This is a genomic window from Streptomyces sp. NPDC006339, from assembly GCF_040612775.1.
GTDB lineage: Bacteria > Actinomycetota > Actinomycetes > Streptomycetales > Streptomycetaceae > Streptomyces.
This window is the reverse complement of record NZ_JBEXQW010000020.1, coordinates 57,672-115,342: the sequence shown is the minus strand read 5'-3', so window position 1 is coordinate 115,342 and position 57,671 is coordinate 57,672. Positions and strand designations below refer to the sequence as shown.

The 57,671-nt window shown below is 71.6% G+C and carries 40 protein-coding genes (2 of these 40 cut by a window edge); 17 read left to right on the top strand and 23 right to left on the bottom strand.

Going from position 1 to position 57,671, the window contains the following annotated elements:
* The 6 genes from ABZ135_RS18190 to ABZ135_RS18165 all read right to left on the bottom strand — a co-directional run.
* Window positions 1-231, bottom strand: the beginning of a protein-coding gene (locus ABZ135_RS18190) for a multifunctional oxoglutarate decarboxylase/oxoglutarate dehydrogenase thiamine pyrophosphate-binding subunit/dihydrolipoyllysine-residue succinyltransferase subunit (protein ID WP_356696821.1). The gene continues 3,585 nt to the left of window position 1, outside the view; only the first 231 of its 3,816 coding nucleotides appear in the window; it begins with the start codon at window positions 229-231; its stop codon lies beyond the left edge, outside the window.
* 303 nt (window positions 232-534) lie between these two features.
* Window positions 535-1,587, bottom strand: a complete 1,053-nt coding sequence (locus ABZ135_RS18185; RefSeq protein ID WP_356696867.1) for a HAMP domain-containing sensor histidine kinase — start codon at window positions 1,585-1,587, stop codon at window positions 535-537.
* A 74-nt stretch (window positions 1,588-1,661) separates the two neighbouring features.
* The gene (locus tag ABZ135_RS18180; RefSeq protein ID WP_132913532.1) at window positions 1,662-2,399 is read right to left on the bottom strand and encodes a response regulator transcription factor; all 738 of its coding nucleotides are present in this window, start codon (window positions 2,397-2,399) and stop codon (window positions 1,662-1,664) included.
* Window positions 2,400-2,471: 72 nt separating this feature from the next.
* Window positions 2,472-3,143, bottom strand: a complete 672-nt coding sequence (locus ABZ135_RS18175; RefSeq protein ID WP_356696819.1) for a spermidine synthase — start codon at window positions 3,141-3,143, stop codon at window positions 2,472-2,474.
* A 119-nt stretch (window positions 3,144-3,262) separates the two neighbouring features.
* Window positions 3,263-3,814: a hypothetical protein gene (locus ABZ135_RS18170; RefSeq protein WP_356696817.1), complete on the bottom strand. Its 552-nt coding sequence runs from the start codon at window positions 3,812-3,814 to the stop codon at window positions 3,263-3,265.
* 83 nt (window positions 3,815-3,897) lie between these two features.
* Complete coding sequence (locus tag ABZ135_RS18165; protein ID WP_356696815.1) at window positions 3,898-4,533, bottom strand: GNAT family N-acetyltransferase; 636 nt, start codon at window positions 4,531-4,533, stop codon at window positions 3,898-3,900.
* A gap of 130 nt (window positions 4,534-4,663) precedes the next feature.
* Here ABZ135_RS18165 and lon point away from each other — a divergent pair, with 130 nt between their 5' ends.
* Window positions 4,664-7,075 carry an endopeptidase La gene (gene lon / locus ABZ135_RS18160; protein WP_356696813.1) on the top strand — a complete coding sequence of 804 codons (2,412 nt, stop codon included), beginning with the start codon at window positions 4,664-4,666 and terminating at the stop codon, window positions 7,073-7,075.
* 73 nt (window positions 7,076-7,148) lie between these two features.
* Here the strand turns inward: lon and ABZ135_RS18155 are convergent, their stop codons facing one another.
* The 3 genes from ABZ135_RS18155 to ABZ135_RS18145 all read right to left on the bottom strand — a co-directional run bounded on the left by ABZ135_RS18155 (window position 7,149) and on the right by ABZ135_RS18145 (window position 10,486).
* Window positions 7,149-8,300 carry a glutamate--cysteine ligase gene (locus tag ABZ135_RS18155; RefSeq protein WP_356696811.1) on the bottom strand — a complete coding sequence of 384 codons (1,152 nt, stop codon included), beginning with the start codon at window positions 8,298-8,300 and terminating at the stop codon, window positions 7,149-7,151.
* Between the two features lie 217 nt (window positions 8,301-8,517).
* A complete protein-coding gene (locus tag ABZ135_RS18150; protein WP_356696809.1) occupies window positions 8,518-9,423 on the bottom strand; it encodes a lytic polysaccharide monooxygenase in 906 nt (301 codons plus the stop codon).
* 223 nt (window positions 9,424-9,646) lie between these two features.
* Window positions 9,647-10,486, bottom strand: coding sequence for a lysozyme (locus ABZ135_RS18145; protein WP_356696807.1), 840 nt, complete (start codon window positions 10,484-10,486; stop codon window positions 9,647-9,649).
* 166 nt (window positions 10,487-10,652) lie between these two features.
* On the opposite strand from ABZ135_RS18145, the gene ABZ135_RS18140 reads away from it, so the two are divergent.
* Window positions 10,653-11,195 (top strand): MarR family transcriptional regulator, encoded by a 543-nt coding sequence (locus ABZ135_RS18140; protein WP_356696805.1) that lies wholly within the window; start codon window positions 10,653-10,655, stop codon window positions 11,193-11,195.
* A 162-nt stretch (window positions 11,196-11,357) separates the two neighbouring features.
* Here ABZ135_RS18140 and ABZ135_RS18135 read toward each other — a convergent pair whose 3' ends face one another.
* A complete protein-coding gene (locus ABZ135_RS18135) occupies window positions 11,358-12,146 on the bottom strand; it encodes a hypothetical protein (protein WP_356696803.1) in 789 nt (262 codons plus the stop codon).
* A 395-nt stretch (window positions 12,147-12,541) separates the two neighbouring features.
* Here ABZ135_RS18135 and ABZ135_RS18130 point away from each other — a divergent pair, with 395 nt between their 5' ends.
* Genes ABZ135_RS18130 through ABZ135_RS18110 form a run of 5 tightly spaced genes read left to right on the top strand, consistent with a single transcriptional unit; the run spans window position 12,542 to window position 18,402 of the window.
* Window positions 12,542-15,532: a nitrate- and nitrite sensing domain-containing protein gene (locus ABZ135_RS18130; RefSeq protein ID WP_356696801.1), complete on the top strand. Its 2,991-nt coding sequence runs from the start codon at window positions 12,542-12,544 to the stop codon at window positions 15,530-15,532.
* A complete protein-coding gene (locus tag ABZ135_RS18125; RefSeq protein ID WP_356696799.1) occupies window positions 15,529-16,068 on the top strand; it encodes a roadblock/LC7 domain-containing protein in 540 nt (179 codons plus the stop codon). Before ABZ135_RS18130 ends, ABZ135_RS18125 begins: the two co-directional genes overlap by 4 nt.
* Window positions 16,069-16,097: 29 nt before the next feature.
* The gene (locus tag ABZ135_RS18120) at window positions 16,098-16,478 is read left to right on the top strand and encodes a DUF742 domain-containing protein (RefSeq protein ID WP_356696865.1); all 381 of its coding nucleotides are present in this window, start codon (window positions 16,098-16,100) and stop codon (window positions 16,476-16,478) included.
* Window positions 16,459-17,124: an ATP/GTP-binding protein gene (locus ABZ135_RS18115; protein ID WP_356696797.1), complete on the top strand. Its 666-nt coding sequence runs from the start codon at window positions 16,459-16,461 to the stop codon at window positions 17,122-17,124. Before ABZ135_RS18120 ends, ABZ135_RS18115 begins: the two co-directional genes overlap by 20 nt.
* Window positions 17,125-17,157: 33 nt before the next feature.
* Window positions 17,158-18,402 carry a styrene monooxygenase/indole monooxygenase family protein gene (locus ABZ135_RS18110; protein WP_356696795.1) on the top strand — a complete coding sequence of 415 codons (1,245 nt, stop codon included), beginning with the start codon at window positions 17,158-17,160 and terminating at the stop codon, window positions 18,400-18,402.
* On the opposite strand, the gene ABZ135_RS18105 is transcribed toward ABZ135_RS18110, so the two are convergent.
* From ABZ135_RS18105 to ABZ135_RS18090, 4 genes are all read right to left on the bottom strand, one after another.
* Window positions 18,366-19,517 (bottom strand): C40 family peptidase, encoded by a 1,152-nt coding sequence (locus ABZ135_RS18105; RefSeq protein WP_356696793.1) that lies wholly within the window; start codon window positions 19,515-19,517, stop codon window positions 18,366-18,368. The genes ABZ135_RS18110 and ABZ135_RS18105 overlap by 37 nt on opposite strands.
* A gap of 214 nt (window positions 19,518-19,731) precedes the next feature.
* On the bottom strand, window positions 19,732-20,073 hold the full coding sequence (locus ABZ135_RS18100; RefSeq protein ID WP_356696791.1) for a hypothetical protein: 342 nt from the start codon (window positions 20,071-20,073) through the stop codon (window positions 19,732-19,734).
* 10 nt (window positions 20,074-20,083) lie between these two features.
* A complete protein-coding gene (locus tag ABZ135_RS18095) occupies window positions 20,084-20,806 on the bottom strand; it encodes a TetR/AcrR family transcriptional regulator (RefSeq protein ID WP_356696789.1) in 723 nt (240 codons plus the stop codon).
* Between the two features lie 30 nt (window positions 20,807-20,836).
* On the bottom strand, window positions 20,837-21,772 hold the full coding sequence (locus tag ABZ135_RS18090) for a diiron oxygenase (protein WP_356696787.1): 936 nt from the start codon (window positions 21,770-21,772) through the stop codon (window positions 20,837-20,839).
* Window positions 21,773-21,957: 185 nt separating this feature from the next.
* Here ABZ135_RS18090 and ABZ135_RS18085 point away from each other — a divergent pair, with 185 nt between their 5' ends.
* The gene (locus ABZ135_RS18085; RefSeq protein WP_356696785.1) at window positions 21,958-23,067 is read left to right on the top strand and encodes a ferritin-like domain-containing protein; all 1,110 of its coding nucleotides are present in this window, start codon (window positions 21,958-21,960) and stop codon (window positions 23,065-23,067) included.
* Between the two features lie 87 nt (window positions 23,068-23,154).
* On the opposite strand, the gene ABZ135_RS18080 is transcribed toward ABZ135_RS18085, so the two are convergent.
* Entirely contained in the window at window positions 23,155-26,085 is a 2,931-nt protein-coding gene (locus ABZ135_RS18080; protein ID WP_356696863.1) for a hypothetical protein, read from the bottom strand.
* A gap of 838 nt (window positions 26,086-26,923) precedes the next feature.
* On the opposite strand from ABZ135_RS18080, the gene ABZ135_RS18075 reads away from it, so the two are divergent.
* Both ABZ135_RS18075 and ABZ135_RS18070 read left to right on the top strand, forming a co-directional pair.
* Window positions 26,924-34,963: a ricin-type beta-trefoil lectin domain protein gene (locus ABZ135_RS18075; RefSeq protein ID WP_356696783.1), complete on the top strand. Its 8,040-nt coding sequence runs from the start codon at window positions 26,924-26,926 to the stop codon at window positions 34,961-34,963.
* 28 nt (window positions 34,964-34,991) lie between these two features.
* Window positions 34,992-35,678, top strand: coding sequence for a hypothetical protein (locus ABZ135_RS18070; protein WP_356696781.1), 687 nt, complete (start codon window positions 34,992-34,994; stop codon window positions 35,676-35,678).
* A gap of 60 nt (window positions 35,679-35,738) precedes the next feature.
* Here the strand turns inward: ABZ135_RS18070 and ABZ135_RS18065 are convergent, their stop codons facing one another.
* The 7 genes from ABZ135_RS18065 to ligD all read right to left on the bottom strand — a co-directional run bounded on the left by ABZ135_RS18065 (window position 35,739) and on the right by ligD (window position 45,705).
* A complete protein-coding gene (locus ABZ135_RS18065) occupies window positions 35,739-37,214 on the bottom strand; it encodes a penicillin-binding transpeptidase domain-containing protein (protein WP_356696779.1) in 1,476 nt (491 codons plus the stop codon).
* Window positions 37,211-38,665 (bottom strand): FtsW/RodA/SpoVE family cell cycle protein, encoded by a 1,455-nt coding sequence (locus ABZ135_RS18060; protein WP_356696777.1) that lies wholly within the window; start codon window positions 38,663-38,665, stop codon window positions 37,211-37,213. The genes ABZ135_RS18065 and ABZ135_RS18060 overlap by 4 nt, the downstream gene beginning before the upstream one ends.
* A gap of 113 nt (window positions 38,666-38,778) precedes the next feature.
* On the bottom strand, window positions 38,779-40,068 hold the full coding sequence (locus ABZ135_RS18055; RefSeq protein ID WP_356696775.1) for a HAMP domain-containing sensor histidine kinase: 1,290 nt from the start codon (window positions 40,066-40,068) through the stop codon (window positions 38,779-38,781).
* The gene (locus tag ABZ135_RS18050; RefSeq protein WP_356696861.1) at window positions 40,065-40,829 is read right to left on the bottom strand and encodes a hypothetical protein; all 765 of its coding nucleotides are present in this window, start codon (window positions 40,827-40,829) and stop codon (window positions 40,065-40,067) included. Before ABZ135_RS18050 ends, ABZ135_RS18055 begins: the two co-directional genes overlap by 4 nt.
* 324 nt (window positions 40,830-41,153) lie before the next feature.
* Window positions 41,154-43,250: a PBS lyase gene (locus ABZ135_RS18045; protein WP_356696773.1), complete on the bottom strand. Its 2,097-nt coding sequence runs from the start codon at window positions 43,248-43,250 to the stop codon at window positions 41,154-41,156.
* A 431-nt stretch (window positions 43,251-43,681) separates the two neighbouring features.
* Complete coding sequence (locus ABZ135_RS18040; protein ID WP_356696771.1) at window positions 43,682-44,665, bottom strand: DNA ligase; 984 nt, start codon at window positions 44,663-44,665, stop codon at window positions 43,682-43,684.
* 155 nt (window positions 44,666-44,820) lie between these two features.
* Window positions 44,821-45,705, bottom strand: a complete 885-nt coding sequence (ligD, locus tag ABZ135_RS18035; RefSeq protein WP_356696769.1) for a non-homologous end-joining DNA ligase — start codon at window positions 45,703-45,705, stop codon at window positions 44,821-44,823.
* Between the two features lie 149 nt (window positions 45,706-45,854).
* On the opposite strand from ligD, the gene ABZ135_RS18030 reads away from it, so the two are divergent.
* From ABZ135_RS18030 to ABZ135_RS18020, 3 genes are all read left to right on the top strand, one after another.
* Window positions 45,855-46,934, top strand: coding sequence for a Ku protein (locus ABZ135_RS18030; protein WP_356696767.1), 1,080 nt, complete (start codon window positions 45,855-45,857; stop codon window positions 46,932-46,934).
* Between the two features lie 75 nt (window positions 46,935-47,009).
* Window positions 47,010-47,951 carry a 4'-phosphopantetheinyl transferase superfamily protein gene (locus tag ABZ135_RS18025; protein WP_356696765.1) on the top strand — a complete coding sequence of 314 codons (942 nt, stop codon included), beginning with the start codon at window positions 47,010-47,012 and terminating at the stop codon, window positions 47,949-47,951.
* 424 nt (window positions 47,952-48,375) lie between these two features.
* The gene (locus ABZ135_RS18020; protein ID WP_356696859.1) at window positions 48,376-49,908 is read left to right on the top strand and encodes a M4 family metallopeptidase; all 1,533 of its coding nucleotides are present in this window, start codon (window positions 48,376-48,378) and stop codon (window positions 49,906-49,908) included.
* Window positions 49,909-49,963: 55 nt separating this feature from the next.
* Here the strand turns inward: ABZ135_RS18020 and ABZ135_RS18015 are convergent, their stop codons facing one another.
* A complete protein-coding gene (locus ABZ135_RS18015) occupies window positions 49,964-52,180 on the bottom strand; it encodes a UvrD-helicase domain-containing protein (protein WP_356696763.1) in 2,217 nt (738 codons plus the stop codon).
* 100 nt (window positions 52,181-52,280) lie between these two features.
* On the opposite strand from ABZ135_RS18015, the gene ABZ135_RS18010 reads away from it, so the two are divergent.
* The 4 genes from ABZ135_RS18010 to drmD all read left to right on the top strand — a co-directional run.
* The gene (locus ABZ135_RS18010; protein ID WP_356696761.1) at window positions 52,281-54,878 is read left to right on the top strand and encodes a DUF262 domain-containing protein; all 2,598 of its coding nucleotides are present in this window, start codon (window positions 52,281-52,283) and stop codon (window positions 54,876-54,878) included.
* A gap of 132 nt (window positions 54,879-55,010) precedes the next feature.
* A complete protein-coding gene (locus ABZ135_RS18005) occupies window positions 55,011-55,514 on the top strand; it encodes a DUF4365 domain-containing protein (protein ID WP_356696759.1) in 504 nt (167 codons plus the stop codon).
* A complete protein-coding gene (locus ABZ135_RS18000; RefSeq protein ID WP_356696757.1) occupies window positions 55,511-56,698 on the top strand; it encodes a hypothetical protein in 1,188 nt (395 codons plus the stop codon). Before ABZ135_RS18005 ends, ABZ135_RS18000 begins: the two co-directional genes overlap by 4 nt.
* 125 nt (window positions 56,699-56,823) lie before the next feature.
* Window positions 56,824-57,671, top strand: the beginning of a protein-coding gene (gene drmD, locus ABZ135_RS17995) for a DISARM system SNF2-like helicase DrmD (RefSeq protein ID WP_356696755.1). Its footprint extends 2,401 nt past the window's final position; only the first 848 of its 3,249 coding nucleotides appear in the window; it begins with the start codon at window positions 56,824-56,826; the stop codon falls past the right edge of the window.

Genomic DNA, 57,671 nt, shown 5'->3' with positions numbered 1-57,671 from the left:
CGGGGTGGTCTGGGTGGCTACTGCCGGGGCGGCCGGGGTCTCCGACGCTCCGGGCTTGTAGTCGGCGAAGAAGTCCCACCAGGCACGATCGACCGAATTCGGGTCCTGGAGGTACTGCTGGTAGATCTCGTCGACGAGCCACTCATTGGCACCGAAGGCGGTCGCAGGGGACTTACCCTGCCCGTCTTGGTCGGTCGGGGAGCTCGGGGTACTGGGGGACTGAGACGACACGGCGGCAACCGCCCTCTTCCGCTTCACAAGGTGATGGACAGCGGAAATAAAGGCTACGCCTCCCTGGCCTGGAGGTGCAGGCCGGGCACTCCAACGTCGCGCAAGTCACACTTGACGACGTGTTTCGCCGCCGTGAATGGCGGGAAACAACCGTGGTTCCGCAGGTGTGAGGGTACGGAGAACCGTGGCTACGGCCGCCCTCGACCGCACCCCTGACCCCGTCCCGCCCGTCCGTTGTCCGTCTCCTGTACGGGGAGTCGTACACGTACACGCAGAACGAGAGCTTCCGGTTCGAACCCTACGTCAATCCCTCGCAGGGAGGCTGCCCGGAAGAGTGAGTCTGATGCGGCAGCCGCGTGACGATTCGGCCACTCCGATGTGGCCACCGTGCAGATCCACCGCCCAGCGGGCGATGGCGAGGCCCAGACCGGTGCCGCCGTCGCTGCCCGGGCCCTGCTGGGCCGGGACCGTGCCCCGGTTGAACCGCTCGAAGACCTTGTGCCGCTCCGACTCGGGAATGCCGGGGCCCTCGTCCTCGACCTCCAGTTGCAGCGAGTCCGGACACGGCCCGCGCCGGGCCCGCACCGTCACGCGCCCGTGCGGCGGGGAGTGCTTCACCGCGTTGTCGATCAGGTTGGCCATCACCTGGTGCAGCCGCTCCGCGTCCGCGTGCGCCGTGAGCTCCGGCGGGGAGACGTCCAGGTGGAGATGGACGTCGGTGCGGTTGTGCAGGCCCGAGGTGGAGGACAGGCCGCGCTGCGAGGCGGCGAGGTTCGCCTCCCGCAGCACCCCGGACAGATAGGGCCAGACCTCGAAGCGGCGTCGCTTGAGCGTGACGACACCGTTGTCGAGCCGTGACAGGTCGAGCAGCGTCTCCACCAGCCGGCCGAGCCGCTCGGTCTGCTTCAGGGCCGTCCGCATGGTCTCCGGATCGGCCTCCGAGACCCCGTCCACGACGTTCTCCAGGACGGCGCGCAGGGCGGCGATCGGCGTGCGCAGCTCGTGCGAGACGTTCGCGACCAGCTCCTTGCGGTGCCGGTCCACCGCCTCCAGGTCGTCCGCCATGCGATTGATCGTCGAGGCCAGGTCGCCCAGCTCGTCACGGCGGTCCGCGCCGCGCACCCGGCGGCTGAAGTCACCGCGCGAGATCGAGCCGGCGACGTGGTTCATCTCGTCCAGCGGGGCGGTCAGGGACTGCGCCACGAACTGGGTGATCAGCAGCGTCGCGATCATCGCGAAGATCGTGATGTACCGGAACTCGGTGGAGGTCCGGATCGCGACCAGGGCGAGACCCGAGGTCAGCAGGACCGCCCCGACGACGAGCGCGCCGAGCTTGGTCTTGATCGAGATCACTATCCGGCGCCGCCGGTCCCGGCGGCCGGTGCCCCGGCCCGCCCGGCTCGGACGGCCCGCGGCCCGCCCCCGCCGGATCACGGCGCCGGGGTCTCCAGCGCGTACCCCACGCCATGGACCGTACGGATGCGCTCGGCTCCGATCTTCCGGCGCAGCGCCTTGATGTGGCTGTCCACCGTGCGGGTGCCGGAGGCGTCCGCCCAGTCCCACACCTCGGCGAGCAACTGCTCACGGGAGAGCACCGCGCGCGGGGTGTTCGCCAGGCAGACCAGCAGGTCGAACTCGGTCGGGGTCAGGTGGACGTCCTCCGCCCGCACCCGCACCCGGCGCTGCGCGTGGTCGATCTCCAGCTCGCCGAGCCGCAGGATCCCGCTGCGCGGGGTCACCGCCGCGAGCGCGGCCCGCTCCACCCGGCGCAGCAGGACGTGCACCCGGGCGGCGAGCTCGCGCATCGAGAACGGCTTCGTCATGTAGTCGTCGGCGCCGACCCCCAGGCCGACCAGCATGTCCGTCTCGTCGTCCCGTGCCGTGAGCATCAGGACCGGGACCGGACGCTGGGCCTGCACCCGGCGGCACACCTCCAGGCCGTCGAAGCCCGGCAGCATCACGTCGAGCACCATCAGGTCCGGCTGCCACGCCTCGGCGGCGTCCACGGCGGCCGGCCCGTCGGTCGCGGTCTGCACCAGGAAGCCCTCGGCACGCAGCCGCGCCGAGATGGCCTCGACGATCGTCGCGTCGTCCTCGACGACAAGGACGCGCCGCTGGGCCCCCGGAGTGGTCGCCGCACCGTGGTGAGTGGTGTGTGTCTGCTCCATTGCCCCGCCTCGCGTCGCCGATGTCGGTGCAGCAGCCTAGAGGCACCGGCGGCGTCAAGGCTACGCAGGTGATCAGGCGGGCCGGACGGCGAGGTGGACCACGTCGGGGACGCCCCGGGCAACCGGGACCTCTTCCGTCCGTACCCCGTTGAATCCGGCATTCCGCAACGACTCTTCGAAATCGGCGGAGGGCCGGGCCGACCACACCGCGAGGATTCCGCCCGGGTTGAGGCGGGCCGCGCAGGCGGCCAAACCCTCGGCGGAATAAAGGGATTCGTTGTCCTCGGTGACCGTCCAGTCGGGCCCGTTGTCGATGTCGAGGCACAGGGCGTCGTACGTGTCGGAGGAGGTGCGCAGGTGCGTGACGAGGTCCGTGTGCAGGATCACGGTTCTCGGATCGGCGAGCGCGGAACCCGAGATCGCGGCGAGCGGACCCTCGCGGTGCCAGTCGATGATCGCCTCCTCACGCTCGGCGACGACGATCCGGCCCCAGCGCGGGTCGGCGGCGGCGTGCGCGAGGGAGAAGCCGACGCCGAGACCGCCGACGAGGACGGCGGCGCGGCCGTGCAGGCGCTCGGGCAGGGCGTCGAGCGCCGCGTCCATGAGCAGCCGCTCGGAGCGGCCGTCGGAGGTGTCCATCAGGAAGGTGCCGTTGGCGATGATCTCGTAGTGCGCGTCGCGTCGGCGCAGGACGACTTCTCCGTACGGGCCCTCGCGGCGGTCGAGGGTGACGGGGCTGGTCATGCTCACTCCGTGGCTCGATGTGTCCGTGGTGTACGTGTGCGTCCCGGCCATCCTGGGCAGGCGGGGGCGGCCGGGACAAACGCTTAATGAGCAGCGGGGGGGGGGCTTACGCCGTGGGATCAGGGCGCGGTGGGCGGTCCGCCCTCCGGGAGGGCGTCGAAGACGCGCTGGAGGGCCGGTGGCCGGTCCTCGCCGTCCCGGGTGACCACGAGCCGGTGGGCGTGGGTGACGTAGTACGTGAAGCCGTCGGCCACCGTCGCCCCACCGGTGGGGCGGGCCGGGACCTTCGCGTAGGCCGGGTCCTCCAGGGCCGCGCGGAGCTCGGCCGCGCCTGCGGCGCTCATCCGGCCCTCCCGGGCCGGTCTGGTGCCGGTGTGGACCCGGTAGCTCCCGTCGTGGTGCACGACCAGCTTGTTGCGGACGCCCGCGAAGCCGCCGTTGACGACGACCTCGACGAGCACCTCCTGAGGGGCCGGCTCGTCGCCGTCGCCGCGCGGGGTGGCGGGGGCCGTGGCGGTGGCGGTGGTGTCGGCGGGTCCGCTCGGCGGCGGAGGGGGGCTCACGGTCGTGTCCGGCCGGTCGTCCGGTGTCGCCGGCGCCTGGGCGCACCCGGCCGCCACGACGAGCGCGGCCAGCAGCGCCGCCGCCCCGTACCGCTTCCCGTACTCCATGAGCCGAGCATGCCCGCTCACCCCCTCCCGGCGCAGCCGGAACGGCGCGATCGGTGCGGACGGCTCGGTCGGTGCGGACCGCCTCAGCCCGTACGGACGACTCCGGTCAGCGGGCCCCGGTAGTACCAGTCGAGCGAGTCGTAGAGCGCCATCCCGTCCGTGGTCGCCGACAGGATGCCGGTGCGCGCGCCGGCCTGCGCGGCCGCCGCCTCCAGGGTGCGCATCACGTTGGCGCCGAGGCCCCGGCGGCGGTGGGCCGGGTCCGTCTCGATCTGGTCGGCGACGGCGGTCGCCCCGGTCGGCGCGATCTGCCCCCGGGTGGCGAGGGTGCCGTCGGGCGCCAGGATCCGGACCCGGATCACCCCGTCACGGGTCTCCGTCGTCCGGGCGTACCCCTCGGGAGGTGCCGGGCGGGCGGACGGGTCGAGCGTCTTGGTCATCATGAAGCCGGGGTCGTCCGGGATCGTCCATCCCGCGGTGATCCACGGCGCCACCTCCTCGGGCCGCGCCATCACCTTGAGCCACGCCCACGGCTCGGTGACGTCCGCGCACAGCTTTCCGACGGACACCGCGTCCGGGTGGGGCAGCACGTGCCGGAAGGGATGCCGGGGCTGCCCCACGTCGATCCGGTACCCCCAGGGCTCGACGACGGCGGCCGGCGTACCCCGGGAGACGGTCCAGCCGGTCACCCAGGCTGATGTAATGGCTGCGATATCCATGAGGGCATTACATCGACTGTTCGCGCTGCGTGGGAGCCTGATCGCTCAGAGCGAACAGCCGGTGGGGAACATTCCGCGGCGCAGGTGCATTGAGTCCACATAGCTCAACTTGACTGCCGAAGGGGAGATCATGGCTTCTGAGTCCATGGCGTCCGTGCCGCTCACTCTGCCTGTGCTGCCGCTCGACGACGAGGTCGTGCTGCCCGGAATGGTGGTGCCGCTGGACCTGTCCGACAACGACGTGCGGGCCGCGGTCGAGGCCGCCCAGGCCGCCGCGCGCGGAGGGAACGGAAAGCCCCGGGTGCTCCTGGTGCCCCGGGTCGACGGCACCTACGCCGGGACCGGCGTCCTCGGCACCGTCGAGCAGGTCGGCCGGCTGTCCGACGGCGACCCGGGCGCGCTCATCCGCGGCCTCGGCCGCGTCCGCATCGGCGCCGGCACCACCGGACCCGGCGCCGCCCTGTGGGTCGAGGGCACCGTCGTCGAGGAGACCGTGCCCGACCCGCTGCCCGGCGCCGTCACCGAACTCGTCAAGGAGTACAAGGCGCTGGCCACGACCTGGCTGAAGAAGCGCGGCGCCTGGCAGGTCGTCGACCGCGTCCAGCAGATCGAGGGCGTCGGCGCCCTCGCCGACAACTCCGGGTACTCGCCCTTCCTCACCGTCGAGCAGAAGGTCGCGCTCCTGGAGACCGCCGACCCCGTCGCCCGCCTCAAGCTCGCCACCACGCAACTGCGCGACCACCTCGCCGAGCAGGACGTCGCCGAGACCATCGCCAAGGACGTCCAGGAGGGCGTCGACAAGCAGCAGCGCGAGTTCCTGCTGCGCCGCCAGCTCGAAGCCGTCCGCAAGGAGCTGCGCGAGCTCAACGGCGAGAGCGAGGGCGACGAGTCCGACGACTACCGCGCCCGCGTCGAGGCCGCCGACCTGCCCGAGAAGGTCCGCGAGGCGGCCCTCAAGGAGGTCGAGAAGCTGGAGCGGGCCAGCGACCAGTCGCCCGAGGGCTCCTGGATCCGCACCTGGCTCGACACCGTCCTCGAACTGCCGTGGAACGAGCGGACCGAGGACCGGTACGACATCCAGGGCGCCAAGGCAGTCCTCGACGCCGAGCACGCGGGCCTGGAGGACGTGAAGGAGCGCATCACCGAGTACCTGGCGGTGCGCAAGCGGCGCGCCGAGCGGGGCCTCGGCGTCGTCGGCGGCCGGCGCGGCGGCGCCGTGCTCGCCCTGGTCGGCCCGCCCGGCGTCGGCAAGACCTCGCTCGGCGAGTCCGTCGCCCACGCGATGGGGCGGAAGTTCGTCCGGGTCGCGCTCGGCGGCGTGCGGGACGAGGCGGAGATCCGCGGCCACCGGCGCACGTACGTGGGCGCCCTGCCCGGCCGGATCGTCCGCGCCGTCAAGGAGGCCGGGTCCATGAACCCGGTGGTCCTCCTCGACGAGATCGACAAGGTCGGCTCCGACTTCCGGGGCGACCCGGCGGCGGCGCTCCTTGAGGTCCTCGACCCCGCGCAGAACCACACCTTCCGCGACCACTACCTGGAGGTCGAGCTCGACCTGAGCGACGTCGTCTTCCTGGCGACGGCGAACGTCCTGGAGGCCATCCCGGAGGCCCTGCGCGACCGCATGGAGCTGGTCCGGCTCGACGGCTACACCGAGGACGAGAAGGTCGTCATCGCCCGTGACCACCTGGTGCCCCGGCAGTTGGAGCGGGCGGGCCTGGAGACCGGCGAGGTCGTCCTGGAGGAGAGCGCGCTGCGCCGGCTGGCCGGCGAGTACACCCGGGAGGCGGGCGTCCGCACCCTGGAGCGCTCCATCGCCCGGCTGCTGCGCAAGGTGGCCGCCCAGCACGAGCTGGGCGAGCGGGAGCTCCCGCTCACCATCGGCGCCGACGACCTGCGCGAGCTGATCGGCCGGCCGCACCATGTGCCCGAGTCCGCCCAGGACCCGGCCGAGCGGCGCACCTCGGTGCCCGGCGTGGCGACCGGCCTCGCGGTGACCGGCGCCGGCGGTGACGTGCTCTTCGTCGAGGCGTCGCTCGCCGACCCGGAGACGGGCGCGGCGGGGCTGACCCTCACCGGCCAACTGGGCGACGTGATGAAGGAGTCCGCGCAGATCGCGCTGTCCTTCCTCCGCTCGCACGGCGCGGAGCTGGAGCTGCCCGTCACCGGTCTGAAGGACCGCGGCGTGCACATCCACTTCCCGGCGGGCGCGGTCCCCAAGGACGGCCCGAGCGCGGGCATCACGATGACGACGGCCCTGGCCTCGCTGCTGTCGGGCCGGCTGGTCCGCACGGACGTCGCCATGACCGGCGAGGTCTCCCTGACCGGCCGGGTCCTGCCGATCGGCGGCGTGAAGCAGAAGCTGCTCGCCGCCCACCGCGCGGGCATCACGACCGTCGTGATCCCCAAGCGGAACGAGGCCGACCTGGACGACGTCCCGGCCGAGATCCTGGACAAGCTGGAGGTCCACCCGGTGACGGACGTCCGCCAGGTCCTGGAGATCGCCCTCACCCCGGCGAAGGTCGCCGTGGGCGCGGCGGCCTGAGCCGCCGCCAGGGGCGCCCCCTCCCCGGAGGGGGCGCCCCGCCGTCGCCGCCGGGTGCCCCCCGGCCCCGGTCTCAGTCGGGGACGGTGCGGCGCACGGCGTCGGCGACGACCGGGCCGAGGCCCGGCTCCTTGTCGTGGGCGGCGCGCTGGAGGTCCGCCCCGGTGCCCTGGGTCAGCAGCAGCTCCACGCCCCGCACCGCGCGGTCCAGGTCGCCCGTGGCCTCCAGGGCCGGGGTGACGTGGTCGAGCAGGGCCGCCAGGACGGTCGCCGCGGGGGCCGGCCGCCAGGTCAGCGGATGCAGCAGCTCGCCCCCGAGGCCGTGCCGGCTGGCCCGCCAGGAGGCCAGCCGCAGCACCGCGGTCGGCACCGGGTCGGCGTCCCGGCCGGCCCGCCAGGCCGCGGCCTCGGTCTCCACCAGGGCGCGGACGAGGACGGCGAGCAGCACGCCGTCCTCCACCCGCTGGCACACGTCCCCGACCCGGACCTCGACGGTCGGATAGCTGCGCGACAGCCGGGCGTCGAAGTAGACCATGTGGTCGTCGACGAGCACCTCGCTCGCCAGCATCGCCCGCGTGGTCTCCTCGTACGTCTCGACGTCGCCGTACAGCTCGCTCGGCCCGCTCATCGGCCAGCGCGACCAGAGCTGGTGGCGCCAGCTCGCGTAGCCCGTGTCCCGGCCCTGCCAGAACGGTGAATTGGCGCTGAGGGCCAGCAGCGGCGCCAGCCAGGGCCGGATCCGGTCGAGCACGCCGACGCCCTCCTCGGCGGAGGTGAGGTGCACATGGACGTGACAGGCGCAGGTGAGCTTGTCGTCCACGAGCCGGGCGAAGCGTTCCTCGATCCGCCGGTACCGGTCGGCGGGGTTGAGCAGCGGTTCGAAGCGCATCGGCGCGGTCGCGAGGGCCGCCACGGCGACCCCCGCCTCCTTGGCGGCGGCCGCGGCCGCGTGCCGGGCCTGCCGCAATTGCTCGTCGAGCTCGGCGGAGGTGAGGCAGGGGCGGGTGGCGATCTCCAGCATCTCGCAGAACAGCTCGGTCTTGGCCGGCTCGACCCGGTCGGCCCGCCGCAGGACGTCGGCGTGCCAGGCGGCGATGTCGGCGACGGTCCCGGCGAGCGGCCGGGGGACCCCGGTGCCTGGATCGACGACGAGCAGTTCCTCCTCCACGCCGAACGTGCGCGGCCCTTCTCCCCGGTGGTAGGTCCACGGCGGCTCCTGGCGCATGGAGTGCACTCCTTCACGGTCGGACGACGGTGCGCTGACGGCCGTTCGAACAGAGCTTTCCTGAACCTTGTCCACGGAAGCACCCACTCCCACCCGTGCTGGTGCGGATGGCGCGAATTCGACACCCGAAGGGGCGCCCGACGCGGGCGCCCCTCTTGAGTCCCTCCGTGAGCCCCTCCGTGAGTCGCTCAGTGAGCCGTGCGGGGAGTGCGGGGTGTCAGTTCTCGCCGCGGCGGCGGGTCAGGAGCAGGCTGCCCGCGCCGAAGGCGGCCAGGGCCCCGGCGCCGGCGAGGGCGAGCGGGAGCGGGGAGGCCGGGGATCCGGCCGCGTCGGCGGAGAGCGCGGGCGCCGCCTCGTCGCCGCCGTGACCGGCGTGGCTGACCGTCGAGAGCGCGGCGCCGTCCGCGAGCTGGGCCTCGGTCGGCGCCTCGGCCGCGGGAGCCCCCGCCGCCGGAGCCCCGGCCCGGGTGCCGGGCGCGGTACCGCCGCCGAAGACGACGTCCGAGCAACTGTAGAAAGCCTCGGGGCTGTCGTTGCGCTGCCACACCATGTAGACGACATGGCGGCCGGTACGGGCCGGGAGGGTGCCGGTGAAGGCGTAGTGGCCGTCGGTCGCGGTGCGGGCGGTGGCGTGCACGGCGACGGGGGTGGTGTCCAGGTCGGACCACTTCAGCGGCCGGGTCGGGTCGAAGCCCTCCTTGGTGACGTACATCGTCATGGTGCCGGAGTGCGGGGCGGTGACCCGGACCTTGAAGCCGAAGGTGCCGGCGGCGACCGCCGTGGCGGGCCAGTCGGTGCGGGCCCAGTCGAGGGCGCGGTACTTCTCGCGGTTGGCCGAGCAGAGCCTGCCGTCCGGGATGAGGGCCCGGTGGTTGCCGTCGGCGTTGGCGATGTTGACCTCGTTCCAGTCGTAGAGGGGCTGGGTGCCGGAGTCGGCGACGAGGTCCTTGCAGACCGGGGAGTCCGGGGACTCCGGCCCCTCCGCGTAACAGGCCGCGATCCGGCTGACCGGGTCGAAGACGGCGCCGTGGGCCTGGGCGGCGGTGGGGGTGAGGGCAGTGAGCGCCGCGGCCGCGGACAGTGCGGCGACGAGGGCGGCTGGGGTGCGGCGGTACGACGGCATGCGGGGGGCTATCTCTCGTGCGTGGGGGAGTACGGGCGAGCAACACACGTGCGGCGCACGGGAGTTGTCCAGCTCCCGGCGCACACCGAGGGTCGCATTGGTCCATACCAATGGGCAAGGGGTGGGGTGGGCCGGGATGCGGCGTCACTGCCCGGGCCCGCGCGCGAAGCGGCCCTCCCGGGGTGCCGCACACCCGGGAGGGCCGCCGTGCCGCGCGCCCCCGTCAGCCGTTGGCGAGCGCCTGGACGCGCGAGAGGTCGCCGTTGAAGTGGTTGTGGTCGCCCACGATCGGGCCGGACGACGTGTACTGCCACATCGTGTAGTAGCTCCAGCCGGCCGGGAGCTCGCCGACCGTCGTCGCGTACCGCGCGATCCACAGCGGGTTGGCGGTGGCGAAGCCGCCGTAGTTGCCGGTGCACTGCTTCCACCAACTGGTCGCCGTGTAGATCACCGGGTCGCGACCGGTCCGGTACTTGTAGCGGTTCACGAAGTCCCGGATCCAGGCGACCATCCCGGACTGGGTCTTGCCGTAGCAGGCCGCGCCGTACGGGTTCCACTCGATGTCCAGCGCCCCCGGCAGCGTCTTGCCGTCCTTGGACCAGCCGCCGCCGTTGTTCACGAAGTAGTCGGCCTGCGCGGCCCCGGTCGACGTGTCGGGCGTCGCGAAGTGGTACGTGCCGCGGATCATGCCCACGTTGTACGAGCCGTTGTACTGCTGCGTGAAGTACGTGTTCTTGTAGTACGTGCCCTCCGTCGCCTTCACGTAGGCCCACCGCACCCCGCTGTTCCACAGCCTCGGCCAGTCCACGTTCCCCTGGTGGCTGGAGACGTCGACGCCCTCGGTCTGGGTGGCCTGGATCGAGATGCCGCCGGGCTTGCCGCCCTGGCCGTCGTGCGGGATCACACCCATGCCCATGTAGGCGGAGCCGCGGGCCGGGACCTGCCGGGCGCCCGGGTCGTCCTGGGCGGCGCTGGCGGTGCCGGAGAGCGTGAGGGGGAGGAGGAGCGCCAGGGCCGCGAGGGCGGCGCCGGCGAGGGACGTTCCGGATCTGTGCACACGCATTGCGTGCCTCCGAAAGGCTCGTGGGGGAGCGGGGGTGACATGTCATGGTGTGGACATGTCAGGCGAGGTCGCCGGGCACGACGCTACGCACGTAGAACCCCCGGCGGAAGGGGGCCTGACGGCTGCCGTTGGTCTACGCCTGCGAAATACTGAAGGAGCTGCGGCGATGGGCCGCGAAGGGAAGAAACTTTCAGCGAGCGGAAAGCGCGCGAGGGGTGCTGACGTGCACGGAAGCGGTACGGGGAGTGAAGCCGAACCCAAGAGCGGGAGTGGTGTGGACCAGGAATTCCTCGCTCTGGAACGCGAACTGGCGGTCTTTCTGCGCCGCGCCCGCGCACAGTCCGGCGAGATGGCCCGCGAGGTCCACCCCGAGCTGGAGCCGGCGGCCTACGGGCTCTTCGTCCGCCTCGACGAGGCGGGACCCCAGCGCGCCACCGACCTGGCCGGCTACTTCGGCGTCGGCAAGGCCACGATGAGCCGCCAGTTGCGCGCCCTGGAGGAGCTCGGCCTGGTCGCCCGCGACCCCGACCCGGCGGACGGCCGCGCCTCCCTGGTCCGCCTCACCGACGAGGGCCAGGGCCGCTTCCGCCACGTCCGCGACGCCCGCCGCGAGCGCTACGTCCGCAAGCTCGCCGACTGGGACCGCGCCGAGGTGGCGGAACTGGCGCGGCTGCTCCACCACTTCAACGTACGGTCGGCGGAGGGCTGAGGGAGCCTCGCCGGGCCCCCAGCACGACCACCTCGGCGAGTGAGCCGAAGGGGCGCGCCGGGGGAACAGTCCCGAGCGCGCACAGCCCCGCGAGGAACGAGCGGGGCGAGCACGTACGGGGCTGTGAGCCCGGCTCGAGCGCCCCGGAGGCGAACCGAGCCCTCAAGAAAGAAGAACGGCGTAGGCGGCGGTGGCGTCGTCGTGGCGTTTCCAGCGGCGGATGCCGCCCGCCTCCGCGTCGGCCGTCTCCAGGGCCCGGACGCGCCGGAGCAGGCCGGGGGCGCCCTCTTGGTCGAGGACGCCGAAGAGGTCCGCCCAGTCGCCCTGGCGGAAGAGGTCCACCCAGCGGGTGGCCCCGTCGCTGAGGGCGGCCAGGGCGCGGACCGCGGTGCGGGGTGTCGTGCCGGTCACGGCGCGGGCGGCCACGGCCGGGTCGGCGGCGGCCGTGAAGAAGCCGCCCTCCTGGTTCCGGAGCCGGTCGGTCGCCTCCAGCGAGCGCAGGATCTCGGCCGGGACGCGGTCGAGCCGGTCGTCCAGGACCGCCCGTACCGTTCCGTCCGGCGCCTGGAGGAGCAGGGCCGCGTCGGACAGCACGAGGTGTTCCACCGCCGTCGCGTTCCAGCGGGCCAGGGCCACCGTCGCCTGCGGCGTACGGACGTGAGAAAGGTCACAGGTGTCGCGGTGCGCGTCCGCGGTGCGCCGGATTGCCCGCGACAGGATCTCGGACAGCGTCAGATCCGCGCGGGAAACGGACAGTTCCGTCAAAGCGCCGCCCAGTCGGGCCGTGAACCACGGCACGCCGTGCACACAACCGTCCTCGCCCGCCGGCGGCGTCACGCCGTCGAGCACCACGACCGCGCCGCCCGCCCCCGAGGCGGGCAGGGCCACGGCCACCCAGTCCTCGTTGGGCCGTTCGGGACTGCCGGGCAGGGTCGCCGCTTCCGTACGCATGATCCAGAGTCTGCCCCTCGCCCGCCCGCCGTGCATCGCTCCTTCACAACGCCTCCAAACGGCCGAATCCTGGCCTGTACCAACGGGGCGCGGACGCGGGAAGGGGCCGGGGCGGGCCGGAACCACGGGCTCCGGCGAGCTGCGGGCGGGCATCCTGCCAAAGGCCGCGCGGAAGATCCAACCGGGGGTAAGTCCGGGGCCCCGGCGGCCACCGGCACGAGTTGTTCGCCAACTACCGAGTGTTGTTCACTCGTTCGTGTGGCGGAGCGGCCGATGTGAGTCCCCTGACCAGAACCGCTGAAATGGTCGGAAGACACACCAGGGGTGGGGGCTCTTACATGTGACCGGTCGTCACCTCTGCTTCATGGCGGGACGAGTCAAGGATGCGAGCACCGGTGCAGAAGAAGCGGCCTCGGAGCAACAACGGCGCGCGGAGCCAGACCCCCGGTGACCCGCAGACCACCGGCGTGCCCACGGAGCCCACGGAGCCCGCGCAGGCCGCCGCCACCGGCCGGACCAAGCGGGTCCGCAGCCGGCTCGTCGCCGGAGTCGCCCTGGTCGGCGTGACCGTCCTCGCCGCCGGCGCCCCCGCGATCCTCACCGCCTCCGCCGACGTCGACGAGACCGTGCGCCTCGTCGCCCTCGCCGAGCTCGACCGCCAGGCCGTCACCCTCGCCCACTCCCTGTCCGACGAGCGCGACGAGGTCGTCGCGTACATCGCCGCGGGCCGGGAGGACCAGTCCGGCGAGCGGACCGGAAGCGAGTCCGGCAGCGGCGGGAACGCGTCGGCAGACCGGAAGAAGCGCCAGATCACCGGCGCCCGGTCCGCCCGCGTCGACCGCCAGATCGACGAGATCCGCGACGCCGCCCCCGCCGAGCTGCGCCGCGAGCTCGCCACCGTGCCCTCCCTGCGCCGCACCGCCCTCACCGGCAAGGGCAGCGCCCTGGAGGCCCACCGGGCCTACACGGAGATCATCGCCAAGCTCCAGGACCTCGCCGACCGGCTCGCCGAGCAGACCCCGGCCCGCGCCGCCGAGGCCGTCCGGGCCCCCGCCGCCCTCGGCCGCGCCACCGAGCAGGCGTCCGCCGAGCGCGGCCTGCTCCTCGCCGCCCTCGCCGTCCCGCGGCCCGAGTCCACCGGCTCCACCCGCTACGACCCCGCCACCGGCACCTACGTCACCGTCGAGCCCGACGGGGCCGAGGAGGCCGAGCGGGCCCGGAACGCGCTCACCGCCGCCGCCCAGCAGGCCCGGGTCCGCGAGCTCGCCGCCCTCGCCGACTTCGACCAGGCCGCCGACGACTCCGCCCGCGACTCGCTGGCCGCCACCGTCACCGGCCCCGACGTCAAGAGCGCCGAGCGCTATCTGACCCGGCTCACCGACCGGCCCGAGCTCTCCGAGTCGGAGCTCGACACGGACCCCGCCAAGCTCGACGCCGCGCTGTCCGCCCGCATCGAGCAGATGCGGGGCGTCGAGTCCGCCCTCGCCGCCCAGCGCGCCGAGCGGTTCGCCGAGCTCCGCCAGGACGACATCACCGCGCTCGAACTGCGCATCGCCCTGCTCGGCGGCTGCCTGCTCGTCGCCGTCGGCATCTCCACGTACGTGGCCCGCAGCCTCACCAGGCCGCTCGCCGTGCTCCGCATCGGCGCCGCCCGGCTCGCCGCCGTGTCCGAGCCGCAGTCCGTTCCGGAGGCCGACGCCGGGCCGGTCCGCTTCACCGGCCGCAACGACGAGTTCGCCCAGGTCGTACGGTCCCTCAACACCCTGCACGGCCGGCTCGCCGACCTCTCCGCGCGGGCCGAGCGGCTCGACGGCGAGCGCGCCGACCTGGCCGAGGCCCGCGACGCGCTGGCCGCCGAGCTCGCCGCCCAGCGCGCCGAACTCCAGGGGCAGACCGCCCGGCTCACCGCCGAGCTGGAACGGCTCCGCGGCACCGTCCGGCACACCTTCGTCAACCTCTCGCTGCGCAGCCTCGGGCTCGTCGAGCGCCAGCTCGGCGTCATCGAGAAGATGGAGGAGCGCGAGCAGGACCCCGACCGGCTCGCCACCCTCTTCAAGCTCGACCACATGGCGACCGTCATGCGCCGCCACAGCGAGAACCTCCTCGTCCTCGCCGGCCACGAGCACCACCACGGCCACCCGGGCCCGGTCCCGCTCGTCGACGTGCTGCGCGCCGCCGTCAGCGAGATCGAGCGGTACGAGCGGGTCAGCATCCAGTCGCTGCCGCCGCACGCCCAGGTCGCCGGGTTCGCCGCGGACGACCTGAGCCACCTGGTCGCGGAACTCCTGGAGAACGCCACCTCCTTCTCGCCGCCCGACTCCCACGTCCAGCTCTCGGGCTGGCTCCTGGAGTCCGGCGAGGTCATGCTCTCCGTCCAGGACGGCGGCATCGGCATCGCCCCGGCCCGGCTCGCCGAGCTCAACGCCCGGCTCGCCGACCCCGAGATCACCGACGCCGAGGGCGAGGGCCTGGGCATCCGCGTCACGGCGCTGCTCGCCGCCCGGCACGGTGTGCGGGTGGAGCTGCGCGAGCAGAAGCAGGGCGGCGTGGCGGCCGTCGTGGTCCTGCCGCTGCCGCTGCTGCCCACCACCCCGCCGGCCGCCGCGGTCCCCTCGACCGTCCCGGTCACGGGCGCGACCCCGGCCCCCGCCCTCCACCTCCCCGGCTGCGCCGCCGAGGCCAACTCCAACACGCTGCCCTCGCGCCACCGCGACCCGCTGGTGGAGGCCGCCGAACGCGCCATCGCGCAGGCGGAGGCGGAGGCGGGGGCGGGGCCGGCGGCGGCCGAGCCGGACACGGCCCAGGACCCGGCCCAGGACGCGACCCCCGCCCAGGACCCGGCCCCCGCCCACGCGGCGGACGAGGACCCGGCCCCGGCCGAGGACCACGAGTCGGAGTCGGAGCCGGAGTCGGAGCCGCAGGCCCAGCCGCAGCCGGAGCCGCAGTCGGACCCGACGCCCGGGCCCGGCCCGCGCGCGTCGCTCGCCGAGACCACCCTGCAGGTGCGCCTCCCCGACCCGCCGGACGAGCCGGAGGCCCACGACCGGGCCGCCGAGGAGCCGCCGGCCGCGCCCGGGACCGCAGCCGGAACCGGAGCCGACAACGGGACCGAGGCCGAAACCGCCGGGCCCCGGCCCGGCCAGTGGGAGCGGGTCACCGACAAGGGACTGCCCAAGCGGACGCCGCGGATAGTGCGACAGGCCACCACCCCCGCCGCGCCCATACGCAGCGGTGGCGTGGACGCCGAGGCGCTGCGCAGGCGGCTCGGCGGCTTCCAGCGAGGAGCAGAGGACGGCCGCCGCGACGTGGCCGCCGAGATCCGCGCCGCACGGACCGCACGTACCGAGGAGAAGACGGGGGACACAGTCGAGGAGGCACGCAGTTGACTGCGACCGGAACATTCGGACTGAGCAGCGAGGCCCGCAACCTGCAATGGCTGCTGGGCAACCTGGTCGAGGAGGTGCCGGGGGTCCGCTCCGTCGCCGTCGTCTCCTCCGACGGGCTGCTCCTGCTGTCGTCGGACCCGGACGTCCAGACCGGGGCGCCCACCGCCGACCGGACCGGCGGCCCCCGTGGCTCCAGCGCCGACCTCGCCACCATCGTCTCGGGCATCGGCAGCCTCACCGTCGGCGCCGCCCGGCTCATGGACGGCGGCGGGGTCAAGCAGACCATGGTCGCGATGGAGGAGGGCAGCGTCTTCGTCATGTCGATCAGCGACGGCTCGCTGCTCGGCGTGCACGCCGCGCCCGACTGCGACATGAGCGTCATCGCGTACCACATGGCGCTCTTCGTCGGCCGCGCCGGACACGTCCTGACGCCCGAACTCCGCAGCGAGCTGGCCAAGTCGGCCTCGCCCACGGCCTCGCCCACGGCCCCGCCCACGGCCCCGTCCACGGCCTCGTCCACGGAGGGCGCCCAGTGACCGCCGCCGCCCACGCCCACCGGCTGCCGATGCGAGGGGAGGGGCGCCGCCCCGCGCGGGTCCGCCCGTACTCCCTCACCGGCGGCCGCACCCGCTTCGGCCACGTCCTCCTCGTCGAGACCTTCGTGGCCGCGCTGGAGGCCGCGCCCAGCCGCAAGGTCCTGACCGACGGCGGCCCCGCCGCGCGCGGACTGATGCCGGAGATGCGGGCCATCGTCGAGGTCTGCCGCCGCATGCGGACGGTCGCGGAGATCTCGGCGCTCCTGAAGATGCCGTTGGGTGTCGTCCGGGTGCTGCTCAGCGACCTGGCCGACCAGGGAAAGATCCGTGTGTACGGGACCGGTCACGGCACCGGCCAGCCCGACCGCGCGCTGCTCGAAAGGGTGCTCAGTGGACTCCGCCGTCTCTGAAACGCCGGTGATCGCCGGAATCCCCGCCCAGCCCGAGGCGGCGGAGCCGGTCCCCGAACCCGAAGAGGGTGCCCAGGACTGGCAGCTCGACCACACCCGCGCCCCGATCGCGACCAAGGTCGTCGTCGCGGGCGGCTTCGGCGTCGGCAAGACCACCTTCGTCCGCGCGGTCTCGGAGATCACCCCGCTGCAGACCGAGGCGCTGATGACCCGGGCCAGCGAGGAGACCGACGACCTCACCGCCACGCCCGACAAGCTGACCACGACCGTCGCGATGGACTTCGGCCGGATCACGCTCGACGAGGACCTGGTGCTGTACGTCTTCGGGACGCCGGGGCAGCAGCGGTTCTGGTTCATGTGGGACGACCTGGTGCGCGGCGCGATCGGCGCGGTCGTCATGGCCGACACGCGCCGGCTGACCGACTGCTTCCCCGCGCTGGACTACTTCGAGAGCTGCGGCCTGCCGTACATCGTGGCCGTCAACCACTTCGAGGGCACCGAGCGCTTCGAGGTGCCGGACGTCCGGGAGGCCCTGACCGTCCCGCCGCACGTCCCGGTCCTGATCATGGACGCGCGCAAGCGGTACAGCGTGGTCGAGACGCTGCTGGCCATGGTCGAGCACGCCCTCGAAGCCACGCCCGAATAATCCCCTCCCCGAGCACACCCCCAAGGTCGCCCCATGCGGAAGATACTCATAGTCGGCGCCGGTCAGTCCGGCCTCCAGCTCGCCCTCGGACTGCAGTCGAAGGGCTACGAAGTCACCCTGATGTCCAACCGCACGGCGGACGAGATCCGTGCCGGGCGGGTCATGTCCACGCAGTGCATGTTCGACACCGCCCTCCAGCACGAGCGCGACCTCGGCATCAACTTCTGGGAGTCCCAGGCCCCGCGGATCGAGGGCCTCGGCGTGTCCGTCGCCGGCCCCGAGTCGGCCCGCGTGATCGACTGGGTGGGGAAGCTCGACGGCTACGCGCAGTCCGTCGACCAGCGGGTGAAGATGGCCGGCTGGATGGAGACCTTCGCCCAGCGCGGCGGCCAGCTCGTCATCCACGGCGCGGCCGTCGGCGACCTGGACTACTTCTCGCGCGGCTACGACCTGGTGCTCGTCGCGGCCGGCAAGGGCGAGCTGGTCTCCATGTTCGGCCGGGACGCCGCCCGCTCCCCGTACGACGCGCCGCAGCGCGCGCTGGCCGTCGCGTACGTGCACGGGCTCGGCCCGCGCCCGGAGCACCCCGACTTCGACGCGGTGCGGTGCAACCTGGTGCCGGGCGTCGGCGAGCTGTTCGTGATGCCGACCCTCACCACCTCGGGCCGCGCCGACATCCTCTTCTGGGAGGGCGTCCCCGGCGGCCCGCTGGACGTCTTCCAGGGCGTCAAGGACCCGGCCGACCACCTGGCGCTCACCCTGGAGCTGATGGAGCGGTACACGCCCTGGGAGTACGCCCGCGCCACCAAGGTCGAACTGACCGACGCCGGCGGCACGCTGGCCGGCCGTTACGCCCCCACCGTCCGCAACCCGATCGGCCGGCTGCCCTCCGGCGGCCTGGTCCTCGGCGTCGCCGACGTCGTCGTCGCGAACGACCCGATCACCGGCCAGGGCTCCAACTCGGCCTCCAAGTGCGCCGCCGCGTACCTCGCCGCGATCGTGGAGCACGGCGACCGCCCCTTCGACGAGGCGTGGATGCAGGCCACCTTCGACCGGTACTGGGACACCGCCCGGCACGTCACCAAGTGGACCAACGCGATGCTCGGCGTCCCGCCGGAGCACGTCCTGAACCTCATCGGCGCGGCCGGGCAGCTCCAGCCGGTCGCCGACCGCTTCGCGAACGGCTTCAACGACCCGGCCGACTTCGAGAACTTCTTCTACGAGCCGGAGAAGACCTCCGCCTACCTGGCCTCCGTCGCCCCCGCCGCCGACGCCTGAGACCCGTCGAACCCCTCGTCCGTGCCGTCCGTGGCCCCCTCCGGGAGCTCGGGCGGCACGAACGTCTTCAGGGGCTCCCCGGCCGGGTCGGGCCGGACCGCGCCCAGGAGGGGATTGGCGGCGAGCGGCGAGACCTTGATCCGGGCGCCGGGGCGGGGGGCGTGGACGACGAGGCCGTCGCCCAGGTAGAGCGCGACATGCGTGGCGTCGGGGAAGTAGACGACCAGGTCGCCGGGGCGCAGCCGGGTCAGGGGGACGCGGGGGAGGGTCTGCCACTGCTCCTGGCTGGTGCGGGGGAGCGTGCGGCCGGCCGCGGCCCACGCCTGCTGGGTGAGGCCCGAGCAGTCGTACGTGTCGGGGCCCTCGGCTCCCCACTCGTACGGTTTGCCGATCTGCCGCACCGCGAAGCGGAGGGCCTCGGCGCCGGCGGCGGACGGGGTGCGGGCGCCGTCGAGGGCGCCGCTGCCGAGGAGCTGGCTCTGGGCGCCGGCGGTCTGGGCGTCCTCCAGGGAGGTCAGCCGGGCGAGCTGGTCGGAGGAGAGGGAGGCGAGCAGCCGCTCGACCTCGCGGAGCTTCGCCTGGGCCGTCTCCTTGTGCTTCTTGCGGCCGGCGAGGAGGGTCTGCCGGCGGTCCAGGGCCTTGCGGGAGGCCGTGGCCAGGGCGTCGGCCCGCTTCTCCGCCGCCTGGAGGCGGGCGACGACCCCGGCCCGCTCGCGGGCGGCGCGGGCCAGCAGACGTTTCTGGTCCAGGGCGCGCTGGGGGTCGGGGGCGAGCAGCAGGCCGAGGTAGGGGGAGAGCGCGGAGCTGCCCTGGTACTGCCGGCGGGCGAGGCGGCCGGCCTCGTCGCGCCCGCGGGCCAGGGCGCGCCGGGCGGCGGTCAGTTCGGCGGTGGTCCTGCGGGTCTCGGCCGTCTGCTGCGCCAGGGCCTCGTCGGCGGCGCTGTACGCCTGGCCGGCCCGTTCGGACTCCTGGTAGAGCGTGCGCAGCCGGGTGAGCAGTCCGCCGACGGAGGTGTCGCCCTCGTCGACGGGGGCGGCGGTGGCCGCCGTGCCGGCGAGGGTCGTCGTCACGGCCAGCACCGTCGTACAGACCGTGCGCAGCAGTCGTCCGGGCACGTGCACGTCACCACCTCCAGGAGGGATAGAGGGATGATGACGCGATCGATCGTGTGATGAAGCGATGATCGGGCGGGTGTTCCGCCTGCTCACTCCTTCGGAGCAGCGGGCCTCGGGTTCTGTCCGGGGTCCCGGCCGGGGCCTCGGTCCGGAGCCTGGCCAGGGCGCTGGCCCGGGTTCAGGCCCGGGTGCTCGTCCGAGTCTTGGCCCGGGTTCAGGCCCCGGGGCTCTGGTCCTGGTCCTGGTCCAGGGGCCGGTCCGGGCGGCTGTCCTGGCCGGGGGCCGGGCGGGGGCTCGGCTTGGACCACGGCCACTTCAGCTCGCGCCGCTCCCGCCCCTCCGGCGCGTACACGTACACCCAGCCCCGCTGGAGCCGGAGCCGCTTCGTGTGGCCGGCGGGCTCGCGGCGGTAGGCGTGGACGGTCGCGGGGTGCCCGTCGTGGGCCGGCACCGGCACCTCGTACCACTGGGGCGGGTGACCGGTCGGGCCGACCAGGACCGGCAGCACCCGGCCGTCGAGGGGGCCGCCGCGGAAGGGGGTGTTCTCGCTCTTCACCCCACCAGTGTCACAGGAGGTGCGCGGCCGCGCCGACCACCGGGATCACCTTCCTGGCCAGGGTGCCGACCGGCCCCGCCGCAGTCTCCTGGGCGAGCAGCCGGGCCACCACCTCACCGGTCTCCGGGTCGCTCGCGGCCGTCGCGGCGAGCAGCGCGACCAGGTGGTCGACCAGCCAGTCCCGCAGCTCGGCGGCCGGCGGCCGCTTCCCCTCGTCCACCCAGATCAGCGAGGCCGCCTCCACGGCCGCGATCCACGTCCGCACCATCATCGACAGCCGCGGCCCGGGCCGCTCCACGCCCAGGTGGAACAGGATCTGCTCGGCCGCGGCCCGCCGGACCTCGTCGACGATCGCCGTGGTCCGCGAGGTCTCGGCGACGCTGCCGCCGCGCAGCAGCGCCGCGAACCCGGCGTCGTGCTCGTCCACGAAGGCCAGATAGCGGTCCAGGACCCGGGCCAGACGTTCCGTCGGCGGCCCCTCGGGCGGCTCGGCGAAGCAGTGTTCAAGGGCGTCGGCGGAGGAGCGCAGCGCCGCCTCGTAGAGCTGCTGCTTCCCGCCGGGGAAGTAGCGGTAGACGAGCGGGCGGGAGACGCCGGCCGCCTCGGCGACGTCGTCGAGCGAGACGTCCTCCGGCGGCCGGTGCGCGAAGAGCGACTGGGCCGCGTCGAGCAACTGGAGCCGCCGCTCCTCGACGCTGAGCCGGCGGTACGCGGGCGAGGCGGCACTGGTCATGCCCCGCAGCGTATCCCCGGCCCCGGCTCCTCAGGCCAGCAAACCCGACGACTTCCACAGTCGCCGCCCCGCGCCGCGCAGCACGCCGATGTCGTCCAGGAAGTCCGTGAGCCGCCGGGCGCCGGACTGCATGACCTCGCGGCGGTGGCCGCTCGCCCGGACCTGGGCGACGGCCTCGCGGCGGTCCAGGCCGACGTTGTCGTAGACCGCGGGGTTGACGAAGCAGGTGGAGAAGACCCGGGCGGCCTCGCCGCAACTGAGGCGGGTGAACTCCTGCTCCCAGCGCGGGGCGGTGATCATCTGGCGGCGCAGTTCCTCCCGTGCGTAGCGCACATGGCGGGCCTCCTCCACCACGTGGATGCGGGTGACGCCGCGCACCAGGGTCTGGACCCGCTCGTCCGGGAAGGTCAGGCGCTGCATCCAGTCGAGTATCTCCTCGCCGAGGAGGGTCGCCGCGAAGGAGCCGGGGGTGGTGGAGACGGTCTTCAGGAGCCGGGCGAGGTTGTGGTAGATCCGCGGCACCGGGTACTCGGGCGCTCCGCCGCGCCGGATGAGCCGGGCGAACATCATCGAGTGCCGGCACTCGTCGGCGATCTCGGTGAGGGCGTAGCGCACATGGTTGCTGGTGAGCGACTTGTCGTAGATGTGCCGGACGAGCAACTGCATCAGAATGATCTCGAACCAGATGCCGAGGGAGGCGAGGGAGGCCGCCTCGTGACGGGAGAGGTCGATCCGCTGCTCCTCGGACATCCGCCGCCACAGCGGGGTGTCGTAGAGGGAGACCAGCTCCGGCGGCCAGAACCACTTGCCGTCCTCGAAGGGGCTGTCCCAGTCGAGCTCGGTGTCGGGGTCGAAGGAGTGCTTGAGGGAGGACTCCAGGAGCCGCTCGGCGACCTGCTCGCGGTCGCGCAGCGGACCCAGGGCGTCCCGGAGAAGGGTGAAGTCGGGCTCGGTGAGACTGGCCATGGCGGGAGGCACCTCGCTGGGGGATGGCGGGCGGACGGCTGCTCGTGCGTGCTCCTGGGGCTGGCCGGCGGGCCGCTACTTATAAGACTCCTCGTCAGTAACGTCGTCAATCCCTCAGTTTCGACTTGTTGACCCTGCGTCTACCACCGTGTGAGCCTGCTGGAAAAGAACGGAAGGAGCCGTCAGTGTCGACGCACGACCTCTATGCGCAGGCCCCGAAGGAGCCCGTCTGGCAGGTGCCGGCCACCGGCGCCGCCCGCTTCAACTGGGACTACGACAACGGGCGTGACCGACTCCTCGCCCTCTACCAGAAGGGCAAGGACAAGCAGTGGGACGGGGCCACCCGCATCGACTGGGACCTGGAGGTCGACCCGTACGACCCGCTCGGCACCCCGGACGAGGCCATGTCCCTCTACGGCACCCGGCACTGGGCCAAGCTCACCGACAAGGACAAGGGTGAGCTGCGCCGGCACTACGCCTCCTGGCAGTTCAGCCAGTTCCTGCACGGCGAGCAGGGCGCGATGATCTGCGCCGCCCGGATCGTCGAGTCCGTGCCCGACATGGACGCGAAGTTCTACTCGGCGACCCAGGTCATGGACGAGGCCCGGCACGCCGAGATCTACGCCCGCTTCCTGCACGAGAAGATAGGCACCCTCTACCCGATCAACGACAACCTGCAGAGCCTGCTCGGCGACACCCTGCGCGACTCCCGCTGGGACATGCCCTACCTCGGCATGCAGGTGCTCATCGAGGGCCTCGCGCTCGCCGCCTTCGGCATGATCCGGGACACCACGAACAAGCCGCTGCCCAAGCAGATCCTGGCGTACGTGATGCAGGACGAGGCCCGGCACGTGGCCTTCGGCCGCATGGCGCTGCGCGACTACTACAAGCAGCTCACCGACGCCGAACTGCGCGAGCGCGAGGAGTTCGTCATCGAGGGCTGCTACCTGATGCGCGACCGGTTGCGCGGGGTCGAGGTCCTGGAGAACTTCGGCGTCCCGAAGAAGGAGGCGGAGGCACTCAGCGAGCAGAGCGAGTTCCTGCACCTCTTCCGCAAGCTGCTCTTCAGTCGCATCGTGCCCTGCGTCAAGGACATCGGCCTGTGGGGCGAGCGCCTCCAGAAGGCATACCTCGACATGGGCGTCTTCGACCTCGGCGACTCCAACCTCGACCTGCTGATGACCCAGGACGAGGAGATCGCGGAGGCCCTGGACCGCGAGCGGTTCGCGGCCGAGGAGCGGGAGCGGGTGGCGGAGGTGGCGGAGGCGATCGCGGAGGGTTCGTCGGACGGGTAGCCGTACGGACGGGAAACGGGGTGAGCCCCGGCCGCCTGCTGCGAGGCAGGCGACCGGGGCTCGGTGTTCGTCAGCGGGCGGCCGGGATCAGCCGAACGCCTTCACCGTCTTCCAGTCGACGGACAGGACCGTCTTGACGGGAGCGTTGGTGTTGGTGGTGGACGGGTTGTACAGCCTGATGTTGCCGGTGGCGCCGTCACGGGCCCAGATGTCGGGCACGCCGTCCTTGTTGACGTCCGGGATGCCGATCGCGGCCGTGACGTTGGTCCCGGTCCAGTTGGTGCCGAACTGGACGTCACCGTTGGCCGAGTTGGCCGCCAGCTTGATCGACTCCAGGTCGACGCTGCCGGCGACCGCGCCGGGCTTGCCGTGGCGGACGTACATGTTGCCGTTCTCCACGTTGCGCCACAGCAGGTCGGGCGTGTTGTCCTTGTTCATGTCCGCGATGTTGACGATGTCGCGGGCGGTGCTGGCCCAGGCCGAGCCCTCCATGAGGGTGGCGGTCTGGAAGCTGGCGCCGGTGTAGCCGGACAGGATCCAGAACGCGGTGCCCGCGCGGATGGCGAGGTCGGCGTGCTTGTCGCCCGTGATGTCGCCGATCGCCTTCATCTGCGTCCACGTCGACGGCGCGGGCGCGTTGGAGGGCAGGCGGATCTTGAGGCGGTGGTCGACGTTGAACGTGCCGTAGCCGTCACCGGGGTAGAGCCAGAACTGCTTGTCCGGGGTGACCGCGAACATGTCGGTCGACCCGTCGCCCGGGTAGACGTCGTTGTAGTGCGCGATCAGCGAGCCGGTGCCGGCGGTGTTGACCCAGTGGTTCGGCGGGTTGACCTTCTTGCCGGCGGTGACGTAGGACGCGTCCAGGCAGCTGTAGAGCTCACCGCCGGTGCCGGGGACGGCCGGGTCGGCGGGTGCGCCGACGCAGTTCTTCAGCTTGCCGTCCGCGTAGAGGACGAGCAGGTCGGAGATGTTGTCGCCGCCGGTGTCCATCGGGCCGTCGGCGGTGTCGCGCGGCGGCAGGTAGAAGCTGTAGTCGCCGCGGATGCTCTGGTTGCCGTTGGCGTCGTAGGCGTAGACGTTGATCTGGGTCGGACCGGCGTGCGGCGGGGTGACGTTGGTGATCGTCACCTTGCCGTTGACCGGGGGCGGCGCGTCGACGTAGCCCTGGCCCTCGAAGCCGTAGCGGAACTTGGTGGCGCCGGCGGCGACGAAGGTGAAGTCACCGGGCTTGCCGAAGTTCACCTTCGCCCAGGTCGCGCCGTCGTTGGTGGCCTCGGTGAACACCGTGCTGGTGATGTCCGGCTGCGGCGGGGCGGTGGGGTCGACGGTGAGGTGGCAGGGATAGTCGCCGTTGGGGAAGAAGGACGAGGTGGACTTCGCGTCCGGGTACGTGGCGTCCTCGGAGCGCACGTCCCACTTGAAGAGCGTGTTCGCCGTGAGGTCCTTCAGCAGCGGGTCAGTGGCCTCGATGATCATCTGGCCGTACCCGGTGGAGGAGCTGATGGTGGCGACGTACTCCTTCTTGGTGGTGCTGCCGTCCTTCCAGAAGCGGAACCGCAGCTTCGGAATCTCGCCGTCCGGGTCGGTGGCCTTGGCCTTCAGCGTGATGGTCGTACGGCCGATCAGCATGCTGTTCGTCGGGCCGGCCACACAGTTGCCGCCCGGCGACGAGGCGCCGGCGGTCGGCTGGTTCGGCGCACGGTTGAACTCGCCCTCGATCCGGGCACCGGTCGCGGCGAACTTGCGCCACGTGAGGGTGTCGGTCTCCGTCGTGGCCCGCATGCCGAGGGTGATGGCGCTCCAGCCCTTGTCCGCGGCCTCCTGAGCCGCGGAGGTCACGGTGAAGTACTCCCACGCGTCCGGGCAGCCCGTCGAGGACCAGCCGTGTGCGAAGGACTTCTTGTGCAGGGCTCGCGACCAGGCCGGCTGGGCGTTCCACGTCGTACCGGTGGAGATGCCGCCCGTCAGCCAGAACTCCATCTGGCGCTCGGTGCAGGAGTAGGAGTGGTTGTTCAGGATCTTGAAGGTGGCCCAGTCGAACTTCGCACCCGCGTAGGCGGTGTCGAACTTCATCCGCCAGAAGGAGCGGGCGAGACCACCGGTGTCCTTCTCATAGCCGACGCGGGCGTCGGAGGTGCCGGAGGAGAAGTTCGTACCGTTCCAGAAGCTGGAGTTCGGGTACTTCTTGTACGCCACCGTCCACCCCGCCCACGAGCTGTTGAGCGGCGGGTCGATGAACACCGGGTACGTGGTGTCCTTGGCCGTGAGCAGCCCCGTGGCCGCCACGTCGAGACCGAGCACCGCGGCGCCGGTGCCCTCACCGTCGAGGGTGACGGGGAGCTGCGCCGACTTGGCGCCCGGCTCGATGCCGGTCAGGCCGGAGAGCTTGAGCACGTCGGCCGTCGAGGCGGTGGACGTGCGCTGCGGGGTGCCCTGGGGCAGCTCGGGGTCGCGGCCGGCCGAGTCCCAGGCGAACGGGGTCGGGATGCTGCCGACCTCCTGGCCGCGCTTGTCGACGACCTGGATGCGGTTCGCCTTCGGGTCCTGGCGGAAGACGGCCGTCTTCGAGCGCAGGCCGTACGAGACGGTCTTGAGGTCCTTGTTCTCGGCGGCCTGCTTGTCCTTGACGATGAGGAGCTGGCCGAAGCCGCCGTCCGCACGCACGATCAGCAGCAGGTCGACGCCCGGGAAGACCTCCGGGTAGAGGGCACGCGGGCCGTCGAGCACCGGCTCGGGCAGGGTGCCCGGCCAGGTGTAGGCGATGGTGTGGCCGTCCAGGTCGATCTCGGCGAGAACGGTCTCGCCGGTCAGCGGCGCGCGGACGTACGAACGGTCGGCGCGGCCGGCGGACCGGCTCCCACCCGCGAAGCGCACCGGTACGGCGGCGTTGACGGGACGGATGGCAAGCTCACCCGCCGTCCGGCGCAGCGTGGTGTCGATCGGCGCCCACTCGCCCTGCGCGTTCTTCGCGCGCTGCGGCATGACGTCGATCTGGGTGCGGAGCTTGCCGTTGGGCATCGCCCACAGCAACCGGGTCTGGGTGGTCGCCGTGTCGACGAGCACCTTCTTCCCGGTCCGCTTGGCCTCGGCCGCGGCGGCGGCCTCGTCGCGCGGACCGGTCGACGCCTGGGTGGCGTCGGTGGATCGGGGCCCTTGGGCCGTGGTGGAGTCGCTCGGCTGCCACCAGGGCAGCAGAGCAGCGGTGAGTGCGGCCAGAACGAGGCCGAGAGTGAGGGTCAGCCGTGTGCGCGTGCGCACGAATGGGCTGAGAAGACGAGGCGGCGGCGCGGACACGGCGGTCTACTCCCGTGAAGACGGATGGTGGACAGCACAGATGGCCCCGACGGACAGACCGCGGGGCATAAGGCGCGCACACGATCACACGGCGGGCATGCTGCGTCCATATCTGAAGACTTTATGAAGACGTTATGGGGCCCTGTGGCAGAATCTGTGACCCCGTCAGGACGTGGCTATTCGGCTGTTTTGGCGGAGCGTTAGATTCCAGATGACCGATCTGTCCGATGTAAGGCAAAGGTCGGCAGCGTCGCGCTCTGCGGGCAAACAGGGTGTGACCGATCTCATCTTCACTCCCTGGCCGTCCCGGGAACCGATCTTGTAAATGCGCCGGACATGACAGAGAGTGCGCACGCACGCGCCTGATCCAGGCGCGTGCTTTTGGTGTTTCCGCACCTCATCCCCGTTGTCTTGTTCGTCTGGGTGGGAGTCGACGCGTATGCGTGCTTCAGGTCCACTGTCATGGATCGGGCGGGATCGCCTAGCCATGACAGAGTCACAACGACGGCGCCGTCGGCGAAGCCGCGCGGCGATCGTCCTATTGCTGTCATCGACATTGACGGTGACAAGCCTGGGCTCGCAGGCCCTGGCCGTTCCCGGCGACGGGATGAGCCGTGAGGAGACGACCTCCCAGGTCGACCTCCCGGACATTCCGAAGAGCACCACCCTGCCGGAGGACACGGAGGCTCCGAAGGAGCTGACCACGGCGGATCCGAAGGCGAACGAGGCGTACAAGCCGGTCGCCACCGACCCGTGGGCGGCGGACGCCGGCAAGGCGGACCCGGCGACGGCCCCGGCGGGAACCACGGTCCAGGTCGTGAACCCCACGACCTCGACGCTCCTGCCGGTCGGTGTCGGTGTGCCGGCCGGGCAGGACCCCGCGGCGATCGCCGGTGACTGGCAGGTCGCCGTCAAGGCGACCACCACGTCCGAGGACACCGGCGTGCCCGGCATGATCATGGAGATCGTGCCCCCGGCGACGGCGGACCCGGCGGCCCAGGTGCTCGTCGACGTCGACACCACTGCCTTCGAGGACCGCTACGGCCAGTTGGCCGCCGAGCGCTTCGGCCTCGTCCTGCTGCCGAGCTGTGTCATCGACTCCCCGGAGACCGGCGACTGTGCGCCCGACACGGGCGTCGAGACCATGGCCGGCGAGAACGAGCCGGACGTCGAGGTCGAGCGGCTGCGCAGCACCATCAAGGAGGTGCCGGCGGCCAAGACCAAGCTCAAGGGCACCACCGGCAAGACCAAGAACGCCGCGACCCGCCAGATCCTCTCCGGCACGATCCCGGTCGCGAACCTGCTGCCCGACGAGGACACCTCGAAGGTGTCGGGCGCCACGGCGCGCAAGGCCGCCTTCTCGGAGAACGTGGGCGCCAACGGCCGCCAGGTCGTCGGCGCGATGGACACCGGCGCCTCTGCGTCCGGTGACTTCACCGCCACGCCGCTGCTGTCCTCCGGCTCCTGGGCCGCGGGTTCCTCCAACGGCGCCTTCACCTACTCGTACCAGGTGCAGGTCCCGGAGACCGCCGGCGGTCTGATGCCGAAGGTCAACCTGTCGTACAACTCGCAGTCGGTCGACGGCCGCACCTCGGCGTCGAACAACCAGGCTTCCTGGATCGGTGACGGCTGGGACTACAACCCGGGCTCGATCACCCGGTCGTACAACAACTGCCGCCAGGACTCCAAGCGGGCCGGGGCGAACAACAAGGACCACAAGACCGCGGACCTGTGCTGGGGCTCGGAGAACGCCACCCTGTCCCTGGGCGGCTCCACCACCGAGCTGGTGTGGGACGAGACCAAGGGTCCGCTCGGCAGCGACGGCAAGCCCGTCGGCCAGTGGTTCACCGCCAACGGTGACGGCTCGAAGATCGAGCGGATCAAGGACACGTCCAAGGACCCGCGTTCGGGCCTGAAGGACGCGGACGGCGAGTACTGGGTCGTCACCACCAAGGACGGCACCCGCTACCACTTCGGTCTGAACAAGCTCCCGGGCTGGTCGGACAACGGCACCGCCGCCGACGACCCGTTCACCGACTCCGTCCTCTCGGTCCCGGTGTACGGCAACCACTCCGGAGAGCCCTGTTACGCGGGCACGGGTACCACCAACTGGAAGAACTCCTCCTGCCTCCAGGCATGGCGCTGGAACCTCGACTACGTCGAGGACATCCACGGCAACGCCATGTCCCTCTGGTACGCGCGCGAGCAGAACTACTACGCGAAGAACTTCTACTTCAAGGGCCCGGTCAAGTACCACCGTGGCGGCTACCTGAAGCACATCTACTACGGCCAGCGCAAGGACACGCTCTTCTCTGCGGAGGCCCCGGCGCGCATCGGCTTCACCGTCGCCGAGCGCTGCTTCCCCGAGGCGGGCCTGACCTGCACGGACGCCAACGACGAAGTCGACCACTTCACGGACAAGGACCCGGGCAAGTACCGCATCTGGTACGACACCCCGGCCGACCTGAACTGCAAGGCCGTCACCTCGACGTACACCCGCAAGTGCTGGAACGCCGGTCCGACCTTCTGGACCCGCAAGCGCCTGGACAAGATCACCACCTCCACGCAGCGCCTCACCAACACCACCGCGCGTCAGGTCGTCGACGAGTACCAGCTCAAGCAGAGCTTCCCGGTCCTGAAGACCGGCGCCAACACGGCGCTGTGGCTGGAGTCGATCCAGCGCACCGGCTACGCCCGCGAGGGCTCCAACGACGCGTCGGTGAAGCTGAACGCGGTGCGGTTCGAGTCGAACTCCGACGACATGCCGAACCGCGTCTACCGCGGTGACCCCGCGACCGACCCGCGGCCCGGCTTCTCGCGTCTGCGCATCGCCCGTGTCGTCAACGAGTACGGCGGCGAGACGGCCGTCACCTACAAGCCCCGCACGCCCGAGTGCACCGACAGCACCAAACTGCCGGGCAAGACCGAGACCGCCGCGCTCAAGGCCAACACCCGGCTGTGCTACCCGGTGTTCTGGCACCCGGACGCCGAGGTCGAGGACATCGACTGGTTCAACAAGTACGTGGTCGACACGATCGAGGAGCTGCCGAACGTTCCCGGCTCCTACTCGACGCTGACGGCGTACGACTACAAGAACGCCGGCTGGAAGCTGGCCGAGGCCGAGTTCACCAAGAAGTCGACCCGCACCTACTCCCAGTTCGCCGGCTTCGAGCAGACCACGGTCACCACCGGCGAGCGCAAGGCCGGCGCCGACAGTGGCGAGGGCACCACCCCCGGTGAGGACGTCCCCGGCGCCGAGGGCCCGAAGACCAAGGCCGTCACCCGCTTCTACCGCGGCATGGGCGACGCCACCCCCGTGACGGACGTCCATGGCAACCTCATCAAGACGTCGGACGGCCAGACCGTCTACGACCGAGAGGCCTTTGCCGGCCGCATCCTCGAGGAGCTGTCCTACTCCAACGCGACGGATGCGGACACCGAGTGGCTGACCCGCAGCATCACGATCCCGCAGGCGACGGAGCTGGCCCGCCGTGACCTCGGCGACGGCCTGAGCCCGCTGCAGGCGTGGCGGGTCACCGAGCCCGAGGAGATCGCGCACACGAAGTCCTCGGGAACGGGTGACGACAAGCGGACGCTGCGGACGGTCAAGAGCAGCACGACCTACGAGTCGACGTACGGTCTGCCGACCCTGGTGGAGTCGCTGGGCGACACGGGCAAGACCGGTGACGAGTCCTGCACCAAGCTGGAGTACCTGCACAACACGGCCAAGAACCTGATCGGTCTGTCGAAGCAGGTCCTGGTGTCGCCGACGACGTGCGCCAACGCCGTCTGGACGAACCTGTCCACCCTCAGCGGGGCGCAGCGCACGGCCTACGACGGCACGGCGTACGGCACGGCCCTCGGCGCCACCACCCGCGGTCTGGCCACCGAGTCGTGGTCGTTGAACGGCACCGGCACCGATTTCCAGACCAACGGCACCACCGGTTTCGACGAGATCGGCCGCGTAGTCCGAACGACCGACCCGGAGCAGCTGACCAAGCCGACGCCGAAGTCCTCCACGATCAGCTTCGAGTCCATCGGCCCGGCCACGGGCCAGGTCTTCAAGGTCACCACGACCAACGTGCTCGGACACAGCCAGATCCAGGAGATCGAGCCGGGGCGCGCGGTCACGCTGAAGACGACCGACGCCAACGGTCACGTCAGCGTGGCGAAGTACGACCCGCTGGGCCGTCTCACCGAGGCATGGGCCCCGGGCCGCACCACGGGCGTGCCCGATTTCAAGGCCGAGTACACCATCCCGGTCCCCATGCCCGATCCGAACGACCCCGACGGCGGCGAGACCCGCAACCCTCCGTATGTCACCACGTACGCGCGGGGTTACGAGGACAGGGTCGAGAAGTCCGTCACGATCTACGACGGTCTCGGCCGTGAGCGGCAGTCGCAGGAGCAGGCGGACGGCGGCGGTCGTCTGATCACCGACACGCTGTACAACAGCGCCGGTGAGGTCTACCAGACCAACAACGCCTACCTGAACCAGGATGCCCCTAGCGGCGAACTGTTCACCCCCCAGGCGGACACCACCGTCCCGAACATCACCCGGTACAAGTACGACGGCCTCGGCCGCGTGCTGGAGGAGATGCCGGTCCTCAAGGTCAAGCTCACGGGCACGACCGAAGCCATCTCACAGGAGATCCCGGAGAAAGCGGTCCGCTACGAGTACGGCCCGGACTGGTCGAAGGTGATCCACCCGCAGGGCACCTCGTCCTACCGTGTGTACACCGACGCGATCGGCCGCACCGTCCGTACGGACACCTTCAACCCGGCGGCGCCCGAATACACGACGCCGACGGGAACCAAGGAGCGCTACACGTCGACGCGCTACGAGTACGGCCCGTTCGGCCAGGTGGTCAAAGCGACCGCGTCGGCCGACCCTGCCCACCCGTGGACGTGGACGTACGACCGCCGCGGTCGGATGGAGACCGCGACCGACCCCGACACCGGCACCACGGTTACTCAGTACGACAACCGTGACCGACCGGTGACGATCACGAACGCCCGTGGCACCGTGTGGAACAGCTACGACGAGCTGTCCCGCCCCAAGCAGCAGCGGCAGACGGATGCCAACGGCAGGCTTCTGGCCGATTTCTCCTACGACTCGGCTCCCGGCGGCAAGGGCATGCCTGCCACCGCAACCCGCTACACCGACGACCTGGCGTACGTGCAGAAGGTCAACGGCTATACCAAGGAGTACCTGCCGACTTCGACCACGCTGACCCTGCCCGATTCGATCGTCGCCACGTGGGGTCTGCAGAAGGACTACACCTACGGCTACACCTACTCTGACAACGGCATGCTGGACGAGGCGACCCTGCCGAAGGCCGGCAAGCTCGACCCGGAGAAGCTTGTCGTTCGCTACAACGAGGACGGCAAGCCGGTCTCCATCTCCGGCAAGGACTGGTACGGCTCGGAGACGGTCTACTCCCCGTACGGCCAGGTCATGCGGTCCACCCTGGGTTCGCTGCCGTACCGCGTCTGGGCGCAGAACTCCTACGACGAGTCCACTGGTGAGCTGCAGAACCAGCAGGTCTATCGCGAGAAGACCGACCCCACGGTGGTCTCCGGCAACCTGGTCTCCAACCGTGCCTACACCTACGACCCCTCCGGCAACGTCACGGGCATCCACGAGGCGGCCACCGGGATCGAGGAACGGCAGTGCTTCACGTATGACCCGCTCGGTCAGCTGAAGGAAGCCTGGACCTCGAAGGACCAGGCGCCCTGCACCACCCCGCAGAACACCGACGGCACCCTGAACGTCGCCGCCGGCAAGGACAACTCCGGCTACTGGCAGCAGTACGAGTACGACCTTCTGGGCAACCGGAAGAAGCTCGTCGAGAAGGACCTGTCGGGCAATGCCGCCAAGGACGCCACGACCGGCTACACCTACGGCAAGGCGGACGGCTCCCAGCCGCACACCCTCACCAAGGTGTCCAAGACCTACACCACCCCCGCGGGTGCCAAGGTCAAGGCCGAGGCGGAGCGTCTCTACGAGCTGACCGGCGAGACCAAGCAGGTCACCTCGATCCAGAACGGTGACAAGCAGACGCTGTCCTGGACTTACGACGGCCAGGTGGAGCGGATCACCGGCTCCGGCACCGGCGGAAAAACCCCGTACGTGGGTCTGGCCGACAAGTGCCTCGACCTCAAGTCCGGCCTTGCGGCGGTGGCTCAGCCGCTCCAGCTGTACGGCTGCAACTCATCCATCGCCCAGAACTGGAAGTTCACACCCACCCCCGAACCGGATACTCCGACTATTCCGGACGACAACCAGCCTGACCCCAACCGGGGCACTCTGTCGGTCTACGACGACTGGTGCGTCCAGCCCGCCGGGAACACGGCCGGCTCGGCTGTCCAGATCCAGAAGTGCAACGGCACTGCCGCGCAGGAGCTGAAGCGCAACACCCTGGGCCAGCTGACCCATGCCGCGTCGAACCTGTGCCTGGCGGTGCAGGGCGGGAACTCGGCGAACTCCACGCCGATCGTCCTGGCCACCTGTGACGGCACCTCCGCCGCACAGCTGTGGGCGCCGCAGAATGACACGCGTCACATCTACGGTCCCGGCGGCGACCGCCTTCTCACCATCAAGGGCAAGACGGCGACGCTCCACCTGGGCGAAGCCGAGGTGACCATCCAGCAGGGCGGCGTCCTGGTCAACAGCCAGCGCACCTACTCCACCCCCGGTGGACAGGTCATGCGCTACGCCTACGGCACGGGTGGCGAGCAGCTGGTCGCCCTGACCGGTGACCACCAGGGTTCGACGTACGCCGAGGTCGCTCTGAGCGGCACCATGGCGGTGCGGATCCGCAAGCAGGACCCGTTCGGCAACCAGCGCGGCGCCAGCACCGTCGGTGTCAACCTGCAGGCTCACACCGGGTTCCTCGGCAAGACCAGGGACGACGCCTCCGGCTTCCAGCCGCTGGGCGCTCGCCTGTACGACCCGGTGGTCGGACGCTTCCTGTCCGCCGACCCGCTGATGGACCTGAACGATCCGCAGCAGGCCAACGGGTACGTCTACGCCCACAACAACCCTGTGACGTTCGACGACCCGACGGGTCTGGCCATCACCCTCACCGCTTCCGAGAAGGCCGCGGCACTCGCCGGCGCCGGTCTGTCCGCGGCCCAGGTCGCGCAGGCGCAGGCAACCATGGGCAAGTCCCTGACCTCGGTGATTCTGTCGATCGCATGGGAGACGCTGAAGGACTTCATCGGCATCAACGACGCCATGGCCTGCTTCGGCGGTGACATGTGGTCGTGCGGCAGCATCATCCTGGACGCCATTCCGTGGACGAAGCTGGGCAAGATTCCGTCGGTTCTGAAGGCGATCAACCGCACCATCGACGCCATCCAGGCGTTCAAGGCCGCGAAGAGGGCCGCCGAAGCCGTGCTCAAGGCTGCCAAGGCAGCCGAAGCGGCAGCCTTGAAGGCCAAGAAGGCCGCCATTGAGAAGGCCAAGAAGGAGGCCGCGCAAAGAGCCAAGAAGAAGGCAGCAGAGGCCGCCAAACGGAAGGCCGACGCGGCAGCCGCCGCGAAGAAGAAGACCGGTAACCCGGTCCAGAAGAAGTCCCAGGCCAAGGCCGCACCGAAGTCCTCCTCCCAGCCCAAGAAGACGACCGGGGGCGGCAAGAGCGGCGGAAACGGCAAGGTCAGCACCAGCAAGCCCGGTGGCTCCTCCGGCGGTTCCTCCCGTTCCAACGGTGGCGCCAGCGGTGGTGGCGGTTCCGGCAAGTCCGGTTGCAACAGCTTCGTGCCCGGCACGAAGGTGCTCATGGCCGACGGTTCCACCAAGCCGATCGAGAAGGTGAGGACCGGCGACAAGGTCGTCGCGACGGAGCCGAAGACCGGGGAGACCCGGATCGAGACGGTCACCGCCGAGATCACGGGCCAGGGCCTCAAGCACCTGGTCAAGGTCACGATTGACGTCGACGGCACGTCGGGTTCGCAGACGGCCCAGGTCACCGCGACCGACGGCCACCCCTTCTGGGTCCCCGAGCTCCGCGCATGGCTCAAGGCGACCGACCTGCGCCCCCACCAGTGGCTGCAGGCAGGTACGGGCACCTACGTCCAGATCACGTCGATCCAGCGCTGGACGGCGCAGGACGCCACGGTCCACAACCTGACGGTCTCCGACGTCCACACCTACTACGCGCTCGCTGGTGCGACGCCGGTTTTGGTGCACAACGACGGTGGCAACGAACCGCACGTTTGCGAGATCACCGGCGAGCCGTCGGACGAGCTGCTCGACCATGCCGATGACAACGCCGGCCAGACCAATGTCGCGGCGCAGGTGTTCACGGCAGACGGGCAGCACAGCGCCCTCGGCATCAGCATCAACAGGACGCTCGAAGACCTCACGCCCAACGTGAGGACTGCCGTGCAGCTGACCAACCACCACGGTGGGTGTGGCGAGATCGGGGCATTGTGCGAACTGGAGCGTCGTGGTCTGCCGATCGGCGGCGCGAGGTCGCAGGCCGTCGATGTGCGCGGTGGTTCACAGGGGTATGGATGGGATCGCCATGGCGCCTATCGAGAGATGTGTCCCAACTGCCGGGATCTCTTCACCTACCTGCTGACTGTCAACCACTGATCCCGCATCACTGAAAGGAGCGTTATCGGTGAAACCGACAGCCGAATCCGTCCGGTTCCTCAACGAGGAGGCTCGTGCCCCTCACCGGCTTCCCGAGGCCGGTTCGATCGACTTCCCGTCAGAAGCGGGAATGCTGGTCGAGCTGCTTGTGGAGGGATGGGAGGGAGTCACCCTTCCCGGCTACGGAGGGAACTACTACGGATGGACTCGGCTCTCGGTCTCCCGAGACGGTTGGGCCTCCTCGCCCGACGGGGACGAGTTCATCCGCATCGGCGAGCACCAGAACGCTCCCTGCGCGATCGTTCTTCATCGCGACGGGAGGGTCGGGGTCTCATGGAGTGGCGAGTACACCGACATGTTCGCCGGTTTCATGGAGTTCGTGGAGTCGCTGGCCCTTTGGTCGACTCTGCGGGGCTGGACCGTCCTGAGCGGTTTCGGTCTCCAGTACTCCGAGGCCGTGGACTTCATCTCCCGCGGCAGGCTCCGCCCGGTGACGGTCGGGAGTCTCACACGGTGGACCCGCTTCGACGACGTGGCCGTGTTGGAGGAGCCGTTCCTGACCGGTGATCCCGGCCGCCCGCCAAGGGTTTATGTCATGGCGGCGAATCCGGCGCTGCTGATGGGCTCGGACCTCGTCGGATCCCTGCCGTATCCGAGCATCTCCACAATCGGCCAGGGATTCCCCGAACCTCCGGAACGATGGTTCCGGGACTGATCCTCCTGCTCGTTTCCGCCCCGCTGGGTCCGCCCAGCGGGGCGGAGTGCTGTCCGAGGGCTATCCCCGCGCCTCCCTCTCCAGTCGCAGCGCCTCCTCCATCACCGCCCTTGCGATCGGGGCCGCGCTGCCGCCGCCCGAGATGTCCGTGCGGTTGGCCGCCGCGTCCTCGACGACCACGGCGACCGCGACGGCCGGCTGGGCGGAGTCCGGGGCCTGGGCCCAGGCGATGAACCAGGCGTAGGGGGTGCCGGTGTTGCCGAGGCCGTGCTGGGCGGTGCCGGTCTTGCCGCCGACGCGGGCGCCGGGGATGGCGGCGTTGGTGCCGGTGCCTTCCTGGACCGCGCGGACCATGAGCTCCTGGAGACGGGTCGCGGTGGAGGGGCGCATGGCCTGGCGGTAGGTGCGGCGGCCGGTGGTGTCGACGGTGGTGCCGCCGGCGGTGGTGGTGCGCTCGATCAGGTGGGGGTGGGCGATCTCGCCGTTGTTGGCGACCGCGGCGGCGACCAGCGCCATCTGGAGCGGGGTGGCCGTCGTGTTGAACTGGCCGATGGAGGAGAGGGCCAGTTGGTCCGGGCTCATGTCGGTGTCGAAGTTCGACCTCGCCACCCAGGACGGGATCCGCAGGCCCGGGTCGTTGAAGCCGAAGTTCCCGGCGGCCTCCACCATCTTCTCCAGGCCGACCTTCACCGACAGGCCGGCCATCACCGTGTTGCAGGACCACCGGATGGCGTCGGCGAGCGAGGCGTCTGCGCAGCCTTTGGCCTCGTTGGGCAGGACCCGGCGGGTGCCGGGCAGGACGAAGGGGTCCGGAGTGTCGGTCGGCGCGTCCGGGTCCGTCACCACACCCGCGTCCAGCGCTGCGGCCGCCGTCACGATCTTGAAGGTGGAACCCGGCGGATACGTCTGCCGGAACGCCCGCGCCAGCATCGGCTGGTTCGGCGAGGTGGTCAGCCGCGCCCAGGCGTCCTTCACCTCCCGATCCGTGCCCGACAGCACCCCCGGGTCGTACGAGGGGGACGACACCAGCGCGAGGATCCGGCCGCTCGACGGCTCGATCGCCGCGACCGCGCCCCGCCTGCCGTCCAGGCCCCGGAAGGCGGCCTCCTGCATGCGGGCCCGGATGGTGGTGATCACGTCCCCGCCCGGCTGCCGGCCGCGGCTCAGGTCGTTCCAGAGGGGGAGCGGGGCCAGCATCGGATCGGTGCCGGACAGGACGGCGTCCTCGGCGTGCTCGACCATGGTCGTGCCGTACGTCTGGGAGGCGTAGCCGGTCACCGGTGCGTACAACGGGCCTTGGGTGTACGTCCGTTCCCAGCGCAACTGCTGGCCGCTGTCGCGCGAGCCGGTCACCGGACGGCCGTCCACGACGATCTCGCCGCGCGGCTGGCCCCAGCGCGTGATGGCGATCCGGCGGTTGGCCGGATTGTCGTCCAGCTCGTCCGCCTCGATGACCATCACCCGAGCCGCGTTGACGAGCAGCGCCACCAGGAGGACCAGACAGAGGGCCGCCGCCCGCCGGATGTAGCGGATCACGGCGCGTGCCTCCTCATCTCATGTCCTCCACCCGTCCGCCTCGGCTCCTCCACCCGTTCGTCCTCCACGATCGGGGCGATCACCCCCGTGTCCGCCATGTCCGGGCGCGGCGCGCGGGCCGAGTCGGAGACCCGGACGAGCAGCGCCACCATCACCCAGTTGGTGACGACCGACGAACCGCCCTGCGCGAGGAACGGCATCGCCATGCCGGTCAGCGGGATCAGTCCCATCACCCCGCCCGCGATGACGAAGACCTGGAGCGCGAGGATCGAGGCCAGGCCGATCGCCAGGAGCCGGCCGAAGGGATCGCGCAGGGCGAGTCCGGCGCGGTAGCCGCGGGCCACGATCAGCGCGTACAGCAGGAACAGCGCGGTGAGCCCCACCAGGCCCAGCTCCTCGCCCGCCGTCGCGAGGATGAAGTCCGACTTGGCGGCGAAGCCGATGAGGACGGAGTGGCCGCGGCCGAGCCCCGCGCCCAGCATCCCGCCGGCGGCGAAGGCGAACAGGGACTGGGCGAGCTGGCCCGGCCCGTCGCCCGCCCGGATCGAGGCGAACGGGTCGAGCCAGTCCTCGACCCGCCCGTGGACGTGCGGTTCGAGGGAGCCGACGAGAAAGGCTCCGGCGGCCGCGAGGACGAGCCCCACGGCGATCCAGCCGGTGCGCCCGGTCGCCACGTACAGCATGATCACGAACAGGCCGAAGAAGAGCAGCGAGGTGCCGAGGTCGCGCTCCAGGACCAGGACGCCGACGCTCAGCACCCAGATCGCGACGATCGGGCCGAGCACCCGGCCGGTGGGGAACTGCAGCCTCCAGACCTTCCGGCCGGTGTACGCGAGCGCGTGACGGTTCGCCGCGAGGTACGCGGCGAAGAAGACCGCCAGCAGGATCTTGGCGAACTCACCGGGCTGAAAGGAGAGTTGACCGACCCGGATCCAGATCTTGGCGCCGTTCACGGCGGGGAAGAAGATCGGCAGGATCATCAGGCCGAGCGCGGTGGCCACGGACAGATAGGCGTAGCGCTGGAGGGTCCGGTGGTCGCGCAGCAGGAGGACGACAACGATGAACAGGCCCACGCCGAGCGTCGACCAGACGAGCTGGGTGGGCGCGGCCCGGTCGCCGGGCGTCTCCAGGTCGAGCCGGTAGATCAGGACCAGGCCGAGCCCGTTGAGCAGGACGGCGATCGGCAGCAGGAGCGGGTCGGCGTAGGGGGCGCGCAGCCGGACCGCGAGGTGGGCGAGGAGCGCGAGCAGTCCGAGGCCGGCGCCGTAGCGGGCGGCGTCCGGCGGCACGGCGCCGCTGCGGGCGAGGCCGACCTCGGCATAGCCGTAGACGGAGATGAGGACGGCGCCGAGGAGCAGGGAGAGCTCCACACCGCGGCGCTTCGGAACGCGCACCCCGGGCGGGGGCGCGTCCTGGGCGGGTCTCGCGTCCGTGGGCGGCGCTGCGGTCATGGTCCGCAACGTAGCAAGCAGTAAGCCTTATGTCCCTTTTGTGTGACGGTGTGCCGTGCCGTGACGTGACGGTGTGCCGTGCCATGCCGTGCGGCGTCGCCGGTCTGCCTAGGTCACCGTTCCGCTTCCGTGCCCGGCTCCGCGAGCCGTACGTACTCCGGGAGCGTCAGCCGGGCCACCGCACCGCCGCCCTCCTCCGCGCTCGCGTTGGCGAAGACCAGCTCCGCGCCGATCACCTCCGCCTGGCCCACCGCGATCGTCAGCCCGAGCCCGTGGCCCTTGCCGCCGCCCTCCGTACGGAACCGCTGCGGCCCCGCGTCCAGGAGGTAGTCCGGAAAGCCGGCGCCGTGGTCCCGCACCGTCACCACCGGGCCGTCCACCGTCAGCACCACCGGCGCCGCCCCGTGCTTGTGCGCGTTGGCGACCAGATTGCCGAGCACCCGCTCCAGACGCCGCCTGTCCGTCTCCACCGTCGCGTCGCGCAGCACCCGCACCTCCGTGTCGGTTCCGGAGGCCCGCACCACCCGCGCGGCCAGCGGCCCCAGGTCGTGCACGGCCAGGTCCACCCGCTCGGTGCCCGCGTCGAGCCGCGAGATCTCCAGCAGGTCCTCGGTGAGCGCGCGCATCGTCCGCACCCGGTCCCGCACCAGCTCCGAGGGCCGACCCTCGGGCAGCAGTTCGGCGGCGGCCGACAGCCCGGTCAGCGGCGTGCGCAGCTCGTGCGCCACGTCGGCGGTGAACCGCTGCTCGCTCTGCAGCTTGCGCTGGAGCGAGGACGCCATGGTGTCCAGGGCGCCGGAGACCGTGGCCACCTCGTCCTGGTGCCGCGAGGGGTCCCGGGTGCGGGGGTCGTCGACGCGCGCGTCCAGATCGCCCGCGCTGATCCGCCGGGCCACCTGCGCGGTGGCGTGCAGTCGCCGGGTGACCCGGGTGACGGCGAAGGCGCCGACGAGCAGGGTGGCCCCGATGGCGAGCACGGAGGAACCGAGGATCGAGCGGTCGAGCCCGTCGATGGTCTCGGCGCTCTGCGTGTAGTCCACCCGTACGGCCAGGGCGCGCCCGTCCGCCGGGCCCGCCGCCCACATCGTCGGCCGGCCCTCGTGGTCGCTCACCATGGTGCCCTGCTCGCCCCGGACCGCGAGCGCGCGCAGCTCGGCGGGAAGCCCCTCGGGGTCCACCCCGGCGAAACGGGGGAGCGGTTCGCCCGACTCGTAGAGGCGGCCGACCTCGCCCAGCCTGGTCAGCGCCTTCTCGCGGGAGTCCCGCACCGTCTGCCCGGCCACCGACACATGGACGAGCGTGCCGAGCAGCGCGGCGAGGGCGCAGCACATGATGGTGATGAAGACCGCGGCCTTCCAGGTGAGGGTCGCCGTCCACGCGGGCGGCCGGAGGCGGCGCCTCACGGGCCGGCCTCGGGCGGTACGGGGGCGGGCGTGGGCGTGGGTGTGGGCGCGGCCGAGGGGCTCACGAACGCGGGCGGCGGGACGACCGAGGCCGCCGAGCCGGGCGGTTTGACCCGGACGATCTCGTCCCGGGCGGGCAGCATCGAGCCCTGCTGTTCGTCCCAGGACCACGCCGTCCGGTACTCGTAGCCGGGGATGCCGGCCGAGGCGACCCGCATGATCAGATCGCGGCCGGCCAGCTCGACGCTGACCACCTGGTCGGTGGTGGACATGATGCGGGTCAGGGCGTCGTTCTCGGCGAGATAGACCCGGACGCCGACCTGCTGCTCGGGCATCCGGATGCCGACGATCAGCTCGTCGCGGCCGTTGCCGGTGAGGTCGCGGTAGTACGGGGTGAGGATCGGGCACCGCGCGCGGTCGGTGTCGCACGCCTCGATCGCCCGCGCCGTCTCCTCGTACATGCCGTCCGCTCCGGAGCGGTCGGCGCCATGGGCGCGGACCTCGGCCTGGACCACCGCGACCGGGTCGACGGCGTGGACGTCGTTGTGCGGGGCGGTGATGCCGGGGACCCGCTCGGTGTCGGTCTCGCCGTAGTCGATCGGCGGATTGGTCGCGGGCGGCAGGTCCGGCCACAGCCGCACCGGGCCGACCGCGGCCGGGACCCGGCCGGCGCTCTCCAGGCCGGCCTCGTTTCCGCAGCCGGTGAGGACGAGGGCGAGGGGGAGGGTGAGAGTGAGGGCGTACGCCGCCAGGGCGGGCAGGCGCGTGGCGGCGCGGGCGCCTGCCCGGCCCGTGGTGGCGAGGGCGCGCACTCCGCGTCCGGTTACGGCGCGCCTTGTCGCTCCGGGCCTTCGCGCTCCGTGCCTTGTCGCTCCGTGCCTTGTCGATCCTCGCCTTCTCACTCTGCGCGATCTCACGGTGCTCCTCGGGGACGGGACGGCGAACCTCACCTCACGGCCGGTCTTCCCCTAGACCTTATTCGTAGGGAAGTCCTTTTTATCCACTTGGTGGATCTCCCGCACCGAGAACCGCACCCTGGAGCCGCCCGCCCCGCCCCGCCGGCACCGCCCCGTCCCGTCTCGCCCCTAGGGGGAGCGCCGGCGCTCCATCTGGGCCAGGGCCGCCCGGCAGAGGGTGAGGAGCTTCTCGTCGTCGTGGACGTCATGGGAGCCCGCGCCGTCCTCCCGGGCGTTGTGCCGGCGTCTTCGGGACAGCTCCGCGCGGATCGCCGGCTCCGCGTCGCTCGCCGCGGGCCCCATCTCCGCCAGGCACTCGGCCACCGCCACCCGGGCGTGCCGGTTCTCCTCCCACGCGGCGAGCAGCACCGGCAGCACCGCCCCCGCGTCGCCCTCGACCCGCCACAGCGCCGCGGCCGAACGCACCCGCACCCACAGGTCACGCGCCCCCAGGCCCATCCGCAGCGGGGGCGCCGCCCCGACCGCCGCCGGGCCGATCGCCCCGAGGGCGCGGGCCGCCGCACACCAGTCGGCACCCGTCGCACCCGGCCGCAGCCACCGCTCCAGGGTGGTGAGGGCCTCGTCGACCGAGCCGTCCAGCGACCACACCGCCCGCGCCGCCATCGACGACACCGCCGCCGACCCGGAGGCGAGCAGCCCCCGTACGTCCGGCAGCGCGTCCTCCCGGGCCACGGGACCGAACTTCGCCAGGGTCCGCAGACACGCCTCCCGCACCCAGTCCCGCCGGTTCGGCGGCGCCCCGCGCAGCACCCGCAGCACCTCCGGCAGCGCCTGCGCGCCCCGGACCGAGGCCAGCGCGAACAGCAGCGGCGCCGCCCGGTCGTACAGCAGGTCGTCGAGCTCCACCTCGGCGAGCCTGCGCCGCAGCACCGGGGCGAGCGGCAGCGCGGCCGGGCCGAGCGCGTCCACCGCGTACAGCAGCTCGCGCCGCACCTCGCGCTCCTCCAGCGCCCGCGCGAGCAGCGGGATCGCCCGGGCGTCGCCCGAACGGGCGAGCGCGAGCAGCGCCCCGCCGCGGCCGGCCCGCGCCCCGGGGCCGGGCAGCCCGAGCGGCCCCGCCGGCGTGGCGGCGAGCCGCGCGGCCAGCGCGTCCGAGGCCGGCCCGGCCAGCTCGAAGAGCCGCTCGAGGAAGGACGTGGCGGCCTCCCGCAGCCGCGGCTCCGGGTCGCTGAGCTGCTCCCCGACGAGCCGCACCACCTCGTCGTACCGCCCGCGCCAGACCCGTATCAACCCGCCGCACAGCCAGATCGCGTCCGAGCGCTGCCCCCAGTCGGGGCTGCGCAACTGGGCCAGGATGAGCGCGATGCGGTCGTCGACCCGGTCGTCGAGGGCGGTGTGCAGGGTACGGAGCAGCTCCTCCGTCCACGGCGTGGGGCGGCCCGCCGAGTGCTCCTCCAACAGCTCGCGGACCTGGCCGATCAGCGTCGGGGTGGCGGCCCGCGGTGTCTCGACGGGCCGGTCCGGCGGCGCCGAACGCACCTCGTCGAGCAGGACGGTGACCCGCTCCACCACGTCCTCTGGGATACGGGCGGGGGCGCACCGGGCGAGCTGGGCGAGCGCCGCGAGCCGCAGCCCGGGAGCCTGCGCGGCGCGGGACAGCCAGCCCAGCCAGTCCACGGTCTCGGCGCGCAGCGACTCGTGCCGCAAGGCGATCCGGCCCACGGCGGCGACCAGCGCGAGCCGCACCTCCGTGTCCCGCTCGACGGTGAGCCGCTCGCGCAGCAGGTCGAGCACCCGGGACGGGTCCGAGTGCAGGGAGGCCAGCGCGCACGGCGCCGCCAACCGCACCTCCGGGTCGGGGTCGTCGACGAGCCCGAAGAACACGTCGGCGCCGGCCGCGACCGCCGCGGCGGCCATCGCGTAGTTCGCCGCCGGAATGAACTCCTCGTCCTCCGGGTCGAGTTCGTCCAGTTCCTCGTCCTCGCAGAGGTCGATGCCGCCGATGCTGGTGAGCAACTCGACGATGCCGCCGCGGTCCTGGACGGTGGGGTCGGCGACGAGTTCGAGGAGGAAGGGGATGCAGGCGAGCGTCGAGTCGTAGACGTCGCCCTGGTGGTGCACGGCCCCGTACATGCCGTCGAGGGCGTTCTCCCGCTCGGCCGGATCGTCGGAGGCGAGCCCGCGCAGCAGCTCCGGCACGTCGTCCGCGGGGCCGTACGCATGCCCCAACGAGGCCCAGTCGACCTCCTCGATCCCCGTCAGCATGCCAGCCGCCGCCTTCCCCGTGAGCGCTGTACCAGGCAGCAAGTGTGCACCAACGCAAGGACAACAAGGACCCGCCTGCGGGACGCGGTCCCGCGAGTCCCGCACGGCCGCTCGCTTTGCGCCACGCACGGGTCCGCACACCGGCCCGACGGGCCCCCGCCCGGGCCCCGACCGGCCGTCCCGGCGCCGTCACGGCGGGCCTCGCGGCGGTCCGGGCCACTGCTCACGGACGCTGGACCGGCACTGTTGCGCGCCGGCGCGCCCGCCGGGGCGCCCGCCGCGGGCGCCCGGGGAGTTTGTCCGGAACGGAACGGAGGGACGGGGGAGGCGATATTCGGCCGCCGGGCGTGTAACCGGCCGGGAACGAACGGGAACGAACGGGGAGGGGCGGGGAGGGAGCGGAGGGGTACGGGTGCGGGGCCAGGTCCTGGTCAGAACTCGGGGTTTGGGGGCGGGTCCGGGTCCGGGTCCGGGTCCGGGTCCGGTGGTGGATCCGGGGCTGGGTCCGGTGGCGGGTCCAGTCGCGGCGCCGGGTCCGGGGCCGTGTGGACCGGGGACGGGTCCGTCTCTCGTACGCGTACGAAGCGGGCGGTGTCCTGGCGGCCGACGATCAGCCGCAACTCCAGGGGGAGTTGGCGGTCGAGGGGGCGGACCGGCCCGTGCTCCGGGTCGTTCACGGGCCGGTCCGCGAGGAGCCCCGCCGTCAGCTCGGCCACTTCGCGGGCCTGCGTGCCCGTCAGGCGCGGGGTGGTCCGCAGCGTGCGCCCGTCGGGGAGGCGGGCGAGCACGGCGTGCGGGCGGTCGGGCGGCCCGAACACCCCGACGAGCAGGGCGTCGTGGGTGTCCGAGTGCCGGATCTTCCGCCAGGCCCAGGTGCTCCCCGGCCGGTAGGTGGAGTTCCACGCCTTGGCGACGACCCCCTCGACGCCCGCCTCCCGCAGCGCGGCGAACCAGTCGCGGGCGGTCTCCTCGTCGTCGGTGGCGAGCACCCGCTGGAGCGGCGGCCCGGTCCCGGCGAGGGCGGCGCCGAGCAGCTCCCACCGCTCGCGCAGCGGCCGGCCCCGCAGGTCGTGACCGGGCAGGGCGAGCAGATCGAAGGCGATGTACGAGACGGGGACGCCGGCCCGCTCGCGCTCCCGGTGCGTGCGGAGCAGATCGGTGAAGCTCACCCGCCCCTCGCGGTACGCGCACAGCTCGCCGTCCAGGACGATCCCCGCGGGCAGCCGTTCGCCCAGGTAGGCGGCGATGCCGGGGAACTCGCGCGCCAGGTCGCGCCGGTTCCTGGACTGGAGGAAGACCTGGCCGTCGTCGAGGACGAAGGCGAGGGCGCGGAAGCCGTCCAGCTTGAGGGAGTACTGGAGGCCGCCGGGGACGCTGCCCTGCCGGGGGAGCTCGTCCACGGCCTTGGGACGCATGACATCGACGGGCGGCCGGAGGACGACGCCGCCGCCACGGTCGTCGCCGGCGCGGCCCTTCCCGACGGGGCTCGGGCCGGGGCTCGGGCCGGGGCTCGGGTCCGTGGCCCGACCGGTGTTCCCGTCGGGGCTCCGGTTCCGGTTCGGGTTCGGGTTCATGGCAGGGCCCCCGCGGCGGCCGGGTCGAAGAGCGGGGCGAGCAGGTCGCCGTAGTCCTCCAGGCGGGGCGCGATGTCGTCCATGAGCAGCACGAGCGTCTCGGGGCTCGTGCAGCTCTCCACCTCCTCCCAGGTGACCGGCGCGGAGACGGCCGGGAGCCGGCGGGCCCGCAGGGTGTAGGGGGTGGCCGTGGTCTTCGCGGCGGCGTTCTGGCTGTGGTCGACGAAGACCTTGCCGGGGCGCAGGTGCTTGGCCATCCGGTGCACCACCAGGCGCGGCAGTTCCGCCTCCGCGTCGACCGCGAGCCGGCGGGCGTAGGCGGAGACCTGCTCGGAGGGCGTCGGCTCCAGGGGGACGAGGAGGTGCAGGCCCTTGGAGCCGGAGGTCTTCGCGTACGCCGTGAGGCCGTCCGCCGCCAGCCGTTCCCGCAGGTGGAGGGCGACCCGGCAGCACTCGACGACGGTCGCGGGCGGCCCCGGGTCGAGGTCGAGGACCAGCCGGTCGGCGACGGCGGGGGAGGTGGCCCGCCACTGGTGGGTGTGGAACTCGACGACCAGGTTCGCCGCCCACATGAGGGAGGCCAGGTCCTGGATCACCACTTGGCGCGCGCCGGGGGCCTCGGAGCGCGGCATGGGGGCGGTGTTCACCCAGGCGGGTGTGCCGGGCGGAGGGTTCTTGGTGAAGAAGAGCTGGCCGTCCGGACCGTCCGGATAGCGCAGGAAGGAGACCGGGCGGTCGTGCAAGTGGGGCAGGATCGCGGCCTCGACGGTGGCGTAGTAGTGCAGCAGCTCGCCCTTGGTGGTGCCGGAGGCCGGGTGGATGACCTTGTCCAGGTTGCTGAGGGCAAGGCGCCGCCCCGCCACCTCTGTGATGGGCGTCATACGATGAGAATCCCACGATTCCCTCACATTCGACGTGAATGGCAGATAAGGCACGAAAGCGGCATGGCCGCACAGGTCGCACAGGTCGCACAGGCCGCAAGCTCGAATAGCCCCGAAAGGGCACGCAAGGCAAAGAAAGGGGATGAACCGTGCGATCCATCTGGAACGGGGCCATATCCTTCGGGCTCGTCAGCATCCCGATCAAGCTGGTCAACGCCACGGAGAGCCGGTCGGTCTCCTTCCGCCAGATCCACGCCGCCGACGGCGGCCGCATCCGCTACAAGAAGGTGTGCGAGCTCGACGGCGCCGAGGTCGCCCAGGCGGAGATCGGCAAGGCGTACGAGGACGCCGACGGGACCATGATCCCTATCACCGACGAGGACCTGGCCGCCCTGCCGCTGCCCACGGCGAAGACGATCGAGATCGTGGCCTTCGTGCCGGCCTCGGAGATCGACCCGCTCCAGATGGACGCCGCGTACTACCTCTCCGCCAACGGGGTGCCGGCCGCCAAGCCGTACACCCTGCTGCGCGAGGCCCTGAAGCGCAGCGACAAGGTGGCCGTGGCGAAGTACGCCCTGCGGGGGAGGGAGCGGCTCGGCATGCTGCGGGTCGTGGACGACGTGATCGCCATGCACGGACTCCTCTGGCCGGACGAGATCCGCGCCCCGGAGGGCGTGGCGCCCGAGACGCCGGTGACGGTGCGGGAGGCGGAACTCGACCTGGCGGACGCCCTGATGTCCACGCTCGGCGAGGTCGACATCAGCACCCTGCACGACGACTACCGGGAGGCGGTCGAGGAGATGATCGCCGCCAAGGCGGAGGGCGGCGCGGGCGTCGCGCCCGCGGAGCCCGAGACGCGCGGCGGCGGCCAGGTGATCGACCTGATGGCGGCCCTGGAGAGCAGTGTGCGCGCGGCGAAGGAGGCCCGGGGCGAGCCGGCGGAGGTCACCGAGCTCCGGCCGAGGAGGAAGGAGGCCACAGGGCCGGCGGCGCCGAAGGAGACGGGCGCGAAGAAGTCCACGGCACGGACGGCGGCGAAGAAGGCCGCGGCGGCGCCGGCCCGGAAGTCGACGGCGAAGACCGCGAAGACGGCGGCGAAGGCGACGGACAAGCCGCCTGCGAAGTCCACGGCCAAGACCGCCGCCAAGTCCACCGCCAAGTCCACGGCCAAGGCGACGGAGAAGAAGCAGCCGGCGAAGAAGGCGACGCCGCGCAAGCGTTCGGCCTGACGAGGAACCGGGGACAGGACGGCGGAGCCACGGGTACGGTCGACGCTGCTGCCGCACCCTGGAGGACACCGAACGATGCAGGCCGAGGTCTGGTTGCTTGAGCTCGACGAGACGCCCGGGGCCGCGTTCGCCGCCGGTCTCGACACGACCGTCCTGGACGCGCGGGAGCGCGAGCGGGCCGCCTCGTTCGTACGGGCCGTCGACCGCGCCTTGTACACCGCGGCGCACGTCGCGCTGCGCACCGTACTCGGCGGCCTCCTCGGCGAACGCCCCCAGGACCTGAACTTCACCCGTGAGCCGTGCCCGTGCTGCGGCGCGCCCCACGGCCGCCCGGCCCTCGCCGTACCCGGCGCGACTCATGGGCGTCCGGCCCTCGCGGTACCCGGCCCGGCTCACGGGCGCCCGGCCCTCCCCGTACCCGGCGCGACCAATGGGCGTCCGGCCCTCGCCGTACCCGACCCGGCCCCCGGGCCCCATGCCCTCGCCGAAGCTGGCCCGACCCCCACGCACCCCGCCCTCCCCGTACCCGGCGGTGACGCCTCCGTGCCGCCCCCGCCGCTGCACTTCTCCCTCTCGCACACCCGCGGCATGGTCCTGATCGCCACCGCTCCCGTCCCGGTCGGCGCCGACGTCGAGCTGCGACCCGCGCCGGAGACCGTGGCCGACCTGGTGTCAGTCCTCCACCTCAGGGAGCGGGCGGACATCGAGGCCGAGGAGGAACCGGCGCGGCGGGCCGCCGTGTTCGGCCGGATCTGGGCGCGCAAGGAGGCGTACCTCAAGGGCCTCGGCACGGGCCTCGGCCGCGACACGACCCTGGACGATCTCGGAGGTGACGGTACGGGGGCCGGCTCCGCCGACGAGCGCCGCCACCCGGCCGACTGGACGCTCCACGACCTGCCCTGCGGCCCGGCCCACCACGGCGCCGTCGCCCTGCGCTCTCCCCGCGCCGCGACCGAACCGCCGGTCCTGCACCGCCTGACGCCCGAGGCGCTCCGGGGCGGCACGCTCACGGCCTGACGGACGGGGGATCTGCCCCTCCTCCTTCGGGACCCGGCCCCGCCCTCTTCGGTGACCCGGCCCCGCCCTCTTCGGGGACCTCGGCCGCCCCCGCTACTCCGGGACCCCTTCCCTCTACGGGCCCCCTCCCTACTCCGGGACCCTTCCCCCTCCCTATGCGACCTCTGTATGACCCTCAGGGCGGTCAGCTCCCCGTATAACGGACGGAGTTGGCCGCCCTTCGGACAACTGATGGTCAAATCCTTGTTGCATACCTGTCAATCAGGGTTGCTCGCTGGCACGCTCACTCCCGCACCACCCCCCACACAGAACCCCCACGCGTAACAGCGAAGGAGCCCGCGTGACCCGCCAGCAGTCCTCGCACCAGCAGTCCTCGCACCGCCGTATCGTCGCCCGCACCGCTGCCCTGATCGCATCGGCCGCCATGGTCGTCGTCGGAGTCCAGACCGGATCCGCCAGCGCCGATGCCCAGAGCGTCGAGAAGGCCCAGCGCGAGGCCGGCGCGACCGCGCTCGTGCTGACCGGCACCCAGCGCGCCGCCGCCATCCAGGAGGCCCAGGCCGGAGCCGCCGCCACCGCCCGGGCCATCGGCCTGTCCGCGCAGGAGAAGCTGGTCGTCCGGGACGTCGTCAAGGACGCGGACGGCACCATCCACACCCGCTACGAGCGCACGTACGAGGGCCTGCCGGTCCTCGGCGGCGACCTCGTCGTGCACCAGAAGAAGAACGGCGCCCGCTCCACCACCAAGGCGACCCACGCCCGTATATCCGTGGCGACCACCACCCCGGCCGCCGGCTCCGCCGCTGCCGCCGCGGCGGAGGCCGGGAGCAACGCCCGCAAGGTGATCTGGGCGGCCACCGGCAAGCCCGTCCTCGCCTGGGAGAAGGTCGTCACCGGCACGCAGCACGACGGCACCCCGAGCGAGCGGCACGTCATCACCGACGCCACCACCGGCAATGAGCTCTACTCCTACGAGGCCATCGAGACCGGCGTCGGCAACACCCAGTACAGCGGCCAGGTCACCCTCGGCACCGCCCCGTCCTTCACCCTGACCGACACCGCGCGCGGCGGCCACAAGACGTACGACCTGAAGGGCGCGACGAGCGGCACCGGCACCCTCTTCACCAACTCCACCGACGTCTGGGGCAACGGCCTCGCGACCAACCGCGAGACCGCCGCCGCCGACGCCCACTACGGCGCCGCCGTCACCTGGGACTTCTACAAGAACGAGCTCGGCCGCAACGGCATCCGCGGCGACGGCGTCGCCGCCTACTCGCGCGTCCACTACGGCAACGCGTACGTCAACGCCTTCTGGTCCGACCAGTGCTTCTGCATGACGTACGGCGACGGCGCGGGCAACGCCAAGCCGCTGACCTCCCTCGACGTGGCCGGCCACGAGATGACCCACGGCCTGACCTCCGCCACCGCCGGCCTGCGCTACAGCCGCGAGTCGGGCGGCCTGAACGAGGCCACCTCCGACATCCTCGGCACCTCCGTCGAGTTCTACGCGGCCAACTCCTCCGACGCCGGCGACTACCTCATCGGCGAGAAGATCGACATCCGCGGCAACGGCACCCCGCTCCGCTACATGGACAAGCCCAGCAAGGACGGCAACTCCGCCGACTACTGGTCCAGCGGCCTCGGCCGCCTCGACGTCCACTACTCCTCGGGCCCGGCCAACCACTTCTTCTACCTGCTGTCCGAAGGCAGTGGCACGAAGACCATCAACGGCGTCGTCCACAGCTCGCCGACCTACGACGGCTCCACCCTCACCGGCATCGGCCGCCAGAAGGCGTACAAGATCTGGTTCAAGGCCCTGACCACCTACATGACCTCCTCCACCACCTACGCCGGCGCCCGCACCGACACCCTCTCGGCGGCCACGGACCTGTACGGCGCCGGCAGCGCGGAGTACAACGCGGTGAACGCGGCCTGGGCCGCGGTCAACGTGAAGTAAGCACCTCCCCACGCTCCGAGGGCCGCGGGGCACATCGCGATGCGCCCCGCGGCCCTTATGCCGGGGCGCTCTTCTCGACCTTCTCGGCCTTCTCGGCCATGAGCGGCAGGAAGGGGCTCGGCGTTCCATGCCACGACACATGGAGGGCTTCGCGGGCTCGGGTACAGGCCACGAAGAGCAGACTCAACTCGCCCAGCATGTCTTCCCGGTGCTGCTGCAGATCGACGTCCTCCGCTGTGACGGCGCTCTGCATCGGCACCACTCCGTCGTTCACACCCGCCACGGCCACGCAGCGGAACTCGAGACCCTTCATGCGATGCATGGTGCCGATGCGGACTCCCTCCCCGGTCGCGGGTGACGAGCCGAGCACCGTGGCCCGTTGGCCGGACTGCTCCAGGGCCGCAGCGATGTCCCTTCCCAACTGGAGGTAACGTACGGCGACGCCGATCTCGTGCGGTTCCACACCGGAGCAGGTCCACTCCGCTATCCGTGACACCAGGCCGGCGATCTCCTCGGCCTTGCTGGACGCCCCACCGAGCTGCGGTACAGCCCCTCGATAGGCGGAGCGATACCCGGCGAGGGAGTCCTCCCCGCCGTCCATGTCGTCGACCTGCGCCTCCGCCACCAGACGGGTGGACCAGGTGAGGATCTCCTTCGTGGTCCGGTAGTTGATACGCAGCCGGGTCGACCGGCCGGTCACGGAGATACCGAGGGCCCGCAGCGACACCCGGTTACCGTAGATCCGCTGGTGCGTGTCGCCCGCGATGAAGAGGTCGTCCGCCCCCGGGGCGACGAGGGCGCGCAGCAGGCGCCATTGGGCCGGGTGGAGGTCCTGGGCCTCGTCGATCACCACATGGCGGTAGCGGCGGGGGGCCGCCTGCTCGTCGAGGATCCGGGCCGCCTCGGCACACACCTGCAGGAACGTCCACTCGTTCGCCTGCCGGAGGTCCTGGGTGAACGCCTCCACGGCCCGCCACACCTGGGCGCGCTTCAACGGGCTGAGCGGGGTTCCCCGCCCGGTACGGGACGCCTTCAGGTACTCCTCGGGCGACCGGAGGTCCTGCGCGAGGACGACCTGACGCCATTCCTGGTCGAGGAACACGTCCGTGAAGTCGATGTCCAGCCTGCGGGCGACCCGGGCCCAGCGGCTGGTGATCTCCCGCTGTCCGGTCACCAGGGCGAGGGGGGCCCCGCGGTTCTCACGGACGATCTGATTGGCCAGCGCGTCGACGTTGACGACATGGATCTTCGCGCGCAGGCCCGGCTCGGGAATCAGGAGCTCGAGATTGCTCTGCAGGTCCGCCGCGAGGTCCTTGGTGAAGGTGGTCACCAGGATCGACGCGTCGGGGGCGTCGGCCGGCAGCCGTCGGGCGAGGTGGAGGGCGCGATGGAGCGCGACCACGGTCTTCCCGGTTCCGGGGCCGCCGGTGACTCGGGCCGGACCTGAGTAGGAGGGACGGTAGGCGATCCTGCGCTGGCTCGGGTGGAGGAAGACCCGCCAGGCGTCGAAAGGCCGGGACAGGATTTCGAGCAGTTCGTCAGGACCCGAGAGGAGGGCGATGCGGCCCTGCGAGCGAGCCATGGCGGCGGAGAACGCGTCCTGATCCGCGTGCGCCTCGGAAGACTCGGTGACCGAGGTGAGGGTGGGGAGCTCCGGGTCCGAGGGCTGCTCCAGCTGCACCACCACGACCTCGCGCCACACGTCTTCCGGCTTCATCCCGGCAGCCAGGCCCGCCAGCACGTCGTACTGCTGCTCCGGAAGAATTTTGTGGAGTGCGTCAAGTTGGGCCTCGTCGCTGAGGTGCCTGACCAGCGGCAGCAGGTCCGCGTCGACGCCCAGTCGGGTCAGATCCTTGTCGGAGATGTGCTCGAAGAGGCGCTGACCGCCGGTCCGCGTGCCCTTCGCGTCCGCCTGGACCCCGGCGGTCGCCTCCTCCAGGCCGACGTCGTCCCGCAGCTCGATGCCGTGTGTCGCGGAGTTGACGGTCGCCCGGTGCTTCACGGCCCAGGCGATGGCGTCGTCGTGGGCCATGACCTTGAGCAGCAGGAAGCTGTCCCCGGACTCCGGCGCCAGCACCACACCCCGCATGAACTGGGTGATGCGGATGGTCCGGATCCGTGGGTCGCGCGCCTTCTCCAGCTTCTCCAGGTGCAGCCCCGCGTGCCGGTGCTGCCGGAACTTGTCGAAGACCTCGTGGACACGCTTCTGGACGGGTTTCTCCAGCTTGGCGAACTCCAAGAGGAAGTCCTTGTGGATTCCCAGTGTCGCCATGGTGCGCGCCCCCGGTCGTACGGTTGTCGATTCCGCTGATCACCGTACCTGGGTACGGCACAATTGCGGGCCGACGGGCAAGGATCGGGAGGGGACCCACGTGCACGCTCATGAGACGACGTTCAGCAAACTGGTCAACGGTGAGACGCAGTTCCAGGTCCCGCTCTATCAACGCACCTACAGCTGGCAGCGCCCCGAACTGCAACAGCTGTGGGACGACGTCCTCGAAGTCGTGGACGACAAGCTGGAAGGCCGTCCGCCCGCGGCCCACTTCATCGGGTCCGTGGTGCTCGCACCCGAGCGGGTCGCCGCGGGTGGGATGCAGCGCTGGCTCGTCGTGGACGGTCAGCAGCGGCTGACCACGCTCATGCTCGCTTTCACCGCGCTCCGGGATCACCACCGCGCACGAGGAAGGGACAAGCATGCCTCACGCATCCACGATCTCATCCTCGTCAACGGCTACCAGGACGGGAACGACCACTATCGGTTGTTGCCGACCCAGGCGGACCGCGATGCCTTCATCGCCTGTGTGGAGTCACTCCCGAAGGCAGGCGCCGCGGGCAACGTCGGCGGCGCGTACCGTTTCTTCCTCGCCGCGTTGACCGAGGGCGAGGAGGCCGGCGGCCAGGAGTGGGCGAGCGCCGTCGAGTCCGTGCTCAGGGACTTCCTGACCATTGTGTCGATCACCGCCGCCGAGGGCGACAACGTCTACCGCATCTTCGAGTCCATCAACAACACCGGTGTCGGCCTGAGCCAGAGCGACCTGCTGCGGAACTACCTCTTCATGTGCCTGCCCACTCGCGGCGAGGCCGTCTACCGGAACCTCTGGCTGCCCATGCAGGAGTTGCTGGGACCGGCCCTGCTCGAGCTGCTCGTCTGGCTCGACCTCGTGGTCGGGGGCGACAACCGGGCGAAGCAGAGCGAGATCTACCGTGACCAGAAGAGGCGTCTCGAGCCGCTGAGTTCCGACGAGGCCGCGCTGGAGGCCGAGATCGCGCGCCTGTACGTCCGCGCCGACCGCCTGATGAGGATCGTCGAGCCGGAGCGTGAGAGTTCCCAGGCCCTGCGCGAGGTGCTGGAGCGGCTTGCCCGTTGGGGCAGCCAGATGCACTATCCGTTGACGCTCCTCCTGCTCGACCGTGTGGACGCCGGCACCTGCACCCCCGAGGAGGCGGCCACGGCGTTGTCGTACGCGGAGAGCTACATGGTCCGGCGCCTCATCACCGGCCACTCCACCACGGGCAACAACCGGACCTTCATGGAGCTCCCCAAGGAGGTGGACAAGGAGGCGGAGGCGGGAGGATCGATCGCGCAGGCGGTACGCCGCGCCCTTTCAGCCAAGACCGGTACGCGCGTCTGGCCGTCCGACGCCTGGGTGCGCGAGGCCGTCCACCGCCGCCCGTTCTACAAGTCCGGTCGGTCGAACCAGCGCTTCGAGATCCTTCGGCGCTTCGAGGAGAGTTACGGCGCCAGCGAGCCGGTCGACTACACCAAGGCGCAGCTCAGCGTGGAGCACGTACTGCCCCAGCATCCGGCGCAGCAGTGGTTCGATCTGCTCGCCGAGGAGGCATCCGAGGGCGAGAGCCCGGAGGAGCTGCACACCCAGCTCGTGCACACCCTGGGCAATCTCACCCTCTCCGGCGACAACGCCCGCCTGTCCAATCATCCCTTCCGCCGCAAGCAGGAGATCCTGGACTCCAGCGCCCTGCGGATGAACCAGCGCATCGCGGCCGAGGAACGCTGGGGCCGGGCGGAGATCTCCGCACGTGCCGACGAACTGGCCGACCGGGCCGTGCGGCTGTGGCCCGGACCGATCGATGACGTGGTCCAGACGGATGACGAGTGGGCGGGCTGGGGAGAGCTGCGGCAGGCTCTGCTGAGCATGCCCGCGGGGACCTGGACGACCTACGGTGACTTGGCGGCGCTCATCGGCACCCACGCCGTCGCGGTCGGCAGCCACATCGCGGCGAGGCCCGAGTTGCACGGCGCCCACCGCGTCCTGATGGCCGACGGGAAGATCTCGGCCGGCTTCCGCTGGCCCGACGGCCAGGAGCACCCGGGCGATCCGCGGACCGTCCTGGAGGCCGAAGGCGTCCCGTTCGACGAGGGGGGCCGCGCCCGTCGTTCCCACCGGCTGACCGCGGCGGACCTGGCCACTCTGGTGGGCAAGGACGGCTTCGAGGACGAGGCTCCCGCCCAGGCAGCCGCTGGGGGCACCGAGGGTGAGAGTGCCGCCGGGCGTTTCGAGACGCTGCTGCGGGACAACCAGACTCCCGAGACCGTGGAGGGAGTGCTGGCTGCCCTCCGCTTCTGGGAGGAGCAGGGCGGCGCCCTCGACTACGGTCGGAAGAGCGAGACCAGTTGCTTCCCGACGCTGCACCTCGGCGGCCGTCCCACGCGCTCGCTGTGGCCGATCGCCCTCTACCCGGTGACCGGCACCGTCGAGGTGGTCTTCCAGTACCTGAAGCGCCGGCCGCCGTTCGACGACGAGCAGCTGCGGCGTGAGCTGATGGCGCGGTTGAACAAGGTGGAGGGCATCGACCTCGCCGAGGCGAAGCTGGACCTGCGCCCCTCCTTCCCATTGGAGGTCTTCGCCGAGCACGGCGCGGAGATCCGGGAGGTCCTGGAGTGGTTCGTCCTGACCGTGGCGCTGGCGGAGGCCCGCCGGCCGGTCGACGGCGATCACGAAACGACCTGACACAGTCGGTTCCAGAGGTCGGATCTGTGCTTAACGGACGATCACTGCTCGGTTACTCTGCCGAGCAGTGATCGGGTGTCACTCCGGGCGTGGGCACGTGGCGGGTGGCCTACGACCGGAGCGCGGGGGCGGATGGAGCTCAACAACCACCAGGGCTGGTACGGGGAGACGTTCGTGGCCGCCATCGCCGCGGCGGCCGGCTTCCAGGTGGCCGTGCCCTACCCCGACATCGGCAAGGACCTGATCCTGGGACGGGACCACGAGGATCCCGAGCTCGACGTGCAGATCGCGCTCCAGGTGAAGACCAGGAGGGTTGACCAGATCGAGACGGCCGACGCCGGCCTCAGGATCACCCTGTCGATCGACCAGTTCAAACGGTTGCGGGGGCGCCGCCAGGTGCCGTGCTACCTGGTGGTCGTCGTCGTGCCGGCCGACCCCGCCGCGTACATCAGCGTGGACGTGCCCGCCTTGACCCTGAAGCACTCCGCGTACTGGCTCTCGCTCGAGAACCGCTCACTGCCGGTTCAGCAGGGACAGAAGAGTGTCACTGTCACTGTCCCGAGGGAGAATCTGCTCACGGTCGACGCTCTGCACGAATTCTTCCACCGGGCGTGCGAGGAGGTGCCCGCACCATGACGGCAGTAGGGGTACCCGAGCGCGAGCTGGAGCGGCTGCGCCCGCGCGATGTGGAGCGGTATCTGCGGCAGAGGGGCTGGCGTCCCGGCGGCAGGGTCCGTTACAGCCGCCGCTGGGAACGGGAGTGGGACGGCCGGCAGCGACGCGTGCTGCTTCCGATGGACCGCGACCTGGCGGACTACGCCGACCGCATGTCGGATCTGATCGGTGCTCTGGCCGAGGTGGAGGGGCGCCCACCGGCAGCGGTCCACCAGGACCTGACCCTGTCGGGCCTGGATGTCCAGTACATCCGCACCATGCCCTCCACTCCCTCGGGAACCATCCCGGTACCGGCGGCGGTGCTCGCCGTCACCAGCGCGCGGGACCTGCTGATGGCGGCCGCCTGTGACACCGTCCTGGACGGACCGCGCCTGGTGCATCCCCGGCGCAAGCCGCAGCGCGCCAAGGACTTCGTGGAGAGCGCCAGGTTCGGCCCGACGTCGCCCGGCAGCTACGTCTTCCAAGTGCAGGTGCCCCTGCCCGAAGAGGTACCGCAGGGACACCTTTTCGAGGACGTTCCGGAATGGGACATGACCCCGGCACCCTTCGCCCGCAAGGTCTCGCTCCGGATGTACGAGGCGGTTTCCGCCGCGCGCTGGGCAGCGGGCCTCGCGGACGCACGGGACGACTCCAGCCCCTTCGCCGAGGGAGCCGACCTCGGCATCTCGGCCGACCTCTGCGAAGCCCTCGCCGGCATGGGCGGCCACGACGGCCGCGACGGGCGGGACCCGGCGACCCTTCACGGCTTCTCCCTCTCGTTCGCCTGGTCCCCGCGCTGGCCGGCTCCCCGCGAGGCTCGCCCCCTGACGTTCTCCCCGCGGGAGGTCCACATCCTGCGGGAGGGCGCACAGGACCTCCGGCGCCAGGAACCGGAGCGCGGAGTCACCGTGGTCGGCCGGACGACCAGGCTCAAGCGCGCCGCCGATTTCGGTCCGGGTGAGGTGACGATCGTGGCCCGCCTCATGAGGGAGAACGGAGACCTCGTCGGCCAGGAACGCCAGATCCACCTTCATCTCACGGAGGCGGAGTACGACCGTGCCACCGATGCCCACCGGGAGCGCCGGGACCTCCGTATCGAGGGCGATCTCAGCAGGCGCGGCAACTATCACGAGCTGACGAGGATCACCGGATTCGACGTGCTGTGACAACGCCGGTACGGCAGGTGCGCGGCCGTGCCAGAGTGGGCCCGGTGGGATGACGCCCACGTGTTTGAATGACTGTGTTTGACGTATTCGCCCAGGCCGGGGCGGCAAGAGGAGTGCGGAGAGCGATGACGACGCCGACCACCGACCTGGCGGGTGTGGCGCAGCGGGCCGTCCGCCGCAGCGCGGAGGCGCGGGACGAGCGAGCGGTCCCTGAGATCAGCGACCTCGTCGAGGTCCGGGGCCAGCGGTGGGTCGTCGCCGAGGTCGACCACGGCGGAATGGACACGCCTGGCGCCGGCCGTCCCGGAGTGGGGACGCTCGTGACGCTCAACAGCGTCGAGGACGGCCGCTACAACGACACGCTCTCCGTGATCTGGGAGGTCGAGCCCGGGCGCCGCCGGCTCCCCACCGGCTCCCTCCCCGACGTCTCGGCCGGAAACTTCGACCCGCCGGAGCGCCTCGCGGCCTTCCTCGACGCGGTGCGCTGGTCGGCGGTCACCTCGGCGGACGTCCGCACGCTCCAGGCCCCCTTCCGCTCCGGCGTTGCCGTCGAGCCGTACCAGCTCGAACCGGTCTCCCGGGCGATCGCCGCACCGCGCGTGAACCTGCTCCTCGCCGACGACGTCGGCCTCGGCAAGACCATCGAGGCGGGGCTCGTCGCGCTGGAGCTCATCCTCCGCAACCGTGCCCACAAGATCATGATCGTCTGCCCGGCCGGCCTCACGGTGAAGTGGCGCGATGAGATGGCCGAGAAGTTCGGCCTGGAGTTCACGGTCATCGACTCGGAGCGGAGTGCGGAGGTCCGCCGCAAGCACGGCAGCGCGGCCAACCCCTTCAACATCTACCCGCTGTCGATCGTCAGCCTCCCCTGGCTCCGCGGCGCCAAGGCCCAGCGCCTCCTCGCCGAGGTGCTGCCCGCCCACGATTCCGGCGTGGACTCCGCCGTACCCAGGAAGCGCCCGTTCGACCTGCT

Bases quoted from the DNA above. Each gene is read 5' to 3' on its own strand.
- ligD (WP_356696769.1), bottom strand. From the start codon at position 45,705: ATGACGCCCATCACAGAGGTGGCGGGGCGGCGCCTTGCCCTCAGCAAC.
- ABZ135_RS18045 (WP_356696773.1), bottom strand. From the start codon at position 43,250: ATGCTGACGGGGATCGAGGAGGTCGACTGGGCCTCGTTGGGGCATGCG.
- ABZ135_RS18040 (WP_356696771.1), bottom strand. From the start codon at position 44,665: ATGCGTCCCAAGGCCGTGGACGAGCTCCCCCGGCAGGGCAGCGTCCCC.
- ABZ135_RS18015 (WP_356696763.1), bottom strand. From the start codon at position 52,180: ATGGCGACACTGGGAATCCACAAGGACTTCCTCTTGGAGTTCGCCAAG.
- ABZ135_RS18175 (WP_356696819.1), bottom strand. From the start codon at position 3,143: ATGACCAGCCCCGTCACCCTCGACCGCCGCGAGGGCCCGTACGGAGAA.
- ABZ135_RS18155 (WP_356696811.1), bottom strand. From the start codon at position 8,300: ATGCGCCAGGAGCCGCCGTGGACCTACCACCGGGGAGAAGGGCCGCGC.
- ABZ135_RS18095 (WP_356696789.1), bottom strand. From the start codon at position 20,806: ATGACCAGTGCCGCCTCGCCCGCGTACCGCCGGCTCAGCGTCGAGGAG.
- ABZ135_RS18150 (WP_356696809.1), bottom strand. From the start codon at position 9,423: ATGCCGTCGTACCGCCGCACCCCAGCCGCCCTCGTCGCCGCACTGTCC.
- ABZ135_RS18020 (WP_356696859.1), top strand. From the start codon at position 48,376: ATGGTCGTCGTCGGAGTCCAGACCGGATCCGCCAGCGCCGATGCCCAG.
- ABZ135_RS18090 (WP_356696787.1), bottom strand. From the start codon at position 21,772: ATGGCCAGTCTCACCGAGCCCGACTTCACCCTTCTCCGGGACGCCCTG.
- ABZ135_RS18025 (WP_356696765.1), top strand. From the start codon at position 47,010: ATGCAGGCCGAGGTCTGGTTGCTTGAGCTCGACGAGACGCCCGGGGCC.
- ABZ135_RS18005 (WP_356696759.1), top strand. From the start codon at position 55,011: ATGGAGCTCAACAACCACCAGGGCTGGTACGGGGAGACGTTCGTGGCC.
- ABZ135_RS18110 (WP_356696795.1), top strand. From the start codon at position 17,158: ATGCGGAAGATACTCATAGTCGGCGCCGGTCAGTCCGGCCTCCAGCTC.
- ABZ135_RS18120 (WP_356696865.1), top strand. From the start codon at position 16,098: ATGCGAGGGGAGGGGCGCCGCCCCGCGCGGGTCCGCCCGTACTCCCTC.
- ABZ135_RS18140 (WP_356696805.1), top strand. From the start codon at position 10,653: ATGGGCCGCGAAGGGAAGAAACTTTCAGCGAGCGGAAAGCGCGCGAGG.
- ABZ135_RS18060 (WP_356696777.1), bottom strand. From the start codon at position 38,665: ATGACCGCAGCGCCGCCCACGGACGCGAGACCCGCCCAGGACGCGCCC.
- ABZ135_RS18080 (WP_356696863.1), bottom strand. From the start codon at position 26,085: ATGCCCAACGGCAAGCTCCGCACCCAGATCGACGTCATGCCGCAGCGC.
- ABZ135_RS18135 (WP_356696803.1), bottom strand. From the start codon at position 12,146: ATGCGTACGGAAGCGGCGACCCTGCCCGGCAGTCCCGAACGGCCCAAC.
- lon (WP_356696813.1), top strand. From the start codon at position 4,664: ATGGCTTCTGAGTCCATGGCGTCCGTGCCGCTCACTCTGCCTGTGCTG.
- ABZ135_RS18180 (WP_132913532.1), bottom strand. From the start codon at position 2,399: ATGGAGCAGACACACACCACTCACCACGGTGCGGCGACCACTCCGGGG.
- ABZ135_RS18165 (WP_356696815.1), bottom strand. From the start codon at position 4,533: ATGGATATCGCAGCCATTACATCAGCCTGGGTGACCGGCTGGACCGTC.
- ABZ135_RS18000 (WP_356696757.1), top strand. From the start codon at position 55,511: ATGACGGCAGTAGGGGTACCCGAGCGCGAGCTGGAGCGGCTGCGCCCG.
- ABZ135_RS18145 (WP_356696807.1), bottom strand. From the start codon at position 10,486: ATGCGTGTGCACAGATCCGGAACGTCCCTCGCCGGCGCCGCCCTCGCG.
- ABZ135_RS18170 (WP_356696817.1), bottom strand. From the start codon at position 3,814: ATGGAGTACGGGAAGCGGTACGGGGCGGCGGCGCTGCTGGCCGCGCTC.